This window comes from Nocardia sp. NPDC004260 (assembly GCF_053603155.1).
Genome location: NZ_JBSGEZ010000051.1, coordinates 1 through 55,768, shown reverse-complemented (window position 1 = coordinate 55,768; position 55,768 = coordinate 1). Strand labels below are relative to the sequence as shown.

57 protein-coding genes, 1 tRNA gene and 1 pseudogene (1 of these 59 cut by a window edge) are annotated in these 55,768 nt (G+C 66.6%); 27 read left to right on the top strand and 32 right to left on the bottom strand.

The features are described 5' to 3' along the window. The 7 genes and pseudogenes from ACWEO7_RS26315 to ACWEO7_RS26285 all read right to left on the bottom strand — a co-directional run. Nucleotides 1-739, bottom strand: the 5' portion of a protein-coding gene (locus ACWEO7_RS26315) for a pirin family protein (RefSeq protein WP_452427011.1). 251 nt of this gene lie to the left of the window's left edge; 739 of the gene's 990 nt are visible here — the first part of the coding sequence; its start codon is at nt 737-739; the stop codon falls past the left edge of the window. Continuing rightward, nucleotides 736-1,047, bottom strand: a complete 312-nt coding sequence (locus tag ACWEO7_RS26310; RefSeq protein ID WP_450023927.1) for a GNAT family N-acetyltransferase — start codon at nt 1,045-1,047, stop codon at nt 736-738. The genes ACWEO7_RS26315 and ACWEO7_RS26310 overlap by 4 nt, the downstream gene beginning before the upstream one ends. A 12-nt stretch (nt 1,048-1,059) precedes the next feature. Then, nucleotides 1,060-1,530, bottom strand: a pseudogene (locus tag ACWEO7_RS26305) (carboxymuconolactone decarboxylase family protein); the annotation flags it as partial. 141 nt (nt 1,531-1,671) lie between these two features. Continuing rightward, nucleotides 1,672-1,965: a putative quinol monooxygenase gene (locus ACWEO7_RS26300; protein ID WP_450023891.1), complete on the bottom strand. Its 294-nt coding sequence runs from the start codon at nt 1,963-1,965 to the stop codon at nt 1,672-1,674. A gap of 25 nt (nt 1,966-1,990) precedes the next feature. Beyond that, complete coding sequence (locus ACWEO7_RS26295; protein ID WP_452427009.1) at nt 1,991-3,001, bottom strand: aldo/keto reductase; 1,011 nt, start codon at nt 2,999-3,001, stop codon at nt 1,991-1,993. After that, nucleotides 2,998-3,456 carry a MerR family transcriptional regulator gene (locus ACWEO7_RS26290; RefSeq protein ID WP_355080049.1) on the bottom strand — a complete coding sequence of 153 codons (459 nt, stop codon included), beginning with the start codon at nt 3,454-3,456 and terminating at the stop codon, nt 2,998-3,000. The genes ACWEO7_RS26295 and ACWEO7_RS26290 overlap by 4 nt, the downstream gene beginning before the upstream one ends. 119 nt (nt 3,457-3,575) lie before the next feature. Continuing rightward, nucleotides 3,576-4,460: an alpha/beta fold hydrolase gene (locus ACWEO7_RS26285; RefSeq protein WP_452427007.1), complete on the bottom strand. Its 885-nt coding sequence runs from the start codon at nt 4,458-4,460 to the stop codon at nt 3,576-3,578. 77 nt (nt 4,461-4,537) lie between these two features. Between ACWEO7_RS26285 and ACWEO7_RS26280 the strand changes: the two genes are divergently transcribed. Beyond that, nucleotides 4,538-5,146, top strand: coding sequence for a TetR/AcrR family transcriptional regulator (locus ACWEO7_RS26280; RefSeq protein WP_452427005.1), 609 nt, complete (start codon nt 4,538-4,540; stop codon nt 5,144-5,146). A gap of 10 nt (nt 5,147-5,156) precedes the next feature. On the opposite strand, the gene ACWEO7_RS26275 is transcribed toward ACWEO7_RS26280, so the two are convergent. After that, nucleotides 5,157-5,528: a glyoxalase superfamily protein gene (locus ACWEO7_RS26275; RefSeq protein ID WP_452427004.1), complete on the bottom strand. Its 372-nt coding sequence runs from the start codon at nt 5,526-5,528 to the stop codon at nt 5,157-5,159. A 58-nt stretch (nt 5,529-5,586) separates the two neighbouring features. Between ACWEO7_RS26275 and ACWEO7_RS26270 the strand changes: the two genes are divergently transcribed. Then, on the top strand, nt 5,587-5,790 hold the full coding sequence (locus tag ACWEO7_RS26270) for a hypothetical protein (RefSeq protein WP_452427002.1): 204 nt from the start codon (nt 5,587-5,589) through the stop codon (nt 5,788-5,790). A 23-nt stretch (nt 5,791-5,813) separates the two neighbouring features. Here ACWEO7_RS26270 and ACWEO7_RS26265 read toward each other — a convergent pair whose 3' ends face one another. Then, on the bottom strand, nt 5,814-6,305 hold the full coding sequence (locus ACWEO7_RS26265) for a SixA phosphatase family protein (RefSeq protein ID WP_452427000.1): 492 nt from the start codon (nt 6,303-6,305) through the stop codon (nt 5,814-5,816). A 181-nt stretch (nt 6,306-6,486) separates the two neighbouring features. Here ACWEO7_RS26265 and ACWEO7_RS26260 point away from each other — a divergent pair, with 181 nt between their 5' ends. Further along, the gene (locus tag ACWEO7_RS26260; RefSeq protein ID WP_452426998.1) at nt 6,487-8,157 is read left to right on the top strand and encodes an FAD-dependent oxidoreductase; all 1,671 of its coding nucleotides are present in this window, start codon (nt 6,487-6,489) and stop codon (nt 8,155-8,157) included. 373 nt (nt 8,158-8,530) lie between these two features. On the opposite strand, the gene ACWEO7_RS26255 is transcribed toward ACWEO7_RS26260, so the two are convergent. From ACWEO7_RS26255 to ACWEO7_RS26245, 3 genes are all read right to left on the bottom strand, one after another. Continuing rightward, entirely contained in the window at nt 8,531-9,316 is a 786-nt protein-coding gene (locus ACWEO7_RS26255) for an acyl-[acyl-carrier-protein] thioesterase (RefSeq protein WP_452426996.1), read from the bottom strand. 221 nt (nt 9,317-9,537) lie between these two features. Next, nucleotides 9,538-10,671 (bottom strand): transglycosylase SLT domain-containing protein, encoded by a 1,134-nt coding sequence (locus tag ACWEO7_RS26250; protein ID WP_452426994.1) that lies wholly within the window; start codon nt 10,669-10,671, stop codon nt 9,538-9,540. Beyond that, the gene (locus tag ACWEO7_RS26245; RefSeq protein ID WP_355080031.1) at nt 10,668-11,000 is read right to left on the bottom strand and encodes a type VII secretion target; all 333 of its coding nucleotides are present in this window, start codon (nt 10,998-11,000) and stop codon (nt 10,668-10,670) included. The genes ACWEO7_RS26250 and ACWEO7_RS26245 overlap by 4 nt, the downstream gene beginning before the upstream one ends. A gap of 145 nt (nt 11,001-11,145) precedes the next feature. Here ACWEO7_RS26245 and ACWEO7_RS26240 point away from each other — a divergent pair, with 145 nt between their 5' ends. After that, nucleotides 11,146-12,120, top strand: a complete 975-nt coding sequence (locus tag ACWEO7_RS26240) for an NADPH:quinone oxidoreductase family protein (protein ID WP_452426992.1) — start codon at nt 11,146-11,148, stop codon at nt 12,118-12,120. Nucleotides 12,121-12,137: 17 nt separating this feature from the next. After that, nucleotides 12,138-13,250, top strand: a complete 1,113-nt coding sequence (locus tag ACWEO7_RS26235; protein WP_452426990.1) for a winged helix DNA-binding domain-containing protein — start codon at nt 12,138-12,140, stop codon at nt 13,248-13,250. 11 nt (nt 13,251-13,261) lie between these two features. On the opposite strand, the gene ACWEO7_RS26230 is transcribed toward ACWEO7_RS26235, so the two are convergent. Further along, nucleotides 13,262-13,786: an Lrp/AsnC family transcriptional regulator gene (locus ACWEO7_RS26230; protein WP_452426988.1), complete on the bottom strand. Its 525-nt coding sequence runs from the start codon at nt 13,784-13,786 to the stop codon at nt 13,262-13,264. A gap of 157 nt (nt 13,787-13,943) precedes the next feature. Here ACWEO7_RS26230 and hppD point away from each other — a divergent pair, with 157 nt between their 5' ends. After that, a complete protein-coding gene (gene hppD, locus ACWEO7_RS26225) occupies nt 13,944-15,146 on the top strand; it encodes a 4-hydroxyphenylpyruvate dioxygenase (protein ID WP_452426986.1) in 1,203 nt (400 codons plus the stop codon). A 168-nt stretch (nt 15,147-15,314) separates the two neighbouring features. Here hppD and ACWEO7_RS26220 read toward each other — a convergent pair whose 3' ends face one another. Continuing rightward, on the bottom strand, nt 15,315-15,545 hold the full coding sequence (locus ACWEO7_RS26220; protein WP_452426984.1) for a hypothetical protein: 231 nt from the start codon (nt 15,543-15,545) through the stop codon (nt 15,315-15,317). A 554-nt stretch (nt 15,546-16,099) separates the two neighbouring features. Here ACWEO7_RS26220 and ACWEO7_RS26215 point away from each other — a divergent pair. The 7 genes from ACWEO7_RS26215 (at nt 16,100) to ACWEO7_RS26185 (ending at nt 22,499) form a co-directional block, all read left to right on the top strand. Beyond that, nucleotides 16,100-16,627 carry a DUF3558 domain-containing protein gene (locus tag ACWEO7_RS26215; RefSeq protein ID WP_452426982.1) on the top strand — a complete coding sequence of 176 codons (528 nt, stop codon included), beginning with the start codon at nt 16,100-16,102 and terminating at the stop codon, nt 16,625-16,627. Nucleotides 16,628-16,637: 10 nt separating this feature from the next. Beyond that, entirely contained in the window at nt 16,638-17,195 is a 558-nt protein-coding gene (locus ACWEO7_RS26210) for a DUF3558 domain-containing protein (protein ID WP_452426980.1), read from the top strand. A gap of 342 nt (nt 17,196-17,537) precedes the next feature. Next, a complete protein-coding gene (gene rpsL, locus ACWEO7_RS26205; RefSeq protein WP_039801925.1) occupies nt 17,538-17,912 on the top strand; it encodes a 30S ribosomal protein S12 in 375 nt (124 codons plus the stop codon). A gap of 1 nt (nt 17,913) precedes the next feature. Beyond that, nucleotides 17,914-18,384 carry a 30S ribosomal protein S7 gene (gene rpsG / locus ACWEO7_RS26200; RefSeq protein ID WP_014353063.1) on the top strand — a complete coding sequence of 157 codons (471 nt, stop codon included), beginning with the start codon at nt 17,914-17,916 and terminating at the stop codon, nt 18,382-18,384. Nucleotides 18,385-18,520: 136 nt separating this feature from the next. Further along, entirely contained in the window at nt 18,521-20,623 is a 2,103-nt protein-coding gene (gene fusA, locus ACWEO7_RS26195; protein WP_452426978.1) for an elongation factor G, read from the top strand. Nucleotides 20,624-20,721: 98 nt separating this feature from the next. Beyond that, nucleotides 20,722-21,912 (top strand): elongation factor Tu, encoded by a 1,191-nt coding sequence (tuf, locus tag ACWEO7_RS26190; RefSeq protein ID WP_067809956.1) that lies wholly within the window; start codon nt 20,722-20,724, stop codon nt 21,910-21,912. A 104-nt stretch (nt 21,913-22,016) separates the two neighbouring features. Next, the gene (locus ACWEO7_RS26185) at nt 22,017-22,499 is read left to right on the top strand and encodes a hypothetical protein (protein ID WP_355080015.1); all 483 of its coding nucleotides are present in this window, start codon (nt 22,017-22,019) and stop codon (nt 22,497-22,499) included. 375 nt (nt 22,500-22,874) lie between these two features. Here ACWEO7_RS26185 and ACWEO7_RS26180 read toward each other — a convergent pair whose 3' ends face one another. Both ACWEO7_RS26180 and ACWEO7_RS26175 read right to left on the bottom strand, forming a co-directional pair. After that, entirely contained in the window at nt 22,875-23,525 is a 651-nt protein-coding gene (locus ACWEO7_RS26180) for a hypothetical protein (RefSeq protein ID WP_452426976.1), read from the bottom strand. A 195-nt stretch (nt 23,526-23,720) separates the two neighbouring features. Continuing rightward, a complete protein-coding gene (locus ACWEO7_RS26175) occupies nt 23,721-24,653 on the bottom strand; it encodes an alpha/beta fold hydrolase (protein ID WP_452426974.1) in 933 nt (310 codons plus the stop codon). Between the two features lie 102 nt (nt 24,654-24,755). Between ACWEO7_RS26175 and ACWEO7_RS26170 the strand changes: the two genes are divergently transcribed. Continuing rightward, entirely contained in the window at nt 24,756-25,568 is an 813-nt protein-coding gene (locus ACWEO7_RS26170) for a helix-turn-helix domain-containing protein (protein WP_452426972.1), read from the top strand. A 154-nt stretch (nt 25,569-25,722) separates the two neighbouring features. Here ACWEO7_RS26170 and ACWEO7_RS26165 read toward each other — a convergent pair whose 3' ends face one another. The 7 genes from ACWEO7_RS26165 to ACWEO7_RS26135 form a co-directional block, all read right to left on the bottom strand. Continuing rightward, nucleotides 25,723-26,157: a type II toxin-antitoxin system VapC family toxin gene (locus ACWEO7_RS26165; RefSeq protein WP_364434772.1), complete on the bottom strand. Its 435-nt coding sequence runs from the start codon at nt 26,155-26,157 to the stop codon at nt 25,723-25,725. Next, complete coding sequence (locus ACWEO7_RS26160) at nt 26,154-26,396, bottom strand: ribbon-helix-helix protein, CopG family (RefSeq protein ID WP_452426970.1); 243 nt, start codon at nt 26,394-26,396, stop codon at nt 26,154-26,156. The genes ACWEO7_RS26165 and ACWEO7_RS26160 overlap by 4 nt, the downstream gene beginning before the upstream one ends. 146 nt (nt 26,397-26,542) lie before the next feature. Continuing rightward, nucleotides 26,543-27,850: an FAD-binding oxidoreductase gene (locus tag ACWEO7_RS26155; protein WP_452426968.1), complete on the bottom strand. Its 1,308-nt coding sequence runs from the start codon at nt 27,848-27,850 to the stop codon at nt 26,543-26,545. A 26-nt stretch (nt 27,851-27,876) separates the two neighbouring features. After that, nucleotides 27,877-29,322 (bottom strand): amidase, encoded by a 1,446-nt coding sequence (locus tag ACWEO7_RS26150; protein WP_452426966.1) that lies wholly within the window; start codon nt 29,320-29,322, stop codon nt 27,877-27,879. Beyond that, nucleotides 29,319-29,771 carry a DUF2871 domain-containing protein gene (locus ACWEO7_RS26145; RefSeq protein WP_452426964.1) on the bottom strand — a complete coding sequence of 151 codons (453 nt, stop codon included), beginning with the start codon at nt 29,769-29,771 and terminating at the stop codon, nt 29,319-29,321. The genes ACWEO7_RS26150 and ACWEO7_RS26145 overlap by 4 nt, the downstream gene beginning before the upstream one ends. A 7-nt stretch (nt 29,772-29,778) precedes the next feature. Then, on the bottom strand, nt 29,779-30,180 hold the full coding sequence (locus ACWEO7_RS26140; RefSeq protein WP_452426962.1) for a DUF4267 domain-containing protein: 402 nt from the start codon (nt 30,178-30,180) through the stop codon (nt 29,779-29,781). A gap of 109 nt (nt 30,181-30,289) precedes the next feature. Further along, entirely contained in the window at nt 30,290-33,544 is a 3,255-nt protein-coding gene (locus ACWEO7_RS26135; protein WP_452426960.1) for an AfsR/SARP family transcriptional regulator, read from the bottom strand. A 558-nt stretch (nt 33,545-34,102) separates the two neighbouring features. Between ACWEO7_RS26135 and ACWEO7_RS26130 the strand changes: the two genes are divergently transcribed. Together ACWEO7_RS26130 and ACWEO7_RS26125 are read left to right on the top strand one after the other, a co-directional pair. Beyond that, nucleotides 34,103-35,722, top strand: a complete 1,620-nt coding sequence (locus ACWEO7_RS26130; protein WP_452426958.1) for an LCP family protein — start codon at nt 34,103-34,105, stop codon at nt 35,720-35,722. A gap of 244 nt (nt 35,723-35,966) precedes the next feature. Beyond that, the gene (locus ACWEO7_RS26125; protein ID WP_452426957.1) at nt 35,967-37,190 is read left to right on the top strand and encodes an FAD-dependent monooxygenase; all 1,224 of its coding nucleotides are present in this window, start codon (nt 35,967-35,969) and stop codon (nt 37,188-37,190) included. 196 nt (nt 37,191-37,386) lie between these two features. On the opposite strand, the gene ACWEO7_RS26120 is transcribed toward ACWEO7_RS26125, so the two are convergent. Both ACWEO7_RS26120 and ACWEO7_RS26115 read right to left on the bottom strand, forming a co-directional pair. Next, entirely contained in the window at nt 37,387-38,472 is a 1,086-nt protein-coding gene (locus tag ACWEO7_RS26120; RefSeq protein WP_452426955.1) for a fatty acid desaturase family protein, read from the bottom strand. Between the two features lie 206 nt (nt 38,473-38,678). After that, nucleotides 38,679-39,251: a GNAT family N-acetyltransferase gene (locus tag ACWEO7_RS26115; RefSeq protein WP_452426954.1), complete on the bottom strand. Its 573-nt coding sequence runs from the start codon at nt 39,249-39,251 to the stop codon at nt 38,679-38,681. Nucleotides 39,252-39,488: 237 nt separating this feature from the next. Here ACWEO7_RS26115 and ACWEO7_RS26110 point away from each other — a divergent pair, with 237 nt between their 5' ends. The 3 genes from ACWEO7_RS26110 (at nt 39,489) to ACWEO7_RS26100 (ending at nt 43,460) form a co-directional block, all read left to right on the top strand. After that, nucleotides 39,489-41,219 (top strand): aldehyde dehydrogenase family protein, encoded by a 1,731-nt coding sequence (locus ACWEO7_RS26110; RefSeq protein ID WP_452426952.1) that lies wholly within the window; start codon nt 39,489-39,491, stop codon nt 41,217-41,219. Nucleotides 41,220-41,297: 78 nt separating this feature from the next. Beyond that, complete coding sequence (locus ACWEO7_RS26105; protein ID WP_452426950.1) at nt 41,298-41,693, top strand: nuclear transport factor 2 family protein; 396 nt, start codon at nt 41,298-41,300, stop codon at nt 41,691-41,693. 234 nt (nt 41,694-41,927) lie between these two features. Then, nucleotides 41,928-43,460, top strand: coding sequence for an acyl-CoA synthetase (locus ACWEO7_RS26100; RefSeq protein WP_452426949.1), 1,533 nt, complete (start codon nt 41,928-41,930; stop codon nt 43,458-43,460). Nucleotides 43,461-43,729: 269 nt separating this feature from the next. On the opposite strand, the gene ACWEO7_RS26095 is transcribed toward ACWEO7_RS26100, so the two are convergent. Beyond that, nucleotides 43,730-44,164: a MarR family winged helix-turn-helix transcriptional regulator gene (locus ACWEO7_RS26095; RefSeq protein WP_452426947.1), complete on the bottom strand. Its 435-nt coding sequence runs from the start codon at nt 44,162-44,164 to the stop codon at nt 43,730-43,732. Between the two features lie 76 nt (nt 44,165-44,240). Here ACWEO7_RS26095 and ACWEO7_RS26090 point away from each other — a divergent pair, with 76 nt between their 5' ends. Next, nucleotides 44,241-44,693 (top strand): hypothetical protein, encoded by a 453-nt coding sequence (locus ACWEO7_RS26090; RefSeq protein ID WP_452426945.1) that lies wholly within the window; start codon nt 44,241-44,243, stop codon nt 44,691-44,693. A gap of 97 nt (nt 44,694-44,790) precedes the next feature. After that, nucleotides 44,791-45,609 (top strand): hypothetical protein, encoded by an 819-nt coding sequence (locus ACWEO7_RS26085; RefSeq protein ID WP_452426943.1) that lies wholly within the window; start codon nt 44,791-44,793, stop codon nt 45,607-45,609. Nucleotides 45,610-45,906: 297 nt separating this feature from the next. On the opposite strand, the gene ACWEO7_RS26080 is transcribed toward ACWEO7_RS26085, so the two are convergent. Next, complete coding sequence (locus tag ACWEO7_RS26080) at nt 45,907-46,734, bottom strand: PucR family transcriptional regulator (protein ID WP_452426941.1); 828 nt, start codon at nt 46,732-46,734, stop codon at nt 45,907-45,909. Between the two features lie 399 nt (nt 46,735-47,133). Further along, a tRNA-Arg gene (locus ACWEO7_RS26075) sits at nt 47,134-47,219 on the bottom strand. A gap of 389 nt (nt 47,220-47,608) precedes the next feature. Between ACWEO7_RS26075 and ACWEO7_RS26070 the strand changes: the two genes are divergently transcribed. Beyond that, a complete protein-coding gene (locus ACWEO7_RS26070; protein WP_452426939.1) occupies nt 47,609-48,205 on the top strand; it encodes a hypothetical protein in 597 nt (198 codons plus the stop codon). Nucleotides 48,206-48,712: 507 nt separating this feature from the next. On the opposite strand, the gene ACWEO7_RS26065 is transcribed toward ACWEO7_RS26070, so the two are convergent. The 4 genes from ACWEO7_RS26065 to ACWEO7_RS26050 all read right to left on the bottom strand — a co-directional run bounded on the left by ACWEO7_RS26065 (nt 48,713) and on the right by ACWEO7_RS26050 (nt 52,261). Beyond that, entirely contained in the window at nt 48,713-49,303 is a 591-nt protein-coding gene (locus tag ACWEO7_RS26065; protein ID WP_452426937.1) for a hypothetical protein, read from the bottom strand. A gap of 712 nt (nt 49,304-50,015) precedes the next feature. Next, a complete protein-coding gene (locus ACWEO7_RS26060) occupies nt 50,016-50,495 on the bottom strand; it encodes an NUDIX domain-containing protein (RefSeq protein WP_452426935.1) in 480 nt (159 codons plus the stop codon). Continuing rightward, entirely contained in the window at nt 50,479-51,723 is a 1,245-nt protein-coding gene (locus ACWEO7_RS26055; RefSeq protein ID WP_452426933.1) for a helix-turn-helix domain-containing protein, read from the bottom strand. Before ACWEO7_RS26055 ends, ACWEO7_RS26060 begins: the two co-directional genes overlap by 17 nt. Nucleotides 51,724-51,898: 175 nt before the next feature. Beyond that, nucleotides 51,899-52,261: a GntR family transcriptional regulator gene (locus ACWEO7_RS26050; protein ID WP_452426931.1), complete on the bottom strand. Its 363-nt coding sequence runs from the start codon at nt 52,259-52,261 to the stop codon at nt 51,899-51,901. 130 nt (nt 52,262-52,391) lie between these two features. Here ACWEO7_RS26050 and ACWEO7_RS26045 point away from each other — a divergent pair, with 130 nt between their 5' ends. From ACWEO7_RS26045 to ACWEO7_RS26025, 5 genes are all read left to right on the top strand, one after another. Beyond that, nucleotides 52,392-52,820 carry a hypothetical protein gene (locus ACWEO7_RS26045; protein ID WP_350908539.1) on the top strand — a complete coding sequence of 143 codons (429 nt, stop codon included), beginning with the start codon at nt 52,392-52,394 and terminating at the stop codon, nt 52,818-52,820. Nucleotides 52,821-52,822: 2 nt separating this feature from the next. Then, on the top strand, nt 52,823-53,056 hold the full coding sequence (locus ACWEO7_RS26040; protein ID WP_452426929.1) for a hypothetical protein: 234 nt from the start codon (nt 52,823-52,825) through the stop codon (nt 53,054-53,056). A gap of 2 nt (nt 53,057-53,058) precedes the next feature. Next, nucleotides 53,059-53,718 carry a DUF2637 domain-containing protein gene (locus ACWEO7_RS26035; protein ID WP_452426927.1) on the top strand — a complete coding sequence of 220 codons (660 nt, stop codon included), beginning with the start codon at nt 53,059-53,061 and terminating at the stop codon, nt 53,716-53,718. Between the two features lie 311 nt (nt 53,719-54,029). Then, nucleotides 54,030-55,352: an FtsK/SpoIIIE domain-containing protein gene (locus ACWEO7_RS26030; RefSeq protein ID WP_452426925.1), complete on the top strand. Its 1,323-nt coding sequence runs from the start codon at nt 54,030-54,032 to the stop codon at nt 55,350-55,352. Then, nucleotides 55,349-55,678: a hypothetical protein gene (locus ACWEO7_RS26025; RefSeq protein ID WP_452426923.1), complete on the top strand. Its 330-nt coding sequence runs from the start codon at nt 55,349-55,351 to the stop codon at nt 55,676-55,678. Before ACWEO7_RS26030 ends, ACWEO7_RS26025 begins: the two co-directional genes overlap by 4 nt. The last annotated feature ends 90 nt before the right edge of the window (nt 55,679-55,768 follow it).

Here is a 55,768-nt window from a genome sequence, read left to right as displayed (position 1 = left end):
TGAGCTGGAGTTCGTCACGGCCGGTGCCCAGGTACAGCAGCGGTCCAGGCGCGAGTTCGTCGCCCGCGACGGTCACCTCGCCCTCGATCACCAGCGCAGCGTGCTCGAAACGAGGATCGAGCGGGAGAGCGACATCGGCTCCCGGCTCGAGCCGCACATCGGCGCCGACGATGGGTGTGTAGGCGATGGCGGGCGAGGTCTTCCCGGCCAGCGACCCGATCAGCACGATCGCTCGCAGGCCGGGCGCTTCGACGACCGGCAGTTCGCGATGCTGCTCGAAATGCGGCGCGATGCCGGTGCGGTGGCCCGGCAGGGCGATCCACAGCTGCAAGCCGTGTCCGGCGGGCGCGCCGGGCACGGCGTACTCGGAATGGGCGATGCCGCGCCCGGACGTCATCAGGTTCAGCTGACCGGGTTCGATCTCCACGTCCGACCCGACCGAGTCGCGGTGCCGGATACGGCCTTCGAACGGCCAGGTCACCGTTTGCAGGCCGATGTGCGGATGCGGATCGATGTCCGGCGGCGCGCCGGTCTTGGTGACCGTCGGCGAGCCGAAGTGGTCGAGGAAACACCACGCGCCGACGGTGGGCAGATCGCGCTGGGGCAGCACGCGTTCGACGTACACACCGCGCACGCCGCCGAGTGGCACCTCGCGGGCCGGATAACGCTCCGCGACCGGGCCGGGGCCGGGCGCGGGTTCACACAGCGTCTCAGCCGGGCGCGGATCCAGATCACTCACCGATCGACGCCCTTGCCGATCACGTGCTCGTCGTAGTCGGGGTGCTTGTCCAGGTATGCCTTGATGAACGGGCACACCGGCCGGATCACCCGCCCCCGCTCGATGACGTCCTCGATCGCGCTCTTGGCCAGGACCGAGCCGAGGCCCTTCCCGGAGAACGCGCCGTCGACCTCGGTGTGCGTGAACACCGTCTCGTCGTCGCGTTCCTCGTAGTCGGCGAAGCCGGCCAGCTCCCCGCCGTAGAACACCTCGTAGCGATGCCGCTCGTCGTTGCGGACGACCTTGGACTCCGAAGCCGATTCGGTCATGGTTCCCTTCTCCTTCCGTGCGCGAACCGGATGCCTGCTGAGAATCGAGACCCGGTTGAACGCGCCGATCGTGGTGGCCACCCAGATGACGACGGACAGCTGGTCATCCGTCAGATACCGGCGAGCAAAAGCGTACTCACGCTCGATGGTGTGCTCATCCGGGAGCGTCGCCGTCACTTCCGCGATCGCGAGCACGGCCTGCTCGAAGGGCGTGTACGTGCCGCCGCGCCGCCAGCCGGGCAGCACCGCGATCTCCTGTTCGGTGGCCCCGGCCGCCGAGGCGGCCCGGTAGTGCACGTCGAGGCAGTACGCGCAACCGTTGACCTGGGAGACGCGCAGATTGATCAGTTCGACGATCCGGCGATCCAGCCCCACCGCCGCGGCGGCGGCCCTGACCTCGCTCGCGACACTGTTCAGTGCGCGGAACGCGGTGGGCGTCCGTTTGTCGATCCAGACGCGATCTCGCGGGGCTTCGGGGCTCATATTCATGGGATGTTAGCGGCCGCCGGTGAACGGCGCAGATCCCGCCGACGAAGAAGCGGACTTCGGTCCGGTGGCGCGCGTCGGTAGGGAAGGAACTCGCGATGGTCCGGGACCGTGCGCGACCCCGGACCACCGCCGCGCTCATCCGATCTCGGCGAACCGCCGCAACTGGAACGGTTCGACCAGGACCTCCTCCAACGCCGTCGCCAAGGCCTTCAGATGCGGAGTCTGGAAGTGCGCCGCCAAGGCGTCCTCGTCGACCCACTCTTCCAACAGCACCATCCGGCTCTGGTCGGTGGGATGCAGGTAGAGCTCGTAACGGACACAGCCCTCCTCGGCCAGCGTCGGCTGGATCATGCCTTGCAGCAGGGCCTTCAGTTCCGACTCGCGACCCGGCTTCGCCGTGAAGCGGACGTTGAGCGTCAACGTGGACATGGGCGTCTCCTGATCTCGTGGTGGGTTATTCGCGGCCCGCCGACGTGAACGACATGTCCGCGTACCGGGTGCCGGTCACCCGGCTCGCGATCGGCTCCAGGGTCGCCAGCTCGTCGGCGGTGAGCGAAATGGTCGCGGCGGCCACGTTGTCGGCGAGCCGGGTGCGGCTGCGCGTGCCGGGGATCGGGACCACTGCGAGGCCCTGCACAGCGGCCTGTGCGTGCACCCAGGCCAGGGCCACCTGCGCCAGGGTGATGCCGCGTGCCTCGGCGATGGCCCGCAGCGGGTCGAGCAGTTCGGCATTGCGCGCCGCGTTCTCGCCGGTGAAGCGCGGCATCGTGGAACGGAAATCGCTCCTGTCGGCGGTGCCGGTGAACGATCCGGTCAGGAAGCCGCGACCCAGCGGCGAGTACGGCACGAAGGTCACACCCAGCTCCGCCGCGGCGGGCACCACGGTGCGTTCGACGTCCCGGGAGAACAGCGACCATTCCGACTGCACGGCCGCGATCGGGTGCACCGCATGCGCCGCCCGCAGTTCGGCGCCCGTCACCTCGGACAATCCGAGCGCGCGCACCTTGCCCTCCCGCACCAATTCCGCCATCGTGCCGACCGTGTCCTCGATCGGCACGGCGGGGTCCCTGCGGTGCATGTAGTACAGATCGATGGTGTCGACCCGCAGCCTGCGCAGGCTGCCCTCCACCGCGGCGCGGATGTAGGCGGGGGAGTTGTCGAACCCTCGGAAGGCCGGGTCGTCGGCCTTGCGGACGATGCCGAACTTGGTGGCGATCACCAACCGGTCGCGCTCGGCGCCGAAGAAATCGCTGAGGAATTCCTCGTTGTGCCCGGAGCCGTAGACATCGGCGGTGTCGAACAGGGTGACACCCAGTTCCAGCGCCCGATCCAGGGTCGCCCTGGATTCGGTGAGATCGCTGGGCCCGTAGAACTCGCTCATGCCCATGCAGCCCAGACCCTGCGTCCCCACTTCGATGCCGCTGGTTCCCAGGGTGGTGGTGGGCAGGCTGTCCGTGCTCGTCATAGCTTGATTCCTTCGCTGTCGTGCGCGGTGACCATGGCCGGGGGAGCTGTCTCGACTTTGCCCTCGTACAGGGCGATCTTGTGGTCCAGCACGGCCAGGGTCTGACGGAGTTCATCGATCTTGGCGAGTACCTCGGCGCGAGTGTCCCGGAACATCTCCAGCCGCTGCGGGAGCGTTGCGTCTCCCGTCCGCACCAGCTCGGCGTAGCGAACCATGTCCGCCACCGACATGCCGGTCGTGCGCAGCCGCCCGATCAGTGCCAGCCATTCGAGATCCCGGTCGCTGAACCGGCGCTTGCCGGAGTGGTCCCGGCCGATGTAGTCCATCAGCCCGATCCGTTCGTACCAGCGCAACGTATCCCGGCTCAGCCCCGATCGCTCGGACACCTCGCCGATCGAATACCGCGGCAGCTCCCGGTCGTCGCTCGCGGTCACCGGAAACGCGGTTTCACTCATGACTTCACTCGCTGACGCTCGTTCACTGCACTCGCCCTTCTCGTTGAACACCGACGACGCTAATCACCTGGAGTGCACTCCAAGCAAGACCCATTCTCCGGTTGTCCCGGCTGTCGCCGTCACCGCGGGATCGGCTTCGCGCCCTGTCGCGCGACGGTGTCGACGAAGTCGGCGACCAGCGGGGCGATCTCCGGGAGGAATTCCTCGAGCGCGAAATGGCCGGTATCGAAAACGTGCAGATCGGCGTCCGGTAGGTCGCGGAGGTAGGCGTGCGCGCCCGGCTCGGGAAAGAAGGCGTCGTTTCTTCCCCAGACGATCAATGTGGGTGGGCGGTGCGTCCGCAGCCAGCGCTGCCAAACGGGGTAGAGCTCGACATTGGAGTGGTAGTCCAAGCCGAGCGCGATCTGTGCCCGCTGCCGCTCGGGGCGGTCCAGGAAGTACTGGTCGAGCACCCATCCGTCGGGTGCGACGAGTTCGGAATCGGTAGTGCCGCCCAGGTATTGGCTCTGGGTCACCGGCAGGGTGAGGATCTGCCGGATGTTGTCCTCGGCGCCGGGCACGCCCGGCCGGTTGGCGACGGTCTGGCGCGCCAGTTCGGACAACCCTTCGGCGTAGGCGTTGGCGTTCTGGATCACCAAGCCCGCGATGCGGTCCGGTTGCCTGGTGGCCAGCCGGAACCCGACCGGGCCGCCGAAGTCGAAGACGTACATGACGAACCGGGTCAGGCCGAGCGCCTCGACGAAACCCTCCAGGAGGTCGGCGAGCGAGTCGAACGAATAGGGGAAGTCGGCGGGCGCCTCGGTGTGTCCGAAGCCCGGGTAGTCCGGCGCGACCACGTGGTAGCGGTCGCCGAGCGCGTCGATGAGCCTGCGGAACTGGTGGGAAGCGGATGGGAATCCGTGCAACAGGAGAAGCGTGGGCGCGTCGGCCGGTCCGGCCGTGCGATAGAAGACGCGCACGCCGTCGACCTCGACGAACCGGTGCGAGACCCGGGCGATGTTCACAGGACCACCTAAACGAGAAGAAGTTTGCATTAGGATCGTGGCAGGGCTGACGGATCGACGCAAGGGAAAGCTGTTCGATGGCAGAGGAGATCAGGCCCGGTGCGGTCCGCCCGGGCGGAAGGACGGCGCGCACGAAGCGGGCCGTGCTCGCGGCGACGCTGACCGAACTGGTCGAGTACGGCTACGCGGGAACAAGTCTGGAGAAGGTCGCGGCGCGAGCCGGCGTCGCGGTGTCCACCCTGTACCGGCGCTGGGGCAGCCTGGATCACGTGATCCTCGAGGCTGGGATGGATGTCGGCACGGGCATCGTCACGCCGGACACCGGGGACTTCGAACGCGATCTCATCGAGTTCACCCGCGCGGTGGTCGAGGTGTATCGGAATCCGGTGGCGGAGCACTGGCTGTACGCGATGGTGGTGGCCGCGACCAGGGATCCGTCCGCTCGCGCCACGTTCTCCCTGCTGTTCGAGAACCGCTTCGCGGAGGTGGTCGTCATCGTGCGGCGCGCGCTCGAACGCGGTGAGGTGCACCCCGACACCGATCCGGCGGAGGTGATCCGGATGGCAGCCGCTCCGATCTACTACCGCATGCTCGTCACCGGCGAGCCGGTCGACGACGCGGTGGCCGAGCGCGCGGCCCGTGCGGCGGCGCTGGCCGCCCGGGCGGGGGTGCTCCGGGCGGACTGACGCGCGCCGGTCAGCTGCTGTAAGAGGGCAGCTGCTGGACGGCCCATTTGTTGCCATCCGGATCGGCGAAGTAGGTGAACCGCCCCCAGGCGAGGTCCTCGACCGGCGTGGCGTCCACACCGGCTGCGATCAACTGCCGGTAGGCGTCGTCGGCGCTGGCGACCACGATCTGCATGCCTCGTACGCTGCCGGGTTCCGCGTCGGTGATGCCCTCACCGAGACAGATCGAGCATCCGGAACCGGGCGGGGTCAGTTGAACGAAGCGCAGGTTCTCGTTCACCCGGTGGTCGTGGTCGGCGTTGAAGCCGATCTTGGTGTAGAAGTCCTTGGCGCGGTCGACATCGGTCACCGGAATGGCGACGAGCTCGATTTTCCAATCCATCCGGCGAGCATTCCATCGTGCACCGACAAAGTTCCGGATTCCGGCCTACCCTGGGCTCATGCCTGGAAAGGACATCGACCGGATCAGGGCTCGTTCGGCCTGGGCGACGGTCAAGGAAAGCCCGGTGATCACCGCGATAGCGGTCGCGCCGTTCGCGCTCGCGCTCGGCGTCGTGTGGTGGTTGTTCGGGGGACTCGCCGCGTTCGCGCTGCTGCTCGTGCTCGGTGCGGTCGTCGTGATCGGCGGCAGATTACTGCGCTGACCGCGCGTCCGGATCGCGTGCGGTCAGCGCGGGATGTGGAATTGCACCAGCTCTCCGGTACCCGGATCGACGTCCGCCCAGTCGCGGTCGAAGCGCAGTACCGCGAGCGCCGAAGTCGGAAACTTCCGGCTGAGTTCGACGGCGGGGGCGCTGTCGCGATTGCTCGCCAGCTCCCAAGCCGTCCACGGCATGCCCGGCGCGTGGCCGACCACCAGCAGTGTCGCCACGTCGTCGGCGCTGAGGCGGACCAGCTCGATGAGCGTTTCCGGCGTGGCCTCGTAGATCCCCGATTCGAATACCACCGGCGCGGTGATGCCGGTCGCGGACAGCGTCTGCCTGGTGCGGGTGGCCGTGGAGCAGCGCACGGCATCGATCGGCGGCTGGGTCGCGCGCAGCCACTCACCCGCGAGTCCGGCCTCGCGCCTGCCTCGCGGCGCCAGCGGTCGCTCGTGGTCGTCGACGCCGTCCGGATAGGCCGATTTGCCGTGCCGCATGAGGATCAGAGTCCGCGCCATGGAGATACGGTAAGCCCTCCGGACGAGAGGTCCCGACCACACTCGAGGCAAACTGAAAGCGGCATCACATCACGTGCTCCCGTGGGCGACCCTCGCGGCGGACGTGACGGACGCCGCTCACCTGTCCACCACAACCCCTGGGTGGCCACAGCCCACGTACTTCTTCGAGGATCAGCACAATATGGCCTACGTAATCACGCAGCGTTGTTGCAACGACGCCAGCTGCGTCTCCGAGTGCCCGGTCGACTGCATCCGTCCCACTCCTGACCAGCCGGAGTTCGCGACGACCGAGATGCTCTACATCGATCCCGACACCTGTATCGACTGCGGCGCCTGTGTCGACGCGTGCCCGGTGGAGGCCATCTTCTCCGAGGACGACCTGACCGCTTCGCTGGCGCGATTCCGCGACATCAATGCCGCCTATTTCCAACGGCATCCGCTGGAATCCAACTTCGATCCGATCGTCACGCCCTCGCGTCCGCCGAAGGAGCTGGGCACCCTGCGCGTCGCGATCGTCGGCGCCGGGCCCGCGGCCTGCTACGCGGCGGACGAACTGTTGCGCAGGGCCGACGTGGAAATCGAGATGTTCGACCGGCTGCCCACCCCGTGGGGTCTGGTGCGTGCGGGCGTCGCGCCCGACCATCCTGGCACCAAGACGGTCTCGGGCATGTTCGAGTCCGCGTTCCGCCGCGAGACACTGCAGTACTACCTGAATGTCGAAGTGGGCACGCACATCTCGCACGAGGAACTGCTGCGCCACCACCACGCCGTGATCTACGCGGTCGGCGCCTCGAGCGATCGCAAGATGGGCGTCCCGGGCGAGGACCTGCCGGGCAGCCACTCCGCCACCGAGTTCGTCGCCTGGTACAACGGCCATCCCGACTACGCCGACCGGACCTTCGATCTGTCCGGTGAGCGCGCGGTGATCGTCGGCAACGGCAACGTCGCCTTGGACGTGGCGCGCGTGCTGACCGTAGATCCGGACGAACTCGCCAAGACCGACATCGCCGATCACGCGCTGGATGCTCTGCGGCAGAGCAATATCCGTGAGGTCGTCGTGCTCGGCAGACGCGGCCCGCTCCAGGCGGCCTACACCTCGCCGGAGTTCCTCGCGCTCGCGCATCTGAAGGGCGTCGACGTCGTCGTGGAGGAGGCCGACCTGGAACTCGACCACGCCAGCCAGGCGCTCGTGGACGACCCGCAGGTGGAGCCGTCGCTGGCCTTGAAGTACACCCTGGCCAAGGAGTACGCGGGCGGTCGCAGGGCCGAGGGCAACAAGCGGATCGTCTTCCGCTATCTGACCTCGCCCACCGCGCTGACCGGCACCGATCGGGTGGAGTCCATCGAGATCGTGCACAACGAGTTGTTCGCCGACGACGGTCAGCTCGTGGCGCGCCCGACCGCCCGCACCGAGAGCATCGAGACTTCGCTGGTGCTGCGCTCGATCGGCTATCGCGGCGAGCGGATCGGCGAGCTGCCGTTCGACGAGCGGCGCGGCGTCGTGCCGAACGAGCACGGCCGGGTCGTCGGCGAGGACGGGACGCTGCTGAGCGGCGTGTACGTCAGCGGGTGGATCAAGCGCGGACCACGCGGCGTCATCGGTTCCAACCGAACCGACTCCGAGGAGACGGTGGAGCTGCTGCTCGCCGACTTCACCGCGGGCAAACTCGCCGCGCCGCAGGCCGACCGCGCCGCGCTGAAGGCGCTGCTCGCCGAGCGCCAGGCCGACTTGGTGGACCGGGCCGGCTGGCGAGCGATCGACCAGGCGGAAAAGTCGGCGGGCAAGTCCGCGGGCCGCCCGCGGGTCAAGTTCACCACCCGCGAAGACCTGCTCAAAGCCGCCCGCGGCTGACGACCCAGGACGCCGGTCGGCTCAACCCGCGACCCGACCGGCTCCGACCCCCAGTGCCCCGACGTGGCCTAAGCATCGGCTGGATCCAACGAGGACGCCGACCAGGTGGATCGTCTGCGAGAACCGGCCTACTGATTTCGCAGGTACATGGGTAACTCGTCGGGTACGTCCAAACCCGAGCGGCACCCACGCAAGACCTGAACGCAACTGCAGAGCCCCTCACCTGTACGGCCTGAAGACGCGGAGAGGGGGAGAGGCGGAGCAGCCTACTGATTTCGTAAGTACATGGGTAACTCACCGGGTACGCCCAAAACCCGAGCGGCACTCGACGCAGGACCTGAACGCAAATCCCGCGCCACCCGACTGGTACGGCCTAAATACCTGGAGAGGCGGACAGCGGCATGATGCGGACCACGGTCGTAGTGGTCCCGCCGACCACGAACCACAGCCGCAACACCGGCTGGCCGGTCCGATCCCCGGGTTCGTACCGGCTGCGCACGCTCACGTGCTGGCGTGCCAGCACCGGCGCCACGTATTCGATCACCGCGCGGTGTGGACCCGCGAGCAGTTTGGGATATTCGACCAGGAACTGTTCCACCGCTTGCCAGTAACAGGCGTTGTTGACGTGGTTGTACTGGTCGATATCGGTGGCCCGCACCGGGAACGGTAAGTCGGTGTCCGACTCCGGCGGTGTGGCGTCGGTCAGGTAGGGCCGCCACCGCAGGCGGTGTTCGGTGGACGTGCGGGCGAGGTAGGCGAGGCCCTCGTCGCTGATCCGCGCGGGCATGCCGGTGGACTCGCTGATATTGATCCAGAAGCCCTCGGTCTCGATCAATCCGCCGTTCCCGCTGGTGATCCGCACACGCATGTTGGTCCACCGGGTGGACATCGCCGAGCACCACCGCAGCAGTTGCACGTCGTCCGGCCAGAGGATCGGCCGGATGACGTCGATGACGGTGCGCCGGACGATCCAGTTCGGGTCCGACCGGTGGAAGAACGTGCTGTGCAAATTTTCCCAGGCGATATCTTGCAGGTAGCGGGCGACGGCGTCGAACCGCAACCGGTCGTAGGGATCCACATCGCCAGCCCGGATGGGCCACGCCGAAGCAAAGCCCATGCCCTCCTCGGGAAGCGGGGCGAGTGGCTGATCGAGTGACACTTGTGCTCCTCGCGCTGCACGGTGTGCCGCGTTTTCTTCGTGCGGTGCTGTTGTGACGACTTTACGGGGCGTACGTCACACCCTCGCGTCGAGCCGTCCGTACCTCCTTAATAGTCCGTCTGCGGGGATCTGGGCCAGCTAAAACGGGGTCTTGCGCGCGCGAAGACTCCGATGCACGATCGCGGCGGCTCGGCGGGCGTTGAGCATGGCCGTGCGCGGGGTCAGTACCCCTGGTACGCGCCGCCCGAGTTCACGGCGGCGACACCAGGGACGTTGCCGAGCGAACCGTAGCGGTCGATCGAGTACCGCACGCCGGCGATGATGTTGTCGACCGGGTTCCAGACGTCGTCGTGGCCCGGCGCCTTGTACGCGTTGAACGTGCTGTCGATGGTCTGCATCAGACCCTTCGACGGATGCCCGGCCACCCAGTTGCTGTCCCAGCGGTTCTCCGCGTATGGATTGCCCGCGGATTCGTGCTCGATGATCAGCGCGATGGCCCGCTCGTCGATCTGCGCTGGGTCGTACCCCATCGCGATGAGCTTCTGCTTCGCCTCGGCGATCCACTGCGCCACGTCACCGGTCGGCATGGGCCCCGACGGCGCGGACGAACTCGTACCACCGTGATACGGCGTGCTCGACGAGGTGCCGTGCGGCGACCCGGAGTTGTGGTGCCCGGACGTCAGCTGGCTCGATTGGTGCGACGACGGTGCGGCGACGGGGGTCCCCGATGCGGCGGCCGGTGTGGTGGCGGCGGGCGTGGTGGGGGCCGCGGGCACGTTCGCGCTGGGCTCGCCGAGCCCGGCGAACGCCGCCTCCAGTTTCCCGGCCGCGCTCTCGACCTGCGTCTTCGCTTGGTTCGCCACGTCATCGGCGGTCTTCAGGGCGTTGGTCAGCTCCCACGTCCGCGAGGCCGCCAGTAGCGCTTCATGGAAGACGAGTCCTTCGACGTCGGCTTTGTCCGCGTGCGAGCGCAGAGAGTCGATGCGCGTCTTGGCGTCCACGGTGCCGTTGGGCGCGACGTCGAACGGCGGCGTCTGGTTCAGCGCGTCGTCGCGCAGGCTCAATACCTTGGCTTTCGCTTCGGTGAGGTTCTGCACCTGGGTGGTGAGCGCCGTCTTCAGCTCGAGCAGGGCGGCGCTCACCGCGGAGGCGCGGGTCTTCTCGGTCTGCATCCTGGCGTTCGCGGCGTCGCCCGCGGAACCGGACCACTGTGCGGCGTCGGCGAGTGCCTTTGTCTCGTCCGCGCCCTTGCCGACCGCGGTGTCCAGGCCCTGCGACATCCGTTCGGCGAGCGCGCCCGCCGCCGTGAGCTGCTCCGGCTGCCAGTTCTCGACGTCTGGGATGCTGAGCGTCATGGCACCTGGAGTCCTATGGTGCGAAGTTTCGCCGCGAAGTCGTCCTCGACCAGCTCGTACTTGCCCGCCGCGTTGTGCAGATTGTCGGCGATCGTGCTGAGCCGCGAGCCGATCCGCTCCAGGCAGCGGTGCGCGGCGTCGTTCGCGCGCTGGGCCGCAGGGCCGAACTCGGTGCCTGGCAGCGCCCCGACGACGGCGCCGAGACTCTCGCCGCCGCCGAGGTCGGCGACCGAGGTGGCCTCCGTACGGAGAGTCTGCGCGAACGAGCGCAGCGCCGCCGGATCGACTTGCATCGTCGTCGCAGGTTGCGACTGGTTTTGCTCGACCATGAATCCCCCTTCCCTCCCGACCGCGAGGTCGCGGCCAGCATAGCAAAATCGGGCGTCCGGACGGGCGTCGTCGGACCGCGCCGGTTATGTTGTCGGTGTGGCGCCGGCGCGGATCAGGCCGGTGCGAGGACAGAGAGGTCGGCACATGCGCGCAGCCCAGGTGAGCAAGCTGGAAGGCCCGGAAGCGATCCGGATCGTGGATATTCCGGAGCCCGCGGCTTTCCCGGGCGGGGTCGTGATCGACGTGCACGCGGCCGGTGTGGCCTTCCCGGACGTGCTGATGACGCGCGGCCTGTACCAGATGAAACCCGAACTGCCGTTCGTCGTGGGCGGCGAGGTCGCGGGCATCGTGCGGGAAGCGCCCGAGGACGCGCACGTGCGACCGGGGGACCGGGTGATCGCGCTGACCATGCTGGGCAACGCGCTGGCCGAGACGGCCGTCGCGCCCGCGCAGATGGTGTTCCGGCTGCCCGACAACGTCTCGCTGGAGGCGGGCGCGGGCATTCTGTTCAACGACCTCACCGTGCACTTCTGCCTGCGTACCCGGGGCAGACTGGCGGAAGGTGAGACGGTGCTCGTGCACGGCGCCGCGGGCGGCATCGGCACCTCGACGCTGCGCATGGCGGCGGCGCTCGGGGCGGGCCGGGTGATCGCCGTGGTGAGCACCGAGGCGAAGGCCGAGGTCGCGCGCGCCAAGGGGGCCACCGACGTGGTGCTGACCGACGGCTGGCTTGAGGCGGTGAAGGAGCTGACCGGAGGCCGCGGCGTCGACATCGTGCTCGACCCGGTCGGCGGCGACCGCTTCACCGACAGCATTCGGTCGCTCGGCTCGGCGGGCCGGTTGCTGGTCGTCGGCTTCACCGCGGGGGAGATCCCGACCGTCAAGGTCAACCGGCTGCTGCTGAAAAACGTGGAGGTGACCGGCGCGGCGTGGGGCGAGTGGGTGATGTCGCATCCGGGCTATCTGCAGGAGCAGTGGGCCGAGGTCGAACCGCTGCTGGCCTCCGGCAAGATCGCCCCGCCGGAGCCGGTGCTGTACCCGCTGGACAAGGCCGCGGAGGCGGTCGCCTCGCTGGACAACCGGACGGCCACCGGCAAGGTCGTGGTCACGCTGCGCTGAGGCATTCCGGTCGCGTCATGAAGCTGTCCAACCGGGTACTGAACCGGACCCTGCTGGCTCGCCAGCATCTACTCGAGCGCTCGCGGTTGACGGTGCACGAGATGTGCGACCATCTCGTCGGGTTGCAGGCGCAGGATTCGCTGCCGCCGTTCGTCGCATTGTGGAGCCGCGTAGCGGCTTTCGATCCGGCGACGGTCTCGGACGCGCTGGAGGACCGGTCGTTGGTCCGGATCACCCTGATGCGCGGCACCATTCACCTGGTCACGCCGCCCGACGCGGTGCGGATCGCGCCGCACATACAGCCGGAACTGGAGAAGGTGCCGTTCCGGAATGGTTTCAACTACGGCGCCATGGTCGGACTGGATCCGGAGGAGGTGCGCGGGCACGGCGAAGCCGCGCTCGCCGACGAGCCGATGTCCGCGGCGGACCTGCGCGCCCGCGCCGCCGAGTTGTACCCCGACCGCGACCCGGGCGCGGTGCTGCAGACCTGGCTGTACCAGCTCCCGGTGTTGCAGACCCCGCCGCGCGGCAAGTGGAAGGACAACAGCAGACCGATCTGGTCGCGGGTCGAGCCTTGGTTGGGCGCGCCGCTGGATCCCTCGTATCCCTTGGCGGAGTTGATCTTCCGCTATCTGCGTGCTTTCGGTCCGGCGAGCACCATGGACATGCAGACCTGGTCGAAGTTGCTCGGGATGAAGCAGGCCGTCGCGGAACTGGGCGACCGGGTGCGCGCCTACACCGACGAGCGCGGTCGGACGCTCTACGACGTCGCCGACGGTGAACTTGCCGATCCGGACGTTCCCGCCCCGGTGCGGCTGCTCGGCTGGTACGACAACGCCTTGCTGTCGCACCAGGATCGGACCCGCATCGTGCCCGACGGCGCGGCCCCTCCGCTGCGCGCCTTCGCGGCTCAGGTCTCGCCGGTGCTGGTCGACGGCTTTCTCGCGGGCATGTACAAGATCTTCACGAACGCGGGCACCGCCCGGCTCCGCATCAGTCCGACCCGGAACTGGACCGGGGCGGAGCGCGCGGATGTCGAGGCGGAGGCGCACGCTCTGCTCGCCTTCTTGGAGGCGGACAAGCGAGGGAGCGTGGAAATCCTCGACGTGCACGCCGGTTTGCGCCCCTGATCGGCGTCGCCTCACGGCTCGCGGGCTGGTCGGTAGGCGGGCGCTTTGGTGGTTCCGGCCGGGCTCAATGTGCGCAACAGTGGCAGCGCCCGGCGCGACACCACGGTGGACAGCACGATGACGCTGTGGGAGCGCACCACCGAGGACGTCCGGTCGATGCTCAGCAGCACGGCCTGTAACCCCGCGTGCGAGTCGGCCCCGATCCGGCACAGCACGTCGCCGGTGCCGGTCGTGGCGTAGGCCTCCAGCACGCCGGGGATGGCGTCGAGCTCGGAGGCCACCGTGTCCAGCGCACCCTGGGCTATCTCCAGCGTGACGAACGCCTGCACGTCGAACCCCGCCGCGGTGACGTCGATCTGCGGGTCGTAGGAGGCGATCACGCCCGACTCCTCCATGCGCGCGATCCGGGACTGCACGGTGGCCCTTGCCACTCGCGTCCGGCGGGACAGTTCGAGAATGCCCGCCTTCTGGTACTCGTGCATCGCGGACAGGATGGCGAGATCGAGTTCGTCGAGCTTCGCCGACGTGCGCGCCATGACGACCTCCGTTCGCCGCACCGGGCTTGCTGCCCGGCCCGCTCATGCTATTCAAATTGTCCAGCATGGCCCGCCACTTCCTAGCCGAATTCGCCACACTGACTACCGGGAATTGGCGCTGTTGCCTAGCCGGCGGAACCGGCGATTTCCTTGGAACATGACCATCGAGCACCTGCCGGACACCCGGTCCGGCGCCGTTCCCAGCGACGGCGAGCTGCGCACACTGGTGGGGCTGGTGGACCACGACAACAGCGGTGACCCGTTTCCGGTCATCGGGTGGGACGCCCTGGTCTGGGCGGTGGGCAACGCCACCCAGACCGCGCACTTCCTGGAATCCGCTTTCGGCATGCGGTTGGAGGCGTACTCCGGTCCGGAGACCGGCAATCGCGACCACAAGGCATTCGTGCTGCGTAGCGGTGCGGCGCGTTTCGTGATCACCGGGGCGGTGCACCCGGACAGTCCGGTGGCCGCCCATCACAATCGACACGGCGACGGCGTGGTGGACATCGCGCTCGAAGTGCCCGACGTCGACCGCTGTGTGGCGTGGGCGCGCACCCACGGCGCCACCGTCCTGGTCGAACCGCACGACGAGACCGACGACTTCGGCACGGTCCGCTCGGCCGCGCTGGCCACCTACGGCGACACCAGGCACACCCTGGTCGACCGTTCCGGCTATTTCGGACCCTACCTGCCCGGCTATGTCGCCCGCCGCTCCAACTACCAGCGGCGCGACGGCGCGCCCAATCGGTTGTTCCAGGCGATCGATCACGTCGTGGGCAACGTGGAACTCGGGCGGATGGACGAGTGGGTCGAGTTCTATCGGCGCGTCATGGGTTTCACCAATATGGCCGAGTTCGTCGGCGACGACATCGCCACCGAGTACTCGGCGCTGATGAGCAAGGTCGTCGCCAACGGCAACCATCGGGTGAAGTTCCCGCTCAACGAGCCCGCCGTCGGCAAGAAACGCTCCCAGATCGATGAGTACCTGGAGTTCTACCGCGGCCCCGGTGTCCAGCACATCGCGCTCGCCACCGGCGACATCCTCGGTTGCGTGGACGTTTTGCGCAGGGAGGGTGTCGAGTTCCTGGAGACGCCGACGGCCTACTACGAGGATCCCGAATTGCGCGCCCGCATCGGCCGGGTCCGCGTCCCGGTCGAAGAACTCCAGCGGCGCGGCATCCTCGTCGACCGTGACGAGGACGGCTACTTGCTGCAGATCTTCACCAGACCGCTCACCGACCGCCCCACGGTCTTCTTCGAACTCATCGAACGCCACGGCTCCCTCGGTTTCGGCAAGGGGAACTTCAAAGCTCTGTTCGAGGCGATCGAACGCGAACAGCAAGCCCGGGGCAATCTGTAGGACCGCCGAGCGAGCATTGAACGACGACGAGATTTTCGACGGATTCGAGTTAACACGGTAGCTGCATCCGACGGCTCCCGTGGCGAGTGCAGCCACCGTGTTGAGGCTCGAGCGCAGGCGGCGCAGTGCTCTTGAAAAGCAGGTTGCTGTGGCCCCGAGCCGGTGTGATCAGGGCGTGCCGGGGAAGTGGAGGGCCCACCTGCCGTCCGGAAGGGGATAACAGAAGAAGCGGTCACCGCTGGAATCGGTGTACCCCCTTTGCCGTCCCACCGCCACACAGGTTTGCTGGTCGTCGTAGATGCCACGAATTCCACCGACGGCTGCCGCCGTTCCGGTCGATCCGGTGACGATAGTCCCGGTCGTCAGCAGCGCGAACACCGAGTACGCAATTAATTTCATGTGAGTAGCCCCCGTTGACATACGTCGTGTCAGGTCTTGCTAGTGCATGGCCTGGTTTCTCCGAGCCTTCCAGGCGGATACGGCCGAGAAGGGCTGCCTTTTGGCGGTGATCGTGTACGGCTGGCAGCCGGTCCAACTTCGGCGGGTCCCCCAGTAGGATCAGTCGAGACGAAAGACGTTCTGAGCGTCACTGTTTCGACGATCGTGAGTGTATCCGGCCGCGGTAGTCGGGGCAACGATGCGCCGCCGATCCTTCAGCACCATGTCTTCGTGACGACTCGGTAGAGGGCTCATCTGATGTGTTCACTAGGTGTGGTCCGCTGAATCACCGTCGCGAGGGCACCCGGCGGTGACGTCGATCTGCGGGACGTCGGAGGCGGGAACGCCGGACGCCTCCGTACGTGCAATCCGCGATTGCCTCAACGCGAAGAGTCCGAGGCAATTTATGACCCTTGTGCACCCGGGCGTGCATTCGGATAGTCGGCTGGTGTTCGCCGCGGCGGCGGGCGGCTTCGTCGAGCCGCTTGGGCGGTCGCGTCGGTAGAGTTCTCTGCATGCGGATCAAGTCGGCGGTCGTCATCGCGACAGCCTCGGTGCTCGCTCTGGCGGCCTGCGGTTCGGGCGGGGAGTCCGAGGACTCGGGTCCTTCGCGGGCGGCGCCGAAGGTGGTGGCGCTCGGCCCGTTCGTCGGGGAGTGTGGTCACGTCACCGACGACGAAGTGCGCACTCTCGGTGGTCTCGGCCGGATCTCCGGGGTGTTCCGCAACGCAGTTGGCTGCAGCTGGCAGTCAGCCGGAATCGGCTCTCCCAGTATTACTTTCGCTTCCTATCGAGGAAGCCCCATTGAGCGTGAGCGGGCATGGGTGAGCGTCGAAGGCCGCGCGCCGGACCCGATAAAAGTTGCGGGGCGCGATGGATTCGCTGCCTTGGATCCGAATGGAACAATCTGCGATCTGGCGGTGCAGCTCGGTGACGACTTCTTCGAGTGGTCGACGAATATTGGGCAGTTCGGCTCGGCGACCGGTAACCCCTGCGACCGCAGCCGCGCGCTCGCCGAGCTGACTCTGCAGCGGATTCAGTGAGAGGTGGAGTGTGAACGTCGGTCGAGCCCTGTACAGGCGCGCTGCTGCTGCCGCCGTCTCCGCGGCCTTGGCGTTGCCCGTGGGCGGGTGCGGTCAGGTGGTCCCTGGAACCGCGCAGCCGGTCGGCGGAAGCCAGCCGGTCAACGCCAAGCTGGACAAGTTGCTGCGCGAATGCATGATCCTGTCCCAGGATCAGATCGGCAAGGCCGTCGGTGAGGGCGTCACGGTCAGCGAGTCGTTCTTCGGCGCGGTGTGCATGTGGGATCTGGTCGGCGCGCCCGGCGGCAACGGGATGGCCACGCTCAACTGGTACGAGAACGGGACGCTCAGCAACGAGAAGCAGACGAACAACAAACTCGGCTACGAGACCACCAACATCACCATCCAGAGTTCGCTGGCATTGCAGATCCGCAGGCCGAAGGACCCCGATTCCTGCGGCGTTACGGCGAGTGCGCCGGACAACGGCGTGATCGGCTGGTGGATCAACTACCGGCCCGGCTCGGCGCATCCCGACCCGTGCGACGCGGCCAAGAAGCTGATGGAAATGACCTTGAACCTGGCCAGGTAGACGATCTTCGAACCGACCCACTTTGACCCTGTGTCCCGGCCGCGGGTATCGTGGACCGCTGTGCCCGGAAGCATGCGGGCAAGTTCGTGCGTGACCGTAGGCCAGCGAGAGCGGCCGACGAATCCAGCGTGCCCGGAATAAGGGCTCCGCGCCGCGCGCGACACGCCCGACCTCGGGACGCGAGAAACGTGGCCGGACGTGCGAGTGAAAGCTCGATGACAGCGGCGTGAACGACGGGCCTCGAAGTGGAAGCTTGTCTCCACGAAGGGCCCCGGGAACGCCGCGAACTTAAAACAGACACCAAGTCCACACACCGCGTTAACTAATAAGGAAAGCCGGTCTATGCCAACCATCAACCAGCTGGTCCGCAAGGGTCGCCGCGACAAGGTCGCCAAGACGAAGACCGCGGCCCTGAAGGGGAGCCCGCAGCGTCGTGGCGTGTGCACCCGCGTGTACACCACGACCCCGAAGAAGCCGAACTCCGCGCTGCGCAAGGTCGCGCGTGTTCGCCTGACCAGCTCGGTCGAGGTCACGGCCTACATCCCGGGCGAGGGGCACAACCTGCAGGAGCACTCCATGGTGCTCGTGCGCGGCGGTCGTGTGAAGGACCTCCCCGGTGTTCGTTACAAGATCATTCGCGGCTCGCTCGACACCCAGGGTGTGAAGAACCGCAAGCAGGCCCGCAGCCGCTACGGCGCCAAGAAGGAGAAGAGCTGATATGCCACGCAAGGGCCCCGCACCCAAGCGTCCGCTGATCAACGACCCGGTCTACGGTTCGCCGCTGGTCACTCAGCTGGTCAACAAGATCCTGCTGGACGGCAAGAAGTCCACCGCCGAGCGCATCGTCTACGGTGCGCTGGAGCAGGCGCGCGAGAAGACCGGCACCGACCCGGTCGTCACCCTCAAGCGCGCGCTGGACAACGTGAAGCCGTCGCTGGAGGTGAAGCCCCGCCGCGTCGGTGGCGCCACCTACCAGGTCCCGGTCGAGGTCCGTCCGGGCCGCGCCAACACTCTGGCCCTGCGCTGGCTGGTCAACTTCTCGCGTGCGCGCCGGGAGAAGACCATGGTCGAGCGTCTGGCCAACGAACTGCTCGACGCCAGCAACGGCCTCGGCGCCTCGGTCAAGCGCCGCGAGGACACCCACAAGATGGCCGAGTCCAACCGGGCCTTCGCGCACTACCGCTGGTGACGTCTGCCCGGCCCGTCGTCTGGGTCGGGAGGCACAGCCGGAGGCGGCACTCACCGGCCGCTTCCGGCGTTGACATAGAGGCGACCACAGGGTCGTCCCCGATAATCCCAACTAGCTACGAGCGGGGAAGATTTCCGTGGCACAGGACGTGCTCACCGACCTGAACAAGGTCCGCAACATCGGCATCATGGCCCACATCGATGCGGGCAAGACGACCACAACTGAACGCATCCTCTTCTACACCGGCATCACCTACAAGATCGGTGAGGTCCACGACGGCGCTGCCACGATGGACTGGATGGAGCAGGAGCAGGAGCGTGGTATCACCATCACCTCCGCGGCTACCACGTGCTTCTGGAAAGACAACCAGATCAACATCATCGACACCCCCGGGCACGTCGACTTCACCGTGGAGGTGGAGCGGTCGCTGCGCGTGCTCGACGGCGCCGTCGCGGTGTTCGACGGCAAGGAAGGCGTCGAGCCGCAGTCCGAGCAGGTGTGGCGTCAGGCGGACAAGTACGACGTGCCGCGGATCTGCTTCGTCAACAAAATGGACAAGCTCGGTGCGGACTTCTACTTCACCGTGAAGACCATCGTCGAACGCCTGGGCGCCAAGCCGCTGGTTCTGCAGCTGCCGATCGGTGCGGAGGATACCTTCGAGGGCATCGTCGACTTGGTCGAGAACAACGCCAAGGTCTGGCGGGGCGAGACGAAGCTCGGCGAGCAGTACGAGGTCGTCGAGATCCCCGACGATCTGAAGGAGCAGGCCGAGGAGTACCGCCAGATCCTGCTGGAGACGGTGGCCGAGTCCGACGAGGCGCTGCTGGAGAAGTTCTTCGGCGGCGAGGAGCTCACGATCGAGGAGATCAAGGGCGCCATCCGCAAGATGACGGTCAACTCCGAGCTGTACCCCGTACTGTGTGGGTCCGCGTTCAAGAACAAGGGCGTCCAGCCCATGCTCGACGCGGTCATCGACTACCTGCCCTCGCCGCTGGACGTTGAGGCCACCACCGGCCACGTGCCCGGCAAGGAAGACGAACTGCTGACCCGCAAGCCGAGCGCCGACGAGCCGTTCGCGGCGCTGGCGTTCAAGATCGCGGTGCACCCGTTCTTCGGCAAGCTGACCTACGTCCGCGTGTACTCCGGCAAGGTCGACTCCGGCGCCCAGGTCATCAACTCGACCAAGGGCAAGAAGGAGCGTCTGGGCAAGCTGTTCCAGATGCACTCCAACAAGGAGAACCCGGTCGGCGCGGCCTCGGCAGGTCACATCTACGCGGTCATCGGCCTCAAGGACACCACCACCGGTGACACCCTGTGCGATCCGCAGAACCAGATCGTGCTCGAGTCCATGACCTTCCCGGACCCGGTCATCGAGGTCTCCATCGAGCCGAAGACCAAGTCCGACCAGGAGAAGCTGGGCACCGCGATCCAGCGTCTCTCCGAAGAGGACCCGACCTTCTCGGTCAAGCTCGACCAGGAGACCGGCCAGACCGTCATCGGCGGTATGGGCGAGCTGCACCTCGACATCCTGGTCGACCGCATGAAGCGCGAGTTCAAGGTCGAGGCGAACGTCGGTAAGCCGCAGGTGGCCTACCGCGAGACGATCACCAAGCCGGTCGAGAAGCTCGAGTTCACGCACAAGAAGCAGACCGGTGGTTCCGGCCAGTTCGCGAAGGTGATCATCGCGCTTGCGCCGTTCGTCGGCGAGGACGGCGCGCACTACGAGTTCGAGAACAAGGTCACCGGTGGCCGCGTGCCGAAGGAGTACATCCCTTCGGTGGATGCCGGTGCTCAGGACGCCATGCAGTACGGTGTGCTCGCCGGCTACCCGCTGGTGAACCTGAAGGTCACGCTGCTCGACGGCGCCTACCACGACGTCGACTCGTCGGAAATGGCGTTCAAGATCGCGGGCGCGCAAGCGCTCAAGGAAGCGGCTCGCAAGGCCGGTCCGGTGATCCTCGAGCCGATGATGGCGGTCGAGGTCACGACGCCCGAGGACTACATGGGCGACGTGATCGGCGACCTGAACTCCCGCCGTGGTCAGATCCAGGCCATGGAGGAACGCAGTGGTGCCCGTGTCGTCAAGGCGCTGGTTCCGCTCTCGGAGATGTTCGGTTACATCGGTGACCTGCGGTCGAAGACCCAGGGCCGGGCGAACTACTCCATGGTGTTCGACTCGTACGCGGAGGTTCCGGCCAACGTGTCGAAGGAGATCATCGCCAAGGCGACCGGCGAGTAATGGCTCCCGGGCGTTTGTAAACCCTTTCCCCGTTGTCCGCGGGGATGACCCCGCACTGCTGCAATTGCACGCACCAACAAGTCCAGGAGGACAAAGAAGTGGCGAAGGCGAAGTTCGAGCGGACGAAGCCGCACGTCAACATCGGCACCATCGGTCACGTCGACCATGGCAAGACCACGCTGACCGCAGCGATCACGAAGGTGCTGGCTGACAAGTACCCGGATCTGAACGAGAGCTTCGCGTTCGATCAGATCGACAAGGCGCCCGAGGAGAAGGCTCGTGGTATCACGATCAACATCTCCCACGTCGAGTACCAGACCGAGAAGCGCCACTACGCGCACGTCGACGCCCCGGGCCACGCCGACTACATCAAGAACATGATCACCGGCGCGGCGCAGATGGACGGTGCCATCCTCGTGGTCGCCGCCACCGACGGCCCGATGCCGCAGACCCGTGAGCACGTGCTGCTCGCCCGTCAGGTCGGCGTGCCCTACATCCTGGTCGCGCTGAACAAGGCCGACATGGTCGACGACGAGGAGATCCTCGAGCTCGTCGAGATGGAGGTCCGCGAGCTGCTGGCTTCGCAGGAGTTCGACGAGGACGCGCCGGTCGTGCGGGTCTCCGGTCTGAAGGCGCTCGAGGGCGACCCGAAGTGGGCGGAGTCGGTGCTGGAGCTGATGGCCGCGGTCGACGAGTCGATCCCGGACCCGGTTCGTGAGACCGACAAGCCGTTCCTGATGCCGATCGAGGACGTCTTCACCATCACCGGTCGTGGCACCGTGGTCACCGGTCGTGTCGAGCGTGGCGTGATCAACGTGAACGAGGAAGTCGAGATCGTCGGCATCCGCGAGAAGACCACCAAGACCACCGTCACCGGTGTCGAGATGTTCCGCAAGCTGCTGGACCAGGGCCAGGCGGGCGACAACGTCGGTCTGCTGGTTCGTGGTCTGAAGCGTGAGGACGTGGAGCGCGGCCAGGTCGTCGTGAAGCCGGGCACCACCACCCCGCACACCGAGTTCGAGGGCCAGGCGTACATCCTGTCGAAGGACGAGGGCGGCCGCCACACCCCGTTCTTCAACAACTACCGTCCGCAGTTCTACTTCCGTACGACTGACGTGACGGGCGTTGTGACCCTGCCCGAGGGCACCGAGATGGTCATGCCCGGTGACAACACCGAGATGTCCGTCAAGCTGATCCAGCCGGTCGCCATGGACGAGGGTCTGCGCTTCGCGATCCGCGAGGGTGGCCGCACCGTCGGCGCCGGTCGCGTCACGAAGATCATCAAGTGATTCGCTGAATCGCTGAGAACGGCGCCGCTCCGAAAGGGGCGGCGCCGTTCGCGTTTCTGGGCTCCTATTCCAGCGGATCTGACATCCGAGGTAGTGTGGATGTCATGAGCGCTGCCTACGACGTCGTCCCTTTCAGCGACTTACTGCACAAGCCTGCGGTGACCGCGAAGCTCTTGGACGACGTGCGCGCATTGCGGCTGCGTCGGCGCGATGCCGACGATCTGGCACTCATGCGGGTATCGCAGATGGATGCCGAGGGCATAGTTGTCGATTTCACGGCGCGACTGCTCGCGGGTCTGGTGCGTCGGCTGGGTGCGGAGGCCGTGCGGGATGTCCTGCCGGACGCTGTTCCTTGGGTGACCTTCCTCCCGGCAGGGGATCTCGATCAGTTTCTCGAAGAATTGGTCGCGGTAGCGCGGGGTGCGGCGGCCCTGGAGAACCTCGCTCCACTGGCCACGCTGCTGGCACAGTGGCGGCACACAGCTGAGATCTATGCCGACCCGGCGCTCTTGGCAATTCTGACTCGTGAGCCGGAAGGCGATCTCGGGCCGGTCCCGGTGCCGGAGTCGGAAGAGTCGGCCGGATGAGTCCGAAGCGGGGCGATCGCGTCGCGCCCCCTGCGGTCGGCGAAGAATTCGAAGTCCGTTTCGCGACTACCGAAGCCTGTACCGGTTGGGAGCATTTGGCGCAGCACGCGGCTGCCAACCTTCGTCGGGCGTTCGACGCGATCCGAGCGAATCCGAGGGCATCGGCGAACCCGGAGCGGCAGCATCGTCTCAAAGGTTCGATGGGATCGGCGGTGTGGAAGGGCGCCACCCTCGAGCGCTGGCAGTACGAAGTCACCAGTGGGGGCAGAGTCTGGTACTTGATCGATGACGATCATCGAACCACCTGGATAACGTACGCCGGAACCGGCCATCCGAAGGCCACGGAATAGCGTTGGTTGCTGCAGCGGCGGGTGCTCAGCAGGCATAAGCGCGGCCGACGGCCGGTTCGCGCTCCGTCTGCGGGAGTTCGCGCAGGCAGCCGAGCGGGACGACGCCCTCGCTGCTCAGTTGCACGCCCGTGCCCTGGGTGGGGTTCACGCAGGTGAGGCCGGTCGTCGCGAGGCGACAGGTGTAGTCGCCGAAGGTGATGGTGCTGTCGTACGGCAAGGTCCGGCCCTGGCCGTTGATGAAAAGCCCTGGATCGCCGCGGAATTGGCCCACCGTCAACCGGTGCCCCGCGTAGGTCACGTATCCGCCGAACCATTGGCCGTAGCCCTCGCCCGGCGCGGGCACCGGCTCCTTCAGTTCGACCGTGCAGTCGAACCCGTCGAAATCGTACGCGGTCCCGGTGATGCAGCTGATCTTGTGAGTCGGGCTGACGAACGCGATGTCGGCCTTCAAATCGGTCACCGGGCCCCCTTCGATTGCCGCGGAGTGATACGGCGCGAGATCGACCGGCGACCCTTGCTTCACCCAGGTGATCCGATCCTGCAACCCGTTCTGCGGTGGCTGTCCTGTCGAGCTGGTCGACGGGGCGCGGCCCGCCGCCGGTCGTGGATTGCCGGGCGTGCTGTGAGCACACGCACTCATCATCAGCACCACACCGACCAAGACCACCAACCGCATAGCGAAGACAGTAGCCGTTGCGCGGCAACCGAACTCGTGCCACCTGAGGGGATGACGGAATCTGCTCGAAAGTGCCGCCGCGCCTATTTCACCCCCCCTTCTCCTGCGAGTCCGGTACGTAACGTGTAGCGCCAAGGCGACCGACGGACACGCGACCATGCTGGTCAACGACGACGAGGTGGCCGACAACTACGATCAGTGCCTGCCGACGAAGTCACGGATGAGGGCGCCGGTGCCGTCGGGCTCTTCGACCATGGGTGTGTGACCACAGTCGAGGCTCTCGATCCGGATGCCCGGGACGCGGCGGTAGTCCTCGTAAGACTCCGGCTGCCATCGCTTGTCCTGAGAGCCGTAGAGCACCATGGCCGGAACGCCGAGGTCGGTGAGCCGGTCCGGTTCGGTTCGTTCCCGCAGGTAGTCGTCCGACGCGGTGGAGGTCGCGGTGAGACTGCGGTAGGTCATCCCGCGCAGGTCGGTGACGAACTGGTCGGGGATCCGCACGTCCCGGGTGAACGCGGAACTCATGGCTTGCCGGAGCACGACATCCGGGAGCAGCGGCCACAGCGGCTGGCCGATCGCAGGAACGAATAGCAGATTGCCGACCGGACCGCTGTCGGTGACGGCGTCCAGGCGGGGACCGGAGTCGATCAGCATGATCGCCGACACGAGGTCGTGGCGCTGTTCGGCCAGCGAAGTGGCCACGTAGCCGCCGGAGGAATGCCCGACGACGATCGCCTGGCGCACGCCCAGCTGATCGAGCACGGCCCCGGCTCGGCTCGCCTGTTCGGACGTGCTGTAGCCGCTGTCGGGCTTATCGGACTTGCCGTGGCCGAGCAGGTCGATGCGCACGACGTACTGGTCCCGCAAGGCGGGCAGCACCGGATCCCAGTAGGCGGTCGAGGCGCCCAGTCCGTGCAGCAGCACCACCGCGCGAGCGCCTGGCGTTCCGTCGGTGACGACGTGGATGTCTCCGCCCGGCAGGTGCGCCATGTGCTCGTGCGAATCATCGGTGTCTGCGTTCGCCGTGCCGGTCGAATAGCCGGTGAGCACGGCGACCAGGGCGGTGGCGATCAGCAGCCCGATATGCCACCACCGATTCGGTCTCGCGGCGGCTGTGGTTTCGTCCACGGTTGCTCCTTCGATTGGTTGGGACACCACGACGTTCGGGCACGACTGCGGGTCGCGTATTGAAGAAATGTCAGCGTGCGCGGCTGCTCATACAATCGACGTGTGCCTTGGGACATCGCTCGACCGGCGCGGCCACCCGCCCTGCGCGGCGTCGATATGGCCGGATTCCATGTGCACGGGGACGGCCCGGAGCAGGTGCGTGTCATTCCACATCCGGCGGTCACGGTGATCATCGAGTTCGGCGAGTGCGGCTTCGAGGTCCGCGACTCGACGGGCCGTAGCCATTCGGGCAGTCTTACGCTCGGCCTCGCCGGCACCGCGCTTCCGGTCCGCGTCGACGCCGTCGAATGCGTCCAGATTCGCCTGGAACCGGTTGTCGCCCGGGCAATCCTCGGCTTCCCGCCCGCCGAGCTGGGCGGAACCATCATCGGCTTGGATGACATCTGGGGTCGCGAGGCGGGGTGGCTGCGCGAGCGCCTGCACGAGACACCGAGCTGGCCCGACCGGTTCGCCCTGGTCGATACCGCGCTGTCCGCGCGGTCCCGGCGCGACCAGCGCGTCGACCCTGAGGTCGCCTGGGCATGGCGGCAGATCGAACTCAGCCGCGGCCGTTTCCGCGTCGAGCACCTCGCCGCCGAGCTGGGCTGGAGCCGTCAACGACTGTGGTCACGCTTCGGCACGCAAATCGGCCTGACCCCCAAACGCGCCGCCAAACTTGTCCGCTTCGACCACGCGGTCCACCGCCTCGTTCAAGGACATTCCCCCTCCCGAGTAGCAGCCGACACCGGCTACGCCGACCAATCCCACCTCCACCGCGACATCCGCGAATTCACCGGCGTATCCCCCACCGCCGCAGCCACCGAACCCTGGCTCACAATCGACGACCGAGCCTGGCCGTCGACGATCGCGAGATAATCCGGGACCACGTTCGAGCTGGGCGGCGCGGGCCTCAGCGGATGTCCTCCCAGTGCCGCGGTGCTCTCGGCGTGACACGCAGAATATCGGCAAACTTGGGAAGCGCCCGGCCATTCGCGGGACTTATGCAGTGTGACCGTGGGGGCCGAGATCGCTACGCGTCTGCGGGCAGGATCCGGAACGAGCGGAAACCGGGCGTCAATGGTTCGATGGCTCGGAAGTCGCGCTGGTCCAGGGTGAAAATGCAGTCGGTCTTGTATTTGTCGGCGAGCGCGACGCCGACCGCGTCGGCGAGGTCTAGTTGCAGTCCTTCGTATTTGGCTCGCACCGATTGCGCTGTAGACAGGTCGACGTGCTTCAACTCGGCAAGCCGGTAGCGGCCGTCGATGGCTCGGCCCAGCAGTGCGTCGGTGATCTTCATCGCCGCGGTGAAGCCGAGGTCGCGGCGGGTCAGGTGATCCAGCTCGGTCAGCACCAGCGGCGATATGACCAGGGTTTCGCGCTCCATCACGCGCAGCGTCTGTTCGTGTTCATCTTGGTCGGCGTCGAATGCGGCGAAGAGCGCCGAGGTGTCGGCGACGATGATCATCGACGGGCCGATCGCTGCTTGATCTGCCGGTAGACGTCCTCGCGCATCTCGTCGGCGCTGCGCGAGCGCCCGCTGTGGAAGACGGGCAGCGGTGCGTCGTTGCGTGGCCGGTCGGACGCATCCAACAGCATCGCAATGCCGCGGCGGATGAGTTCCGCCTTGCTCACCCCGGTTGCCGCGGCCTCCGCGTCGAGCCGGACCTCCAGCTCGTCGGGGAGGTACACGGTTGTCTTCACCATGCCATATATGGTACCACCCGTAGTCTGCGCAGGGATTCGGCCTCGTAAGGATTGCGATGGCTGGTCGCAGGCACAGCGCTGCCGCGCCGATCACGTTGGCGGGGCAGCGCTGTGGAGGTGCCTGACCTCGGCTCGGAACCGGAGGCTCAGTGGAGAACCGGGAAGTTGGCGCGGAATACGCCGTGTGGGTCGCGGGCCTGCTTGAGCTTTCGCAGTCGGTCCAAGGTGCCGGTGTCGAAAACCTCTGCGACACTCTCGCCGGCGGACAGGACGGTGTACGGTTTGCGGCCGCTGACTCGCGCGCCCAGATCGGCGACGATGCGCTTCTGAGTGGCGAGTACCGCGGCAACGGTGTCGGGATCCGAGCCGGTGGCCTGCAGAGACAGTGCGTAGGGCTCCGCGAACGGCGGAACCGCGCCTCGGGTGGGCTCGGCGAGCGCACCTCCCAACTGCCGGAGCTGGATGCCCATCAGCGGATCGATCGGTGCGTGCAGCAGAATCTCGGCGGCGGTCTCGTCCAGTGCGGTCAGCAGTTCGGTTCGCAGCAGTCCGGGGCCTGGGGCGGTGGGCTCGTTGACGATGGCGCCCAACTCGGCAGGGGACAATTCCCGGCGCGTGTCCGCGAGGATGCCGTCGATCGTGTCCAGCCGTCGCAGCAGGTCCCGTCCGCGCGCCGGTTCGCCCAGGTAGGCGGCGGCGATCGCGATCACAGGCGGAGCCTGCGGCAGCTCCAGCCGATTGAGCCAGACCGTGAGTTCGGCCGGTGCGTGATCGGTGATGTCTTGGAAGGCCGCACGGACCGCCTCGGTCTGCGCGGCCGGCCAGGCGATCAGGCCACCGAACAAGGCCGGAGCCGCGAACAGATCGAACTCCACTGCCGTCACCAGTGCGAAATCCCCGCCGCCGCCGCACAGTGCCCAGAACAGCTCCGGGTCGGATTCCGCGGTGACCCTGGCCTGACGACCGTCGGCATCGACGATATCGAAGGCCCGGACGCTATCGGCCGCCCAACCGTATTTACGGCCGAACCAGGACAATCCGCCACCGAGGGTATAGCCGACCACGCTGACCACCGGGGAACTTCCGGCCAGCCCGGTCAAGCCGTGCCGGGCGGCCGCCGCCTGCACTTGGCCCCAGTTGGTCCCCGCGCCGACGCGGGCACGTCGCCGGGCCGGATCCACCTCGATCCGATCGAGTCGGCGCGTGCGCACCAGGATGGCGCCGGCGGTATCACCGGAAGCGCCGTGGCCGTTGGGCTGAGCGGTCACCGACAGGCCCGCGTCGCGCGCGTAGCCGACCACGGCGGCCATATCCTCCGCGTCTTCGACGTGCACGACGGCCGCTACCGGCTGGTCGATATTGAGGTTCCACGGCGTCCGTGCCGTATCGAACGCTTCGTCACCCGGCAGCAGTACCTGTCCGCGCACGACGGATCGCAAGGTGTTGTGTGACATGTACATTCCCTTCGCTACAGAAATATTCACCGCGTCGTGCCCGAGCCGATGGACGGCGCCTGGTTCCGCGTGGCCGGGTCGGTTGCCGGGGAGATGGGTGTGGGCATCGGATAGGCCGCTTCGATATGGGCGGCGGCCGTCAGCGCGCGGCGCTCGGCGAATGGGGCGGTGATCAACTGGACACCGATGGGAAGACCCTCGGCCGATACGCCCGCTGGGACCGTGACCGCGGGCAGGGCCAGGTAGTTGGCGGCGATCGTGAGGCGATGCGCCGCGTACATGGTCGCGACTTGTGCGGTGCCGCCGAGGTCGTAGCCGACCGGCCACGGCAGTTCGTCCGAGACCGGGCCGAGCACGATCGGATGCTCCGCGAGGAAGCGGGACCAGGCCGCGCGGCGAGTGAGGCGCTCACCCAGCGCGGTCATGTAGCCCGCCAGATCCAGCGGCGGGAACAGGTCGATCGCCGCGTCCACGAAAATGTTCAGTCCCGCGCTGCCGACTCGCCGCATGGCTTCGCGGCGCTGGACCACCACCTCGGTGGAAACCAATCGGCCGTAGTCCGCCGCCACCTCGCCCAATTGCGGCGGATCCAGTTCGGCTACCGGATACCCCGCGCGTTCGAGGGCGTCGGCGCAGCCGAGCAGCGCTGCCCGCACCTGCGGATCGATATCGTCACCGAGCATGACGGCGACCGCGGGCAGGGCGGTATCGGTCGCGTCCCGCACTGGAATCCATCCGGGATCGCGCGGGTCAGCGCTGTCGCTGAGTACCTCGAAGGCAGTCGTCAGATCGCGCACGGTGCGCGCCAACGGCCCCGGTGCCGCGAACAATTGATTCGTCGGCGCGGGTGCGGCCCCGGACAGGCTCGAGGCCACCGCCACCCGGCCGGGTGTGGTGCGCAGGGAGGCGACTCCGCAGAACGCGGCGGGTACGCGCAGTGAACCGCCGAAGTCGGTGCCCAGGCCCAGGGGTGTCATGCCGGTAGCTACCGCGGCGGCGTCACCGCCGCTGGAACCGCCCGGACTGCGAGTCGGGTTCCACGGATTCACCGTCGGGCCCGCCTCGTCGTTGTCGGTGTGCCAGCGAGTGGCGAAGTCCGGCATGTTCGTTCGCCCGATGACGATCGCCCCGGCTCGCCGCAGCGCGGACACCGCGGGTGCGTCCGCTACCGCGACGGCCTGCCCGAAGGCCGCCACGCCCCAGGTGGTCGGGCTGCCCGCGACATCGAGGTTGTTCTTGACGGTGACCGGGACCCCGTGCAACGGCCCCGTCGGCGCCCTGCGGTCGGCCGCGGCCGCCTCGGCGCGCGCGGACTCGCTGAATACCGTGGTGAGCGCGCCGATCTCGGAATCGGCCTGCTCGATGCGCTCGAGATGCGACTCGACGACCTGGGCCGCGGTGACCGCGCCCTCGGCGATCAGCGCCGCGAGCGAGACCGCGTCCCGCGTCCACAGTGCGCTGCCGGTGTTCACAATGCCTCCTGTTCGGCGAATACCGCTGCGTTGTGCGGTGTTCGACTGTCGTCGATGGATTTGCCGACGGTGATGAAGAAGAGGATCAGCCCGACGGCCAGCAGGATGTGGCCAACGCCCGCGCCGAGCGCGATCGCCTCACCGCTGCTCTTGCCCAGCACGGTGAGGGTGCCGTGCAGCGTCATGGCCCCGACGGTGATGGCCAGGCCGCTGTTGTACAGCCAGAAGAACCAGCCGTACAGGCTTCCCCGGGCGCTGAGCGTGAACTGCTTTTCCAAGGCCAGCACGATGAGGAAGAACAACATGCCCAGCGCCAGCACGTGGGTGTGCACGACACCGAGCTGCGATTGCCCGGTGAAATGTTCGACCTTGGTGATCTCGCGGTAGTAGAACCCGGAGATCAGGCCGATGATCATGTAGATGTGAGCGGTATTGAGCAGTGTCTTCATCGGGCGCTCAACGATTTTCCCGGCGCAGCAGCAGCGCGCCCGCGGCGGCCACCAGGCCGGCGGTGAGACCGTGCACGCTCAGGGCGGTCGCGGTGGAGCCGCGGCGCACCAGGATGGTGAGCATGTCGCCGGTCGGGATCAGGGCGATGGTGAGCAGGGTCGCGCCGAGGGTGCGGCGCTGCCCGGCCGCGACCAGGACCAGCATGATCAGACCGATGACCACATCGCGGACGCCTTTGACGTTCAGGAAGCCGTTCGCCTCGCCGCGCGGCCAGTCGGTGAAACCGAAGCCCGGAGCCATTCGCTGCGGGGCGAGCAGATAACCGCCGCCGACGGAGATGATGAACCCGGCTCCCAGTACGGCGCCAGCCGTACCGAGACGTTCGCCGAGCCGGCGGGAACCACGCACGGAAACAACTGTTTCCGTATTCGAAGGAACAGACATGAGCACTCCTGGATCGGTGGGATACGTGTCCCGAGCATCCAGTGCCGCCCATACCGTTCGCTGACAGCTGTTGTCAGCGAACGGTACGCAGCAGTTCGAGCACCGCCTCGTCCGGAAGCCGGGCGCCCGCGAGGAATTCCGCGCCCAGGCGCACGGGCCCGAGCGCCGCTTCCGCTTGGTCGAGCGCCCGCCGCCGGAACGGGCCGATGCGGATCACCCCGGCCCTCCGGTTGATCCGGTCGGTCGCGCCGAGAATGCGGGCCGCCTGCTCCGGGGCGTCCTTCGCCAGAGCAACCAGGGCGTAACCGATGCCGACCTCGGCCAGCAGCGCCGCCGAGGTCTGGGCAGCCAGATCGCGGGGCATGGCCAGCTCTCGCAGCGCGTCGTCCGGCCGGCCCGCCGCGACCAGGGTCGCCGCGTGCGCCGTGCTCACGAAGACCAGGTTCACGAAGCGGACGGTATCGTGGCGTCCCGCGGGTGGCGGGCCGTCGGGGAGCGGATGCTCGGACATCCACCGGTACAGTTCCATCGCGCGGTCGTTGTCGCCGCGCAGGTGCGCCAGGTGCGCCTGCGTCGCCGCCAAGAAGCGCCCAGGTGCGGGGATGATGTGCGGGGTGATCAGGGCCTCGGCCTGGTCGATATAGGTTGCCGCGACGTCGGTATCGCCGCCGACCAGGTGCATCTCCGCCGCGAAGAGCAGCACGCCCATGCGCTCACCGGCGCCCAGGTCGGGGCTGAGCAGTTCCAGCGCGCTCGCGATCAGCGGGCGGGCGCTGTCCAGTCCGAGCATCCGGGTCCGGTAGCTGGCCAGGGAGATCAGGGCGCGGCTGTGTGACCGGGCGTCGCCGTGCGCGCTCAGGCAGGTCAGCGCCGCCTCCAGAGTGGGCAGGGCACGGGCCGGATGGTCGCCGCCCAGTTCATCGAAACCTTTTGCTATCAGCGCATTACCGCGTAGCCACGGATCGTCGGAGGTGGTGCACGCGGTCAACAGGCTGTCGTCGTCGCCGAGTAGGTCACGCAGCGCCAGTATGAGCACGAACATCGGGTGCGGAGGTCGATCCTCGGTGAGGGCCGCGCGGGTCAGCCGCTCGAATCGTCCCGTGTCGTCTCGGATCTGGCCCCACCAGATGTTGGTGAAGTACGCCGGCAGCTCCTCGGCGTACCGGCAGGCCAGATAGGCGCCGGTGCACCCCGGCGGCGGTGTGTCGTCGAGCAGGGCGAGGACCTCGCGGCGGCGTTCGGAGATGTCGCCATGCAACCCGCGCAGCAGCCAATACCAGACGAGATTCGCGTACAAACGAACCGCGCGCTCGCCGTCGCCGACGTCCAGCGCCCACCGCAGTGCGGTCTCGCAATTGCCGTGTTCGGCGATCAGCCGCGCGAGCCAATCGGGTTGTGCGGTAGTGCGTAATCCGTGGGCGGCGGCGTCAGCGAATTCCGAGAAGCAGTCGGCATGGATGCGGGCGACTTCGTCCGCATCGCCGGCGGCGGTCAATTCCGCTGTCGCATAGGCTCGGATGGTCTCCGCCATTCGATAGCGCTGTCCATCGAAGTCGACCAACGACTTCGTCACCAGTGAGGTGACCGTGTCGATGGCGTCCGGACCACACACCGAAGTAACGGCGTCCAAGGTCGCGCCGCCGGCGAAAATCGAAAAACGCCGGGCTGCCGCGGCTTCCGCATCGGTGAGCAGTCCCCAGCTCCAGGCGACGGCCGCGTGCAAGGTGCGATGGCGCGGGACCGCGTGGCGAGTACTGTTGGTGAGCAGCCGGAAGCGATCGGTGAGTCGGGCGCTGAGGTCCGGTAGCGGCAGGCTCCGCAGGCGAGCGGCGGCGAGTTCGATAGCCAGCGGCATGCCGTCCAGGCTGCGCACGATGGCGCGGATATCCGCGGAATTGATCTCGGACAGCGCGAAATCCGGGAGTGCCGCGGTGGCGCGGTCGATGAACAGCCGGACCGCGGGCGATGCGGTGATCGCCGCGATATCCGAGTCGGCTTCGGGCAGGTCCAAGGTCCGGACCGGATACACTCGCTCGCCGTCCACGCCGATCGGCTCCCGGCTCGTGGTGAGCACCCGCAGCAGGGGCAGCCGCTGCAACAGATCGTGAATCAGGCGCGCGGTCGCCTCCACGACATGCTCGCAGTTGTCCAGCACCAACAGCATTCGGCGGCCGGACAGCATCCGCTCCAGTACATCGGCCCATTCCGTGGACAGTTCATCGGGTCGCTCGAACTGAGCGAGCGCGTTCGCTATCGCCACTCCGACTGCGTTCACGGCCGGCCGGTCGGGCCGCTCCCGCTCGAGTGCGGCGAGTTCGACGAAAGCGAAGCCGTCCGCCCAGTCCTCGGCATGCGCCCCGACCGTCTCGGCGGCCAGCCGGGTCTTCCCCACGCCCCCGGTGCCCGACAGTGTCACCAGTCGGGCCTCGCGCAGCGCCCGTCGCACTCCTTCCACGTCGCGTCCGCGTCCGACGAAGCTGGTGAACCGCCTGGGCAGTAGCGGTGCGGATGCGCCGCTGGTTCGCGCTGCTTCCGTAACTCCCGTTGGACCCGATCCGGACGCCGTCGCGATCTCAGGTTCGTCGACTGCGGGATTACGGGGTGCGTTCGTGTGAATTTCGGCCAGGGCCGAGCGCAGGACCTCGGCGGGTGTCGTGCCGAGTTCGTCCAGTAACAGGGTCTCGGTTCGCTGGAACTGTTGTATCGCCTCGGCGGTTCGTCCCACAGCCGCGAGCGCCCGCACCAGTCGTGCGGCCAGCGTCTCCCGGAACGGATGTGCCGCTACCTCCGTGCGGAGCTCACCCAATACCTCGCCGCCTCGGCCCAAGGCTCGAAAGGCGTCCGCTCGCAGTTCGACCGCCTCGAGCCGCTGTTCGGTCAGATGCAGTGCCGCGACCCGTAATGCCTCCGATTCCCCCGCATCGCTCAACGGCTCCCCGCGCCACAAGGCGAGCGCGGCATCGAAGCACGCGATGGCTCGTTCGGCCTCACCGGCCGCCAGCAATGCCCGCCCTGCCTCGACCGCACGCCCGAACCGATGCGCGTCGACATCCTCGGGCGTGAGCTCGAGCACATACCCGCCCCCGTCATTCCGCACCGTGCCCGGTGCCGCCGCGCGCAACCGACTCGCCAGAGTCTGCAACGCATTCCCGGCCCCCGCGGGCGGGTTCTCCCCCCACACCCCGTCCACCAGCCGCGCCGCCGGCACCACTCGCCCGGCTTCGAGCGCCAGCAACCCCAGCAATGCCCGCACCCGCGGCCCCCCGACCGACGCCTTCCTCCCGTCCGCGCCCGCCACCCGCACCGGACCCAATAGCTCTACCAGCATGAATCGTCCATCTCGCGATCGATCCTGCGTGGCGCCCCGACCTCTCGTCAACCCGGGCTAACTGGGACCTCGCCGCATTGCGGCTATCGAACCGCCTCGAACTGTCGGCGCACGCGGACCGGCGCGGCCTGTCGTCGATCATCACCGAGATCGGTGCGCGTGACGTGATGCTGCGCCCACGGATTTCGCTATCGCGTACCCGGTCGGGTGCTTGCTCGGTGTGTATTCGTCACAGACATGGGGCAGGATATTCCAACCTGGTGAAGTGCTGTCGGCGGTTTCCGCGCGGCACTGTGACGTGAGGCTTGACGGCGAATGAGTGACGAAACGGAACCGATTCCGGTCGTGGTTCCCCGGTCCGGTGGTCGTCATGCTCGGCCGGAAACGCCTGTCGAAGGGGTTCGCGAGGTGTCCGACCGCGCCGCGAGCGCCCGGCCTTCACACCGGGCGGGAGGCCGAGGTGAGTCTCGTGCCGAGCTCGGCGGATCAGCCGCGGACGGTTCGCACGCGGGGCGGGAGAACTCGGCAACGGCGACTCGCGGTGCCGGTGCGCGACCGATGGGCTCCGGTGGTGATCGGCGCGAGGAGGCGACCGACCCTGCCGAGGGCCCCACCGACCGGTATGTGCCGGTGCGGCCCACCCGCCGCAATCGGACCGCGCAGTCGTCGTGGCAGGCCCGGGTCGCACGGACTGCCCTTCGCCTGGTCGTTGCCGCTACCTCGGTGGTCGTTGTATCGGGCACCGGATTCGCCTACTACACCGAGCGCGCCGTCGATGACGGGTTCGCCCGGTCCGGGGCTATCAGTTCCGAAGACGCCGCCGCGCTCGACGGCGACATGAACATCCTGCTCATCGGGCTGGACACACGCAAAGACCGTAACGGCAACGACCTACCCAAAGACATCATGGACCGGTTGCACGCCGGCGACGGCAGCGAGGGCGGCTACAACGCCAATTCCCTGATCCTGGTACACATTCCGAAGGATCTGAAGAGGATCACCGCCTTCTCCATCCCGCGCGACGACTACGTCGCGGTCACCGGGATCCCCGGCTACGACCACGCCAAGATCAAGGAAGCCTACGGGCTGAAGAAGGTGGCGGTCGAGCAGAAGCTCGCCAACCAGGGCGTCAAAGACAAGGTCGAACTGGAACGCCAGGGCCGCGAGGCCGGCCGCGAATCCATCGTGCAGACCGTGAAGGCACTGACGGGAGTACCGATCAACCGGTTCGCCGAGGTCTCCCTCGTCGGCTTCTACGACCTGGCCGCCATTCTCGGCGGCGTCGATGTCTGTCTCAATCACGCCGTCGACGACGAGTACTACTCCGGTGCGGTGTTCCCGGCCGGACCCCAGCACCTCGATGCCGCCAACGCGTTGTCGTTCGTCCGGCAACGTCACGAACTCGACAACGGCGATCTCGACAGGACCCACCGCCAGCAGGCGTTCCTCACGTCGGTCGCCAAACAACTCGCGGAGTCCGGCACACTCACCAACATCGGCAAACTGCAGCAATTGATCAACGCCGCACAGAACGATGTGGTGCTCTCCCAAGGCTGGAACATGCTCGACTTCGCGCAGACCATGGGAAAGGCGGGTTCGATTCCGATCGAATTTCAGACCTTGCCGGTGCAGGGCTACCAGACCATTGACGGCCAAGACGTCAACGTCATCGATCCGGCCGCCATCAAAAAGACGGTGCGCACGGCGTTCGGTGTGCAGGCAGCCACGCCCGCCGCACTCACGACCACACCCACCAGTACCGTCGACGTCGTCAACGCGGGCGGAGCGGCAGGTATGGCCGCCAAAGTGTCGACAGCGTTGGCCGACAAGGGATTCGGCAAAGGAGACATCGGCAACGCCACCTCCACCGATGGTTCCGGCTCGGTCGTCTATTACGGCACAGGCGCCGACACCGACGCCACCCAGGCCGCAAACTTGCTCGGCGGGCTACCGACAGCCGTGTCCAAGAATATCGACCCCGGCCACATCAAGATCGTGATCGGCAGCGACTTCACCATGCCCGACGAATTGAGTGCGGGCACGTCGACGAGCTCCACCCCACCGACCGGCACGGCCTCGTCCACCGGTGCCACCACCTCCACACCCGCCGACGCGGCACCCGACTCCGGTAAACCCGTCACCACCAGCATCGGATCCAACATCCCCTGCGTCGACTGAGGTTGCCGCCGTGGACGCCTCCGGCCCGGCCTGGTCGGTGCGGCATCGGGCAGACGAGTGTGCGCCTACAGCTATCGACGTGGTCATCGGATGGCGGCACGCGACAGCGTGGAGCGTGGACACGATCTCGGCTGCACCGATGAATTTCTTGTGGATCCGTCGTCGATACCTGTGGATACACCGACAGCGGTGGGTCAGAGCAAACGATCCGGACAGTGATCCGGCCGGGTGAGCGGGAGGCACAGTGAGCGGTACCAGGGTATTGGTGGCGGGGGCGAGTATCGCGGGGCCCGCGTTGGCCCACTGGCTGCGCCGGCGAGGGGCCGAGGTGACCGTGGTGGAGCGGGCCCCCGAACTGCGTCCCGGCGGGCAGGCGGTGGACGCGCGTGGGGTGACCAAGGAGGTCATCCGGCGGATGGGGCTGGACGCGGCGGTGCGCGCGGCCTGCACTGAGACGGCCGGCGCGTACACCGTGGACGTGAACGGGAACGTGCTGGAGACCTATCGCGCGGACGACGATGGCGGCGACGGGTACATCTCGGAGATCGAGATCCTGCGCGGGGACCTGTCCCAGGTGCTCTACGACGACACCCGCGACGGCGTCGAGTACGTCTTCGGTGATCGGATCGCCGAGCTCACCCAGGACGCGGACGGGGTCGACGTGGCCTTCGCGGGCGGCGACCGTCGGCGCTTCGAGCTGGTGGTCGGTGCGGACGGGCTGCACTCGGCGCTGCGAGCGATGGTCTTCGGGCCGCGTGAGCGGTTCGTCCGCCACCTCGGGCACGTGCTGGCTTTCTACAGCGTGCCCAACGAGTTCGGGCTGGACCGCTGGCTGATCGACTACCAGGAGTCCGGGCGCTCCGCCGGGCTGCGGCCCATCCAGGACGCCACCCGGGCGATGGCCATGTTCTCCTTCCCCTCGGGGGACTTCGATGTCGACTACCGCGACGTCGCGGCCCAGAAGCGCCTGCTGCGCGAGGGGATGGCCGGCATGGGCTGGTTGACCCCGCGCATCCTCGCGCACCTGGACGACACCCCGGACTTCTACCTCGACCAGGTCGCCCAGGTGGTGATGGACCGCTGGTCGAGCGGACGGGTGGCTCTGCTCGGGGACGCCGCGTTCAGCTCGTCACCGATGTCCGGTCAGGGCACCGGGCTGGCCCTGGTCGGCGCCTACCTGCTGGCCGGAGAGCTGGCCGCCGCCGGGTGGGACCCGGAGGCCGGGTTCGCCGGCTACGAGGCGCGGATGCGCTCGTTCGTCGAGGCCAACCAGGAGATCGCCCAGTTGAACGCCCGCAGCCGCGACGTCCCCGGGCCGGACGCCGAGCCGAGCCCCGATTTCACCGAGGAGTGGTTCTCCGAGTTGGTCGAGCGCGCGATCAACGGCGTCGAGCTGCCCGACTACACCGGGGTGCCGGACTCCGGGGCCACGGCCGGACCGCCGATCACTTTGTCGGCCAAGCCGTAGGCGTCACATAACGTGCCGAGAGGGACGACGCTTCGGTAGGCCGCCGCCCGACTACGTCCGCGCATGCCGCATACCGCGCGGATCTGCACTGGTCAGCGTAGCCATCGGCAGACCAACAGGCTTGGGGACTTTCGTCGGATGGCGGTGTAAAGCATCTGCCGGGTGCTTCCGGGGCGGCGCGACGCCCAGCTTGTGTTCAACGATTCCGTTGTGACACTTCGGTACCCGGGTGTCGGTCGGGGGTGCGCAGAGGAGCGCCGACATGGTGCAAGTGTCTCAGCGCCTCGCGGTAAGAGGAGATCAGCCCGGTTTCGTGGTACGGCACGCCGATTTCGGTGCAGTAGTCGCGGACGATCACCTGGGCATGACGCAGGTTCGGCGTCGGCATACTCGGGAACAAATGATGCTCGATCTGATAGTTGAGCCCGCCGAGGGCGAGGTCGGTCAACGCGCCACCCCGTACGTTGCGGGAGGTCAGCACCTGTCGACGCAGGTAATCGGGGCGGTCGTCGCCGGTCAAGGTCGGCATGCCCTTGTGGTTCGGGGCGAAGATGCAGCCCATGTACAGGCCGAAGAGGCCCTGGTGGACAGCGAGGAACACGACCGCTTTGTCGGCGGGCAGAACCGCGAACAGTGCGGCGAGGTAGGTGGCGAAGTGGACGAACAGCAGCGCGCCCTCCGCTCCGCGGTGTTTGACCGATGGATTTCTCAGCGCTCGAACGCCCGCCACGTGGAGGTTCAGGCCCTCCAACAAAAGGAGGGGGAAGAACAGGAACGCCTGCGCCCTCCCGATGAGACGAGGCAGACCGCGGCTGGACCGTGCTTGCCGCTGTGACCAGACCAGAATGTCGGGCGCGACATCTGGGTCGAGTTCCTCGTGGTTCGGATTGGCGTGATGCCGAGTGTGCTTGTCCTGCCACCAGCCGTAGCCCAGACCGATGCCTGCGTTGCCGACGACTCTTCCCACGAGCTCCGTCGGCTGCCGTAGACGGAAAACCTGGCGATGTGCGACATCGTGCATGACCAGCGCGATCTGAGCGAACGTCACGGCCATGAACCCCGCGACCAGCAGCGTCCACCACGAATCGCCGATGAGGACGAACGCTGCCCAGCAGGCTGCGAACGCGACCCCGACGAGGCCGAGCCGGACGGCGTAGTAGACGGGACGCCGGTTCATCAGCCCCGCGTCGGAGATCCGGCGCAACAGACGGGCGTAGTCACCGTCGGCGCCGCGCCGCGGTGACCGTGGAGATGACTCGGGGACCAAGGCAGGTGTCGTCATAGATCTTCCTGAGAGCTGAGCCGGAGACGCCACCTCCCTCCGTCGACGATGTCGGCCGGTCGATGTCGGAGCGGGGCGCGGATTTCGATACCCCGAAGCTATCGGCCGGATTCTCGTTACTCGTAACCCTCTGGTATGAGATGGAATCGGACTGCGGGGTGATATCGGATGTCGGCGAGGCGTCGGCCTCGACTGGACCTCCGGCGCTAGGGTGCGTCTCCCAATGACTCTGCCGTCATCCAGTCGGCTCGGTGTAGTTCGTACTCGACCTCGCCGTGTTCGGTGCCGGGGAGCGGGTCGTCGAAGTGCAGGTGAAAGGTCCGCACATGGGTGAGGCCGGCCTTCTCCATGACGCGGCGAGAAGTGAGGTTGACCGCCATGGTCTGGGCCCATACCCGCCCGACGCCGAGGTCGGTGAATCCCTTCCGGATCAACGCCCGCGCCGCCTCGGTGGCGTATCCCCGGCCCCAAGCCGCCGCGGCGAGCCGGTAGCCCAGTTCCACGTCTGTGACGCTGCCGTCGGGCGGTGGCTGCAGAGCCAGCCACCCTACGAACACTCCGGTGGATTGCTCGAAGACGGCGAAGCGTCCCGCTGGACCCAGCTGATAGTCGCGCAGGATCTGGGGCAGCACGACGTGCTCGATCTCGTGTCGCGGTGTGGGCTCACGGGTCAGGAACCGCATTACTGCGGGATCGCTGTCCAACCGGGCCAGGTTGTCGACGTCGGCGTAAGCAAACCGACGCAGCACCAGCCGAGCGGTCTCCAGAAACACATCCACCAGCGAGCCCCTCCCGATGAACTATGGTCAGCGGCCATCCTGTCCGGACTCGGACGAGCGGTCCAACGCTTTTCGAGAACCCGACCACGATGCTCCTCGGTCACTGCTGACGACGGTGATCCTTCGTTGTGCACAGGCACAACGAAGGCGGTCGAAGTGGATGCCTGTGCCTGTCGTCACGGCCAATGGTGACCGGCAACACTGAATTTCTCCTGATCCGCATCGAGGGAGTACGACGTGACCACAGCCCCGCACCAGCCCCACTCCGACGAGGTCTTGGATGATTCCGAGATCGCTGCACTGGATTGCGCCATCGCCGAGTTGCGGTGCGGCGCAGAGCGGTGGTCGCGGCTCGGGACGGCTGACCGCGCCGACCTGTTTGCGCGCACCCATGTCTCGATCCGCGCTCACGCTGAACGTTGGGTGCAGGCTGCCGTCCGCGCCAAACACATGCCGACGGCGATGTGCGAGGGCGAGGAATGGATGTCCGGCCCATACGTTGTCTTGGCGAACGTCGCCGCGATTGCCCGAACACTCGACGCAGTCGCCGCCGGTAAGTCGCCGGTTGACGGGCTCACGACCGGCACGGCGCCGGGAGGCCGGACAACGCTGAAGGTGCTGCCGGCCGACCTCCGGGAGTCGATGCTCCTGCACGGCTTCTCGGCCGAGATCTGGATGCCGCCAGGCATTACCGCCGTGCAGGTGCGCGCCGCGGCGGGGCTGGGCGCGAAACAGGTCGGGGAGAACGCGGGAGTGGGTTTGGTCCTCGGCGCCGGAAACATCAGTTCCATCGCACCGTTGGATGTGCTGTATGAACTGGTGGCCCACAATCGAGTGAGCATTCTCAAGCTCAACCCGACTTTCGCGGCGCTGCTGCCTGTGTTGCAGGCTGCCTTCGCGCCGCTCGTCGAGGTCGGGGCCCTGCGCATCGTCAATGGCGGCGCCGCGGTCGGCGGCTACCTGGCTCACCACTCCGACATCACGCATGTGCACATCACCGGCAGCGGGGTCACGCACGACGCGATCGTCTGGGGTGTCGGGGCAGGCGGGCGGGCCCGGCGGGCCGCGGGCACGCCGCTCCTGGACAAGGAGATCACCAGCGAACTCGGCGGTGTGTCACCGATTATCGTGGTGCCGGGTCGGTGGTCGAAGGCCGATCTTCGCTTCCAAGCCGAGCATGTGGCGACTCAGCGGCTGCACAACGGCGGTCATAACTGCATCGCAGGCCAGGCCCTGATTCTCAGCAGCGACTGGGATCAGCGTGCGGAATTCCTCGACACGCTCCGCGCGGTTCTCGATGAGCTTCCGGCTCGCGCTCCGTGGTATCCCGGTAGTGAGCGCAAGATCGGGCTGGCCGAACGTTCCTACCCAGCCGCCGAAAACCATTCGGGGCGGCTACTCATCGAGGTCGACGAGTCCACGTCTCAGGAGTTGTTCACCACCGAGTACTTCGCCCCCGTTCTCGGGCACACGGCCCGGCCCGGCGTTGGCGTCGAGTTCCTGCGGGCCGCAGTGGCTTTCGCGAACGATCGGCTCGACGGCACTCTGGGTGCGAGCGTCATCGTCGCGCCCGCCGACCGCGCGGCGATGGGTTCCGATTTCGACGAGGCGATCGCGGATCTCCGGTACGGGACCATCGGCATCAACGTCTGGAGCGCCTTGGGATTTCTGGTTCCCGGTCTGCCGTGGGGCGCGTACCCGGGGCACACCCTCGATGCGATCGGGAGCGGTATCGGTGTGGTCCACAACGCTTACTTGGTCGATGGCACCGAGCGTGCCGTACTCAGCGGACCGTTCAGACCGTTCCCGCGCTCGATCGCCCGCGGGGAGTTCGCGTTGTCGCCGAAGCCATCCTGGTTCGTCACCGCCAAGAGCGGGGCCGAGATCTCCCGGAAGCTGACCGACTATGCCGGCCGGCCGAGCTGGCTGCGACTAGCAGGCATCGTCGCGTCCGCGTTCCGCGCTTGACGGAACCACTCGGCGCCCGTGGAACGCCCAGATTTCCTACCGACCGACTACTGGATGAATAGATCGGAGTTACACACCATGACTGCTGACACCCGCGAACTGTTCGAGCGCTACCATGCGTGCTGGGCGGACCGTGACCCCGACCGAATCGCCGAACTCCACACCGACGACTCCTTGTTCCACCTGCACTCGGGTCAGGAACCCGCGCGCGGTAGGGCGGCTATCCGGGAGACGGCGGCGGCGCTGTTGGCCCTCGTTCCCGACCTGACGTTCCACCTGGTCTCGCTGCGTGTCGGGGAGGACTTCTGGGTCGTGCAGTGGGAGCTGACCGGGACCTCCACAACCGGCAATCGGGTCCGTGTCGATCTTGCGGACTATGTTCTGGTCGAGGACGGCGCGGTCAAGGAGAAGCACTCCTATGTAGATGGAGTCGCGATGCAAGCCGCGCTGGCGCCCGCCGCGGCGACCGCGTAATCGCGGCGCTGAGCAATCTACTAGATGACCGAGGGTGGCGACCTGACGGCAGTGTCGCTACCGCCTCGGCATGATTTTCGGCTGGATTCGGATTGCGCACCGGACTCGGATGTTCAGACCTTCCGAAGGGGCTGTTTCCGAGATTCCAATGCGAAATTCCTTCGGGACAGTCGCTCGGGATCACTGACCGCCGCGACCATCCACTCGCCAAATCAATCAACATGAAGGAGCCGCATGTACCCAGGTGCGCACCTCGATCGATTCCCCGAAAAGCCAGCGGTCGTTATCGCCGAGAGCGGTGAGACGCTGACCTATCGGGAACTCGAGGAGAACTCCGTCCGGCTTGCCCGGCACCTGTACGACGCGGGGCTGCGCAAGGGCGATCACATCGCGCTTTTATCCGGAAACGACCCGAAAGTCTACGAAGTCTACTGGGCGGCATTGCGAACCGGGCTTTACATCACCGCGGTCAACCGGCACCTGTCGCTCAGCGAGATCAGCTACATCGTCAACGACTGCGAAGCCCGGGCACTGATCGTGTCGGCCGGTCTCGCCGACGCCGCCGAGCAGATCGTCCCGGAGACCCCCGCGGTCGAGATCCGCCTCGCCTTCGGTGGCCAGGTGGCGGGGTACAAGTCCTACCAGGAGGCGAAGGCCGCGGCGACGCCCGAGCCACTCCCGGACCAGCCGCGCGGCGCGGACATGCTCTACTCCTCGGGTACCACCGGACGGCCCAAGGGCATCAAACAGCCGCTGCCGGACCGGCAGGTCGGTGACGCGCCCGGTGACACCTACACCGCGATCTTCGGCCCCCTCTACGGATTGGGCACCGAGACCGTCTATCTTTCCCCTGCCCCGCTCTATCACGCCGCGCCGCTGCGTTTCGGCGGCGTGGTCCACGCGCTCGGCGGAACGCTGGTGATCATGGAGAAGTTCGACGCCGAACAGGCTTTGGCGGCGATCGAGCGCTACCGCGTGACCCACAGCCAATGGGTACCGACCATGTTCGTCCGGATGCTGAAGCTCGACGAGGCCGTCCGCGCCCGCTACGACGTGTCCAGCCTGCGGGTCGCCGTGCACGCGGCCGCTCCGTGCCCCGTCGACGTGAAACGGGCGATGATCGACTGGTGGGGCCCGATCCTGCACGAGTACTACGCCTCTACCGAGGCAAACGGCGCGACCTTCATCGACAGCGAACAGTGGTTGCGCAAGCCCGGCTCAGTGGGCAGGGCCGGGCTGGGAACGATCCGGGTGTGCGGCGACGACGGGGCGGAGCTGCCCACCGGCGAGATCGGCACCATCTACTTCGAACGCGACGAGGCCCCCTTCGCCTATCACAACGACCCCGCGAAAACCGCCGACGCGGTCCACCCGAACCACCCGACCTGGACCACCACCGGCGACATCGGCTACGTCGATGAGGAGGGCTACCTGTTCCTCACCGACCGCAAGGCTTTCATGATCATCTCCGGCGGGGTGAACATCTACCCGCAGGAGGTCGAGGACGCCCTCGCCCTGCACCCGAAGGTGCTCGACGTGGCGGTGATCGGCGTGCCCGACGAGGAGATGGGTGAATCGGTCAAGGCCGTCGTTCAACCGGCCCCCGGCGCCGAGCCCGGCCCCGCCTTGGCCACGGAGCTGCGCGAGTATCTGCGCGACCGTATCGCGCACTACAAAGTGCCGCGTAGTTTCGACTTCGCCGACGATCTGCCCAGGACCCCCACCGGGAAGCTGGTCAAGGGCAAACTCCGCGAACGATACTTGTGAACCCATAAGCACCGGATCGTCCGTCGATCGCTCGGTACCCATTCCGGTGCCGTTTTCCGGGTGTCGCGAGCGTGTCGAGCCGTCGGTCTCCGCGGCAGTGATGCTCGCTGTGGTCGACGACCGGTTCGGTCGCTTCTATCGGCGGCTGTGTCGTGCGGCGCTGTCGAACGCGGTCAGGTCCGCGGCAGTGATCGCCAGGAATTCCGCACCAAGGATCTGTCCCATGCTGTCGTGGCGTTTGCGGCCGCCACCCGACCGATCCGCGCCGCTCATTCGCCGGGCCCGTCCATCGCGTCGACGAATCGTTCCAGCAGTCGCGCGAATTCGGCGCGTTCGGTAGCGGTCCAGTCCGCCATCGCGGCGGCCATGGCGCCGCGACGCCCGGCTTCGGCGGCGGCCGCTGCGTCGTGTCCGGCGGGGGTCAGGCGAAGCACCGCGCGCCGCCCATCGCGCTGATCGGCGACCCGTTCCAGTAGTCCGGACGAGACCGCTTGGGCCACCAGGCGACTCGCGCGCGGTTGGTCGACACCGAGGGCCGGGGCCAGCGCGCCAACCGTGTCGGCGGCACCGTCGGCGACGGCGCCGAGCACGCGGAACACGGCGATGGGGATCGCGCCGCCGCTCAGCGCGCCGCGCGTCTGTCTGCGGCGGATCCGGACCATGGCCGCCTCTACGGCGACGGTGTTCGCGTCGTGCTGGTCCATTCGCTCACTCTAGCCATGTCGGACAACTACATGTAGTATCGCATGTAGTTGTCAATAGGCATATGAAGGAGATGTGATGGCTATCCAGCGGGGAATCGGCTACTGGCTCGTGGAACTCGACCGGTTGATCAACCAGCGTTTCGACGAGGATCTCGCCGCGGGTGGCCTCGGCCGTAGACGCTGGCAGGTATTGCACTCACTGGCGGGCGAGCCGCAGCGCGCCGACGACGTCCGCGATGCCCTGGACACCTTCTGGGAGGACGACGCCGAATGGCCCACCGAACTAGCTGAACTTCTCGAGTGCGGGCTGGTTTCCGAGGACGGAGGTGTGTTGTCGCTGACCGAGTCGGGACGAGTGACGCACGACGAGGCGTGGGTCCGGATCAGCCGGCGCAGGCGGCAGATGGCCGACGGGATCCCCGACGAAAAGTTCCTCGAAACCATAGGGCTGCTGCAACAAATGGCGGCGAACCTGGCGAGCGAGCCGAACGGGGAGGTGGGCGGCCAGGCGCAGAGTCGTGCTCGATAGGTGGCTACGTCGCCGCGAAGAGCCATCGACCCGCGTCCTACCAAAGGTCGTAGGTATGGCCGGTCCTGCCGCTATGCCTCGAGAACCAAGGAACCTCATGCAGATCACGAAACTAGCCCTGGCCGCGGTGTGCACCACTGCCGCGCTGAGTATCGCCGCGGGCACGAGCTCCGCCGCTCCCGAGATCGCTCCCGTCGACGCCACGTCTGCCGAGGTCACTTCGGGCGAAAAAGCATCCGCTGCGGACACTTCCGACGAAGGTACGTCCGGCGAGACCGCTTCCCACAAGGCCGAAGCGGTTGGCTTCACCGCCTACGCCACCGATACTGCCAGCGTCATCACCACCGACGCGGGCTCGCTGGTGGTCGAGGACCGAGCGCTGCGGATCAAGGCCGCCGACGGCACGGTCATCGCGGGCGCACCCCTGACCTTCCGCGTCGACGACTTCGAATTCCCTATCACCGCCGAGATTTCCGAGCGCACCGCCACGTTGACGACCCAGTTCGACATGGCGCACGCCACCTACAAGCCGGTCGCCCTCCCATTCGAGGACAAGGCGCCGTGGAAGACCGAGTACGACCGCGAGCAGGCCGCCTGGTCTCGCATGACCAGCACCATCGGCATGGGCGCTTCCATCGGCACCCTGGTCGGCGGCATCGGCGGCGCGTCGATCGGCTGCATCCTCGGCGGTATCGCCGGAGCCACCGTCGCCGCCGCCACCATCGTCGGCATGTTCGGGCCGTTCATCCCGGCCGCCGCCCTCGGCTGCCTCGGCGGCATCGTCGCGATCGGCGCCCTGGGCACCGTGGCCGGTCAGATCGTGGTCACCGCCCCGGTCGCCATCGGCGCGGCGATCCAGTACTTCAGCACGATCAACTCGCCCATGCCGGGCAAGGGGGCCGAGCCGCAGAAGTAGTGCAGCGCCCTAGCCACAGGGCGCTAACTGAACACCCAAAGGCCCTCGGCGCCGAGACGCGGGCAGTCTCGGGCCGGGGCCATTGTCCAACCGGACGCAGCCGCCTGACGGCAAGGCTCCAGACGGCTACCGGAGCGGCCGCGTCGTCGGGATCCGATCGACGAGTTCCGGCGAGCGTCGCTCCAACTCGTGTCTCCCCACTGTTCCGGCTCCTCCCGGTCGGCTCGGTGTAGTTCGTCCTCGACCTCGCCGTGCTCGGTGCCGCGAAGTGGGTCGTCGAAGTGCGAACAGGGTCGATCACAGCCCGTCGCCGGGTGCCTGGAGCAGCCGTGCTTGCAGCGCCAAGTACAGCAGCGCCGCGTCGGCTGGTACTGCGAATGCCGAGCCGGTGAGCTGCTCGATCCGCTTCAGACGGTGCAACACCGTGTTGCGGTGCAGGTGAAGGCGCTCTCCGACCGCCGACGTCGAGCCGCCTAGCTCGTACCAGGCCAGAGCGGTGTGCACGAGAGCGTCGGCGTCGTCCGGGTGGAGTCGGTGGAATGCGGCGAGCGCGTCCGACAGGACGTCTGCGGCGAGTTCGGGGTGGGCCGCGATCAACGCACGTGCCGGCGATGAGGCGTAGGTGTGGATTCCGGTGTCCTGCGGGCTCAGGCACCGGAACGCGAGGCGCGCCTGGTCGAGCGCGGCAGGCGCGGAAAGGAGGTCGGTGAACGGTTTGCTCGCACCGGCCGGCGTCCGCGCAGCGCGGACGGCTTGGTCGAGCGCGACCGGAGAGCTGGCGGCAGCCAGGGTTACCCGGTCGTCGGCGAGAAGGGTTCTGACAGTGGTCACTCCCATCCCGACCAGGCGAATCTCACCGACCAAGATGATGAACGTGCCTCGAACGGGCAGACGCATCCTTGCGCGCAGGCCCTCGCGCTGCGTCGGGGGGAGATCGGGGTCGAGCAGTGCCCGCAACAACCGCTGAGCGGGTTGTTCGTCCCCGACGACGACTATGCGCCGGTAGGCATCGGCCGCCGCGACGGAGTACTCGTCGACGGTGGCCCACACCAGCGTGGACAACTGGGGCAGCGCCGGACGTTCGTCATGTTCGGCGCGTTCGACGATGACCTCCCAGAACGCCAATCCCGCGACGCGGAAGGCGTGCAGCAGACTGTCCGTGGGATCCCGCGCTCGGCCTTGAGACGCCCGGCTCTGCGAGCAGGCTCGAGCGAGTACTCGGCGCCGGCGATCGCGTCCAGCAATGCTGCGAGGCTGTCGCCCACAAGAGAGGTCAATTCGTGGTGACCGAGCGCGGCGTCTCCGTAGTCCTTCTCATCGTGCTCGATTTTGGCAGTCACCATCTCGGTGATCGCAGCCATATCCGCCCGCAGTTCGCGAAGGAGGCGGGCGTGCGAGACATCTGTGTCCTGGGTCACTGCCATGAACCTAGCGCTCGTTGTGCGCGCGCACAACGAGCGTGTTCGAAGTAGAGGCACTGACGCACCCCCCATAGGGCAACAACTGAAAAGTTGCCCATGTTATTGGTGCCCTCGGCAGGATTCGAACCTGCGACACCCGCTTTAGGAGAGCGGTCAGTGTCCGATTTGCCGGGTATTGATGGTGTGGGCACCGTTTGCCGGGGTGGTCCCATCTGCGGATTCGTCGTTGGGTTCGTTGGTGGCGATCGGCCGTGTGTGGGTGCGCTGCGTACGAACTGCGTACGACAGTCGCGGGGTGTCAAGCTCCGCGACTTCGTCATTCCCGGTGACTTCCCTTCCCCTGCTTCCTCATACTTGCCGCCCTCAGCGGAGGGAGGTCGTGTCAAGGGCGCTGTTTCCCTTGACTCGGCCGAGTGCAGCGAGACAATCGGCGTATGAGGAGGCAGGGTTTCGCAACTAGCCAGGCTCCACGTGCGGATGTCCCTCGTCAGATTCGTTCAGCAACTCATCCGCGCAGGTCAGCCGCTCGGTGCACGAAAAGACTTGGCCTGAACAGGTCGATACACCAGACTTCGTCTGTGGCAGATCAGCTTCCCGATGACCTTTTCGCGGCGATCGGTCGCGTCGCCGCTGCCAGCGCAAGGCTGGAAGAGGTGTTACGCGATATCGCCATTGAGCACGCCGACGCCGGATTCGGTCACGGATCGGTAATTTTTGAGGGCCAGTCGATGGATTGGCTTATTTCTAACGGCGTCGCTGTCATGGATTCGGAGCTGAGTGTGCCGGGCCGGATGACGCACGAGCCCGAAACGTACTCAGCCCTACTGGAACTGCGGGAGTGCACCAAGGGTGCGTCGACGCTCAAGAACGACCGCAATATCGTCGTGCACGGCGTGTGGGGCGTGAAATGTGCGTTCGCGGACTACGAGGAAGAGGGATTCGCGAAGTGCATGCCGAGGTCCTCCCGTTCTAGACGCAACGACGAACCAATCTTTCATGTGAACCGCAGTCGCTACCGGCAGGCGTTCGGTCAAGAACAAGCGTGGACGGTGTCGGATGTCTTGGGTGTGGCGTCGACAACCAACAGCTACATCGAACGGCTTGTCCGGGCGCAGCGAGCCTATAGAGTTGCTTGTACATCCGACCGGGAACGGCGTTACCCTAGCGGCGCATAGGCGCCGAGAAGCAGATCTGGTGAGACGGACGATCAGTTGCTGACGATTCGTCGCGTCGATGAGCGAACGGCTTCGCCGTCGGATTTCGTTCAGCAATTCATCCGCGCAGGTCAGATCGGTTTTGAACTTCCTGTGACCGGACCACAGGCAGGCCCCACGTACGAGTGCCGGCGGATTCGGTGGGCAGCTGCGGGAGAGTAAGTCGGGGACGGCTGACGAAGTGCCCAGCACTGTTCGGTGAACGAAAAAGCGGCCGGAGCCGAAGAGTCCGCGTGCTGCTACGTCGCCGAAGCGGATGCCAGAACACGCGAACTGGATCAAAATGCGCTCCGGCGGTCAAGCGCTGCCGACGCGCCGCCGCACCGGTGGGTGAGGAGCCTGCGACGAGCACGCCGCAGTGCGGCGTGGCGCGGCGGCGGCGCGTAGCGCCGCCGGGGCGCTCTTGTTGCTGTATGGCGGAATTCGGCAACAACTCAGATTGGATGCAGTGCGCGCCGTTGAACGCAATCAGGTGTTGCCGACAAGCGAGCTGATGAGCTTGCGTGCTGCGGCGCGGGTCAGGCGCTGTATGGCTTGCTCGGTACTTTCGTCTTCCGCGCGGGGTGCGATGGCTGTGCCCGCGATGGCGTTAGCGAACTCAGCATCAAGTCGGTCAGGGTCCGTTTTCGCGATCAGAGCCCTGAGGTAGTCGATCTGCTTGACGGATGCCAGTTCGATCTTGGACCTGGCTGCTCGTTCGCGTTTCTGCGCGTACTGGGCTTCGCGCTCGGCCTTGTACTGAGCGCGGGCGGCTGGGCTGCGGTCGACGACGTGAACCTCTTCGATCCACCCCTCGCCAGGTGTGCCGGTAACGGCCTGCCATAGGGCGTTTGTCGTCAGAGCAGATTCGTCCACACCTTCGGTCAGGCCGGGGCCAGTCAGTGCAATGAATCCGCTGCCGGTCCGGACAGCGATGAAGCCAGCAGGCTCAGCGTGCGCTGTGTACCAGTTCTTGCCGCAGTCACAGCGCATGTCGTGGTAACGGCTCCACTTCCGCTCCAGCGCCTCATAGACCAGCTTGTCGCCGTAGTGATAGGTATCCCGCGTGAAACCCGACACCTGAATCAGTCTGGCACAGAGCGTGATAGCCGTACGTCGATTGTCCCATGTGGGTGAGATCGTCGTCCCGTAGCGGTCGGCATCCTGGGCCGACGAACGAAGCGTCGGAACCCGTTGTGGTTCAACGGTTCATGTCGGCTCGATCACGTAAAGTGGGTGCACCTCCCGCCGAGGGGCGGTGGACTTGGTCCACACACCGCGCCCAGGAAGGAGGTGGTGGGGATGGCGAAACATCGCCGGAGAAAGCAAGAAACCCCGGTCGACTACGGCATCATCCTGGTAGTTGCTGCCGTGATCGCCGGGGCTCTGGTCCTGGTCCGCCGAGTGCGGGCTAGCTAGCCCACCCGGTGGAGGCCGTCTTTGCGGGGCGGTCTCCACCTCTCGGCATCACTCATGTGATGGCATAACTTTAGTTCTCCACGGTAGACAAGTCCAGCTAAAAGACTGGTTTGCTGGCGTAGTTGGGCAGCAAACCGCAGGTCAGCTGGCACGTCGGCCGTCCAAAGGACTAGTTCAACGGCACAGATGGACTAGTTGGTATCAAGCGGGGTGCTGTGCACGGTCGCGGCCGAGCCATGCGGTGCATCGGGTGACGTGGGCGTCGAGATGTGCGGATGCGAACTCGGCAATCGGCAACAACTGCGTTAGCTGCGATGCCTCGCAGTCTCAAGCCTTTGATCTGGTTCAGTCGAGCGGCTAACGCAAGCCGGGCTCAGGACCGTGCATCGGACACAAGGACAGGTTCGCCGTGTTCGAGGTACAGCGTCGTGCCATCGGCGTTGGCCTCGTAAGCGCGGTGCAGGCGACGGGCGAGCCGCGGAATCAAGTACTGGTCGATCTGGTTGATCGGCACCCATTCCCAGTGGTCCAACTCGACGCCGTCAAGCTGTATCCGCGCTTCGTCTGCCCCGAGGGCGCCACAGGCGAAGATGTACAAGAGCTTGTCGCCTTCGTCGTCGCGCGGTGCCCAGTCGTGGGCAAGCAAGCGGGTAGGCGCGCGGTCGAGTCCGATCTCTTCCCGAACCTCCCGCCGACATGCCTCGGCCGGAGATTCGCCATGGTTGATGTACCCACCCGGAATGTCCCATTTATTGCCATAGGTCTTGCGCACCAACAGCACTCGGTCACCATCGATGAACAGGGCACCAGCCGCCATGCGCGGCGTAGCGAAATCGTCAGCCGAGTCGGTCACTTTTGCTTCCTCCGATTACCTTCATGCGGCGCGCAAGCTGGTCGACGGCGCGCACTGGGCGTCCCTGTGTATTCCTTACCCACATCAGGACAAGTTGCCTACTCAAGTGGTGGTGGCGTACCTGCTCAGGCGCGACCTGCTCGGCTTCAAGGACTGTAGCGATCGCGTCATCGCGGCGTCCGGTGAGGTTGTATGCCCGCGCGAGGTCGAGCAGGTGGCGGACGCGTCGCTCCGCCGGTAAGGCTCGGGTGTCGACTGTCGGACCGAGGTCAAGTGCGATTTGAACATCGCCGAGTTCCATCGCGGTATTCACTCGGTGAATCGCGACGTTCGTCGGTCCGAATGCCGTCCACAGGTGGTTTCGATCGCCTCCGAGCCGGGCAGCCGCCTCTGAGGCTTCGCGGAGGTAGTCGCGGGTCGTTGCCCGGTCGTCTGACCGTGCGGCAGCCATTGAGCCAGCCAGGAACAGCATTCCGTAGGCGGATTGCAGCGGGCCGTCCCCGTCCGAGAGATGAGGCTCGAGGTACGCAGCTGCGGTTTCGGTGAGTTGCATCGCCGGGCCGGGGCGGTCAGTGGCAAGCAGTGCGAACGTGACAGACCGGAACAGCGAACCGATGATCGCGAGATTCGAGGTCTCCTGCGCTGCTGCTAGCCCACGTTCAGCGGCCATCCATGCCAGATCTGATTCGCCGAGCTTCGTCAGGACAGATGCTGCGGCTTGATAACTCAAAGCCAGCAACTCGTAGGCTCGGTTTCCCTCTGGACCGTCGAACTGGCGCGATGCTGCGAGTGCGTCGGTCAGAAGTCGAGGCGCACGGCCAGCCGCGAACCCGAACCTCGATGCCTGGTAGGCGTCGAAAACTGTGTTGAGTTCATTCTGAAGGACATCGAGCGAACGGGGCGCGACCGTATTCGAGTTGCCCACCAAGATCGGCGACAACTGCTGGTAGTTCATGAGGGCCGCACGCAATGCGGGGACAGTTGAGGTGCCGGAATCGGCAGACCAGTCGAGGAGGGTCGGCTCGCCGATCAGATCGCCGACCGAGACATCGAGAGCGTCAGCGAGTCGACGGATGACGGACAGCCGGTCCAGCTCGATACGGTTGTTCTCGGCCTTACCGAGCCAATCACCTGTTCGGCCGACAAGTCCGGCTAGTGCTTCTTGGGACATGCCTCGGCGACGCCGATACCAGGCGACCCGCTCGCCAACCGTGAGGTTCTCAGTCATTCCGCGCATGACTCCACCTTCTGCCCGCTGAACCGAAGGTACCCGGAAAACTATTCCGGGTTGGACCGGCCGGTCACCCTGATGCTGATCGACATGCGCGGACAACCACGAACGCCAACGGAAGTGGAAGTACTAAACGAGCGCCTGGCGATCATCGTGATGCGGTTGGAACGACTCAACCGGCGACTTCTGGATCTCGAGAACGCTCCACAGCAGAGAGGCGACTTTCGAACTCGTCCAGTCGGCTCATGATGTTCTCGATGTGGCCGAGGAGCGTCTCATAGGTCGGCGATTCATTGCCACCACCCTCGGGCTGTGCACGGTAGAAGGTGCCACGCCCCTGCCAAGAAACCACCAGACCTTCTTGGCGGAGAACGTCGATCGCGGCTCGAATCGTCTCCTTCGCGACGCCCCACTCCTCGGCCAACTTGGGGGCCGAAGGCAGCTGTCCACCCGGCTCGTAGTCAGCGCGCAGCTGCTCCGCGATCCGCACGTAGGTGGGGCGCGGGTCACTCGGGTCTATCAGCTGTTTTGCCACGAAACGAGTCTACTCAGCTCCCTAGCTGACAGCCTCCAAGAACAGTTTCCTAGGAAAGGCTAGACAAGTTGCTGTTGGACTATCTAACATAGGAAACATAGACAATCTGCTGATTTAGGAGATGAAAGTCATGGCTTTGAAGGATGTTTGGTTCACCCCGGCGTTCGAGGACGCGTTCCCGATGGGTCTGTTCCTGCTGGGGGAGATCGCGCCGGTGACGGAGTTCAGCACCGATCGCAACGCGCCGAAGCGTCAGCGGCTGGACCTGGACGCGGAGGGCAACGGCACGGGGAAGCGGCTGTGGAAGGGCACGGTCACCGATCCGGCGGCGGCGAACGCGAAGCAGGCGAGTTTCGACGTGGTGTTCGTGGCGGATGTGCAGCCGGTTCCGGTGGCGCCGGAGATCGCGCGGGGTATGCGGCCGGTGGAGCTGGAGGGGTTGCAGGTCAAGCCGAAGATTGCTGGTCAGGGTGAGTTCAAGTCGATCGGCTGGACGATCCGCGCGACCGGGATCAAGGGCGACAACTCCGGTGCCAAGTCGGCTGCGAAGGCGGCGTGATCATGTCGTTCTTCAATACCACGGTTTCCGGTTACGACGGGATCGCCGTCGAGTACAAGGCCGAGCGGGAGAGCACCTACGGGCGCAATCCCGCGTGGGTGCATGTGACGTTGTCCGGTTCGGATGCGTATCTGTGCTTGAGCATCGCCGATGCCCGCACGCTGGCCGAAGCCCTGCCGGGTGTTATGGCCGAGCACGATGCCGCGGTGTCCGCGTCGGTGGATAAGGCGGCCTGAGGATGGGTGCGGCGGATCGGTCGGCGGGGATGCGTCTTGCGCGCTGGTCCGCCGTGGTCATCATCATCGCGGTCGGCGCCGCGGCGTTCCGGCTCAGCTTCGCCACACTGAAGGATCTCGCTGTCCTGGCGCATATCCCGGCGTCGGATGCGTGGCTGTTCCCGCTGATCGTGGACGGCACGATCCTGCTGGCCACCTTCGGGGTGCTGGTACTCGCGCACGCTCCAGAGCGCCGGTTCTTCGTCACGGTTCTGGTCATCGGGTCGGTGGTGTCGGTGGCGGGCAACAGCCTGCACGCGGTCGCGGCCGGTCGGGAGTTGCCGTGGTGGGCCTCGGCGCTGGTGGCTGCGATCGCCCCGATTTCCCTGCTGGCCGACACGCACGGGTTGGCGCTGCTGATCCATGCGGCACAACAAGATTCGGCACCCGAACCGGCTCCGGCGCCCGTGGTCGAGCCTGCCGACGAGCGGGCAACACCTGAGCCCGAGCCGGAACCGGTGCCCGTCCCTGAGCCCGATCCCGTGCCTGAGCCGTTGCCGGTGCCTGAGCCGGTGCGGGTGGCTGAGCTTCACCCGGTGCCTGACGCGCCGGTGCAACTTCCTGTTCGTTCTTCGCGACCGGTTCAGACCATGCTGCCGATCGCTGTCCCTGTTGGGGGTTGAAATGACTGCTTTTGTTCCTGCTGTGGCGACGGGTGTTTCAGCGCTCGTGACCGTGCTGGCCGGGGTCGGGGTGCTGGCGGATCGGACCTCGGATACTCCGGCCCAGATCGTCCCGGCCGCTGCGTCGTCCTCGGCGGTAGCCACCACAACCGAGAATCCGGCTCCGGCTGCGCGCGGGTGCGTGATGTTCTGCGAGGACGCCGGTCTCGGCCGGTCGGATGTCGAGAAGGGTCCGGCGTCGTCTCCGGCTCTGGATGGGTGTCGCTTGTTCTGCGAGTTGGAGCGGGGCCCGCAGGGTTGGGGGTTCTGAGATGAGTATCGCGGGAACGGTGATGCTTGCCAGCGGTCTGTGCACGGGGGCGTCGGCGGTGTGGTGGCTGCGGTCGCTGGCCGCGTTCGGTACGGGCGTGCAACCGGCTGGTGATGCTCGTGAGGTCGCTGCGGCTGCTCCGGTCGAGCTGCGTACGGCGGTGCTGGTGGTGGCTGATCCTCGGCAGCGGCCGTACATGTTCGCCGCGTTGGGGCTCGGCTCGGTCGACAGCGGGTTCCCGACGCTGGAGGACTGGGTGTACACCGACTACGGCCTCGAGATCGACTTTCTGATGATGGCGGGCCAGACCCGCAAGGACTGGGCCGGTGAGGACGCCCTCGACGCGTTCGCGCAAGTGCTGGCGGTGCCGAAGGTGACGGTGGTCTTCCCTGATCCGGGGGTGGTTCGTCTTCAACTGCGGGTGTTCGACACGCTCGCGGACCCGACAAAGGTGTCGGGGGTCCACAACGGTGTGGACTTGGAGGCGATCCCCGTCGGCGTGCTGGAGGACGGTGGCACCTGGTACCTGGCTTTGCTGTATCGGCATCTGTTGATCGCGGGCGGCACCAACGCCGGTAAGGGCGGTTTGGTGTGGGCGATCATCGCCGGACTCGCCCCGGCCATCGCTTCCGGGCTGGTGGAGCTGTGGGTGGCCGACCCGAAGGGCGGTATGGAGTTCGGGCGCGGCAAAGCGCTGTTGACCCGCTTCGAGTACACCGATGAGGGCATCGTCGCGATGATGGCCGACGCCGAAGCCCTCATGTTGGAGCGGGCGGCGCGGTGCATGGAAGCCGGTATCGAGAAGCACGTCCCGACGGTGGATGAGCCGCTGATCGTGATCATCGTGGACGAGGCGGCGGCGATGACGTCCTACGCCGAACCCGACGCCATGAAGAAGTTCGACCGTCATTACGGGAAGTTGCTCACCCAGGGCCGGGCGCCGGGTATCTGCGTGGTCACCTGTGTGCAGGATCCGTCGAAAGACACTCTGCCGCAACGTCAGTTGATCCCGATCCGCATCGGCCTGCGTCTGGATGAGAAGACTCAGATCGGCATGGTGCACGGTGATTCGGCGCGGGAGCGTGGCGCACGCTGCGACGAGATCCCCTACACCACACCCGGTGTCGCCTACGTCCGCGAGGACGGGACACCGAACATCGTACGAGCGCGCTCGTACTTCGTCTCGCGTGAGGACATCGCCGCCTTGTGCGAGCAGTACGCCCCCCGCGGTCACGGCATCGACCTCGCACCCCAAGCCGACTACAGCGACTTCGATCCCGATGACCTGGGTGATGAGTCCGAAGATGGGCCGGTGGCGGCATGAAACGCGGTTTGGTCATCGAACAGCACGTGGTGGTCTACTGCGATACCTGCGGCGACCACTACACCGAGGGCGAGAACGAGGCGATCTGCTTCGACTCCATCACCCAGGCCATCGCGTATCTGACGGTGCATTCCGCGGGCGGTGTCGGCTGGGTCTACGAGGGCGACAAGGTCGTCTGCGACGGCTGCCAGGCCACCAACCGGTGCGTCGAGCACGGCCATTCCTTCCCTGAGTCCTGGCGCACCACGGTGTGGCCGCTGGGCAATTCCACCCGTTCCCGCACCTGCGAGGTGTGCGGCGTCTTCGAAATCGAGGCCCAGTCATGAGACACCTTCTGTCAACCTCAGGCGGCGAGTACGCGTTGGCGGTTGCTGACGTGGGTTTCTTCGTTGTAGGCGGTGCCGCGGGTCAGGCAG

Coding starts and splice junctions, on each gene's coding strand:
- ACWEO7_RS26310 (WP_450023927.1), bottom strand. CDS start 1,047: ATGACCGAATCGGCTTCGGAGTCCAAGGTCGTCCGCAACGACGAGCGG.
- ACWEO7_RS26300 (WP_450023891.1), bottom strand. CDS start 1,965: ATGTCCACGTTGACGCTCAACGTCCGCTTCACGGCGAAGCCGGGTCGC.
- ACWEO7_RS26295 (WP_452427009.1), bottom strand. CDS start 3,001: ATGACGAGCACGGACAGCCTGCCCACCACCACCCTGGGAACCAGCGGC.
- ACWEO7_RS26290 (WP_355080049.1), bottom strand. CDS start 3,456: ATGAGTGAAACCGCGTTTCCGGTGACCGCGAGCGACGACCGGGAGCTG.
- ACWEO7_RS26280 (WP_452427005.1), top strand. CDS start 4,538: ATGGCAGAGGAGATCAGGCCCGGTGCGGTCCGCCCGGGCGGAAGGACG.
- ACWEO7_RS26275 (WP_452427004.1), bottom strand. CDS start 5,528: ATGGATTGGAAAATCGAGCTCGTCGCCATTCCGGTGACCGATGTCGAC.
- ACWEO7_RS26270 (WP_452427002.1), top strand. CDS start 5,587: ATGCCTGGAAAGGACATCGACCGGATCAGGGCTCGTTCGGCCTGGGCG.
- ACWEO7_RS26265 (WP_452427000.1), bottom strand. CDS start 6,305: ATGGCGCGGACTCTGATCCTCATGCGGCACGGCAAATCGGCCTATCCG.
- ACWEO7_RS26260 (WP_452426998.1), top strand. CDS start 6,487: ATGGCCTACGTAATCACGCAGCGTTGTTGCAACGACGCCAGCTGCGTC.
- ACWEO7_RS26250 (WP_452426994.1), bottom strand. CDS start 10,671: ATGACGCTCAGCATCCCAGACGTCGAGAACTGGCAGCCGGAGCAGCTC.
- ACWEO7_RS26245 (WP_355080031.1), bottom strand. CDS start 11,000: ATGGTCGAGCAAAACCAGTCGCAACCTGCGACGACGATGCAAGTCGAT.
- ACWEO7_RS26240 (WP_452426992.1), top strand. CDS start 11,146: ATGCGCGCAGCCCAGGTGAGCAAGCTGGAAGGCCCGGAAGCGATCCGG.
- ACWEO7_RS26235 (WP_452426990.1), top strand. CDS start 12,138: ATGAAGCTGTCCAACCGGGTACTGAACCGGACCCTGCTGGCTCGCCAG.
- ACWEO7_RS26230 (WP_452426988.1), bottom strand. CDS start 13,786: ATGGCGCGCACGTCGGCGAAGCTCGACGAACTCGATCTCGCCATCCTG.
- hppD (WP_452426986.1), top strand. CDS start 13,944: ATGACCATCGAGCACCTGCCGGACACCCGGTCCGGCGCCGTTCCCAGC.
- ACWEO7_RS26220 (WP_452426984.1), bottom strand. CDS start 15,545: ATGAAATTAATTGCGTACTCGGTGTTCGCGCTGCTGACGACCGGGACT.
- ACWEO7_RS26215 (WP_452426982.1), top strand. CDS start 16,100: ATGCGGATCAAGTCGGCGGTCGTCATCGCGACAGCCTCGGTGCTCGCT.
- rpsL (WP_039801925.1), top strand. CDS start 17,538: ATGCCAACCATCAACCAGCTGGTCCGCAAGGGTCGCCGCGACAAGGTC.
- rpsG (WP_014353063.1), top strand. CDS start 17,914: ATGCCACGCAAGGGCCCCGCACCCAAGCGTCCGCTGATCAACGACCCG.
- ACWEO7_RS26185 (WP_355080015.1), top strand. CDS start 22,017: ATGAGCGCTGCCTACGACGTCGTCCCTTTCAGCGACTTACTGCACAAG.
- ACWEO7_RS26180 (WP_452426976.1), bottom strand. CDS start 23,525: ATGCGGTTGGTGGTCTTGGTCGGTGTGGTGCTGATGATGAGTGCGTGT.
- ACWEO7_RS26165 (WP_364434772.1), bottom strand. CDS start 26,157: ATGATCATCGTCGCCGACACCTCGGCGCTCTTCGCCGCATTCGACGCC.
- ACWEO7_RS26160 (WP_452426970.1), bottom strand. CDS start 26,396: ATGGTGAAGACAACCGTGTACCTCCCCGACGAGCTGGAGGTCCGGCTC.
- ACWEO7_RS26155 (WP_452426968.1), bottom strand. CDS start 27,850: ATGTCACACAACACCTTGCGATCCGTCGTGCGCGGACAGGTACTGCTG.
- ACWEO7_RS26145 (WP_452426964.1), bottom strand. CDS start 29,771: ATGAAGACACTGCTCAATACCGCTCACATCTACATGATCATCGGCCTG.
- ACWEO7_RS26135 (WP_452426960.1), bottom strand. CDS start 33,544: ATGCTGGTAGAGCTATTGGGTCCGGTGCGGGTGGCGGGCGCGGACGGG.
- ACWEO7_RS26130 (WP_452426958.1), top strand. CDS start 34,103: ATGGGCTCCGGTGGTGATCGGCGCGAGGAGGCGACCGACCCTGCCGAG.
- ACWEO7_RS26120 (WP_452426955.1), bottom strand. CDS start 38,472: ATGACGACACCTGCCTTGGTCCCCGAGTCATCTCCACGGTCACCGCGG.
- ACWEO7_RS26105 (WP_452426950.1), top strand. CDS start 41,298: ATGACTGCTGACACCCGCGAACTGTTCGAGCGCTACCATGCGTGCTGG.
- ACWEO7_RS26100 (WP_452426949.1), top strand. CDS start 41,928: ATGTACCCAGGTGCGCACCTCGATCGATTCCCCGAAAAGCCAGCGGTC.
- ACWEO7_RS26095 (WP_452426947.1), bottom strand. CDS start 44,164: ATGGACCAGCACGACGCGAACACCGTCGCCGTAGAGGCGGCCATGGTC.
- ACWEO7_RS26090 (WP_452426945.1), top strand. CDS start 44,241: ATGGCTATCCAGCGGGGAATCGGCTACTGGCTCGTGGAACTCGACCGG.
- ACWEO7_RS26085 (WP_452426943.1), top strand. CDS start 44,791: ATGCAGATCACGAAACTAGCCCTGGCCGCGGTGTGCACCACTGCCGCG.
- ACWEO7_RS26055 (WP_452426933.1), bottom strand. CDS start 51,723: ATGACTGAGAACCTCACGGTTGGCGAGCGGGTCGCCTGGTATCGGCGT.
- ACWEO7_RS26045 (WP_350908539.1), top strand. CDS start 52,392: ATGGCTTTGAAGGATGTTTGGTTCACCCCGGCGTTCGAGGACGCGTTC.
- ACWEO7_RS26040 (WP_452426929.1), top strand. CDS start 52,823: ATGTCGTTCTTCAATACCACGGTTTCCGGTTACGACGGGATCGCCGTC.
- ACWEO7_RS26035 (WP_452426927.1), top strand. CDS start 53,059: ATGGGTGCGGCGGATCGGTCGGCGGGGATGCGTCTTGCGCGCTGGTCC.
- ACWEO7_RS26030 (WP_452426925.1), top strand. CDS start 54,030: ATGAGTATCGCGGGAACGGTGATGCTTGCCAGCGGTCTGTGCACGGGG.
- ACWEO7_RS26025 (WP_452426923.1), top strand. CDS start 55,349: ATGAAACGCGGTTTGGTCATCGAACAGCACGTGGTGGTCTACTGCGAT.